The sequence below is a fragment of the Marinobacter sp. R17 genome, assembly GCF_003789045.1.
GTDB classification, from domain to species: Bacteria; Pseudomonadota; Gammaproteobacteria; order Pseudomonadales; family Oleiphilaceae; genus Marinobacter_A; species Marinobacter_A mangrovi.
Map to the genome: position 1 here is coordinate 113,278 of NZ_RHGZ01000007.1, position 57,671 is coordinate 170,948.

Consider the following 57,671-nt stretch of genomic DNA (forward strand, 5'->3'; position numbering starts at 1 on the left):
GAGTGGGTTGTAAGCCGACGGCGCCTTGGGCAGACCGGCCAGCATGGCCATCTGCGCCAGTTCCAGTTCGTTGACCGGCTTACCGTAATAGACCTGGGACGCGGCCTGGATGCCGTAAGCCCGATTTCCCAGATATATCTTGTTCAGATACAGTTCCAGTATCCTGTTCTTGGGAAGTTCACGCTCTATCTGAAAGGCAAGCAGTATCTCGTTGAACTTGCGAATAAAGGTACGTTCGCGTGTCAAAAAGTAATTTTTTGCAACTTGCATTGTGATGGTACTGCCCCCGGAGCGGATGGAACCGGTGGTGACCAGCTCCACGGCAGCCCGCACCAGGCCTTTGATGTCGACCCCGTTGTGCTCGTAGAATCGCGAATCCTCGGCGGCCAGGAAGGCATGTAACTGAAGGTTGGGGATCTGTTCGATTGTGATCGGAGCCCTTCTCTTTTCACCGAATTCTGCTATTAATCTCTTGTCGCTGGAATAGACCCGAAGCGGTGTCTGGAGCCGGATGTCGACAAGCTGATCGACTGACGGCAAACCGGGGCGCAGGTAAAGATAGAAGCTTGAAAGCAACATGGCGCCGACCGAAAGGCCGAAAAAAAACAGCCATGTACTAATGCGAGTAAAGCGAATCATTCGGGACATTTTTTCTGACAACTGTTAGATATAGGTCTATCATCTGAGAAATTGCTTTAGAAGGATAAGGCATCCTCAAAGTTCCACTATGCCTTTCTTCCATGAAGAAATCGCATTGTAGACGCAAAGCAAAACAAATTCTCTTAAATAAAAAAGTCGTAACCGGGTGCATTAAACCAGGTATAGGGTGAGCGCGTGTTCGGATTGTTCGGTAAAAAGTCCAGTGCTGTGCTGGGTATCGACATCAGTTCAAGCTCGGTCAAGCTTCTGGAACTCTCCAGGCAGAGTGGCGAGCGGTACAGGGTTGAGAGCTATGCGGTAGAACCGCTGCCTGCCAACGCTGTTGTCGAGAAAAATATCACGGATGTAGAGGCCGTCGGTGACGCGTTGCGCAAGGTGGTGAGCAAGGCTCGCGCCAGTGCAAAGCAAACCGCGGTGGCTGTATCTGGGTCGGCGGTCATTACCAAGCTGATTCAGATGAATGCCGGCCTCAATGAATTTGAAATGGAAGACCAGATCGCGCTGGAAGCCGATCAGTACATTCCCTATCCGCTGGACGAAGTCGCCATCGACTTTGAAGTCCAGGGCCCCTCGGAAACCAATCCCGACCAGGTCGACGTCCTGCTGGCAGCCTGCCGCAAGGAAAACGTCGATATCCGGGAAGATGCGCTTTCCATCGCGGGGCTTTCCGCCAAGGTGGTCGATGTCGAGGCGTATGCCCTTGAGCGGGCCTATACGCTGGTCGAGCCGCAACTGGACTCACAGGGTGAGGAATTGGTGGTCGCGATTGTCGATGTAGGCGCCACCATGACCACGCTGAGCGTTCTGGCGGACGGCAAGACTGTCTACACGCGTGAGCAGATCTTCGGCGGCAAGCAGCTGACCGAGGAAATCCAGCGCCGCTACGGCCTGTCCCTGGAAGAGGCCGGACTGGCCAAGAAGCAGGGCGGATTGCCGGACGACTACGAGGTGGAAGTGCTGTCCCCGTTCCGGGAGGCGGTCGTCCAGCAGGTGGCCCGCGCACTGCAGTTCTTCTTCGGTGCCAGCCAGTATAACGCGGTTGACTATGTCGTCCTCGCCGGTGGTACAGCGTCCATTCACGGGCTGACCGAGATGGTTGAGGAGAAAACGGGCACCGCCACACTGGTGGCTAACCCGTTTGCCGATATGGCAGTGGGCTCCCGGGTCAATGCGTCCGCACTGAGCAACGATGCGCCGTCGCTGATGATTGCCTGTGGTCTGGCGATGAGGAGTTTTGACTGATGGCGAAGATTAACCTCAGACCCTGGCGCGAGGAACTGCGGGCGGAGAAGCAGCAGCAGTTCGTCGTCATGATTGTGGGCGCGGTCATCGTCGCTGCTGGCCTGGGTTTCCTGTGGAAGGGTCACGTGGACGACCAGATTTCCTACCAGGAATCCCGTAACGCCTACGTTCAGAATGCGATGAAGTCCCTGGACTCCCAGATCAAGGAAATTGAAGACCTGCGTCGCAAACGCGATGAACTGATCGCCCGGATGAAGGTGATTCAGGACCTGCAGGGCAAGCGCCCTGTGATTGTCCGGGTGTTCGACGAACTGGTTAAAACCCTGCCCGACGGGCTTTTCTACACCGACCTCAAGAAAACCGGCGACAAGTTGCAGATTACGGGCATGGCGGAATCCAACAACCGGATCTCCAACCTGATGCGTCAGTTCGAGGATTCCGAGTGGTTCGCGAATCCCAACCTGACCAACGTGTCGTCCGCTGACAGCCGCCGTGCCGGCTACAGCCAGTTCAATCTTTCGGTGGACCAGAAAACGCCGGAGCCCGAAGAGGAGGGCAAGAAAAAATGAGCCTCGCGGACTCTCTGAAAAGCCTGAACGAATTTGACGTCAATGACCTCGATCTGAATAACGCCGGCATCTGGCCGATGCCGATCAAGATCATTGTCATGCTGTTGGTCTTTGGCCTGATCCTCGGTGGCGGCTACTGGTTCTTCGTCAAGGACGAATACAGCCAGCTCAGCCAGGTCGAAAAGAAAGAGGTGGAGCTCAAGGACCAATACGAGCAGAAGGCCTACAAGGTGGCCAACCTGGCGGTCTTCAAGAAGCAGATGGTCGAAATGGAAGAGACCTTCGGTGCGCTGGTCAAACAGTTGCCCAGTGATACCGAAGTGCCCGGTCTTCTGGAAGATATCACCAATACCGCCGTGGGCAATGGTCTTGAGCTTGATGAGATCAAACTGCAGCCGGAGCAGAAGAAGGACTTCTACATCGAGCTGCCGATCAACCTCAAGGTACGCGGGACCTATCACGAACTGGCTTCCTTTGTGAGCAGCATCGCCGGATTGCCGCGAATCGTGACCTTGCACGACTTTACCATCAAACCAACGGGAGGGGCCGACAGCCAGGTGCTTGAAATGCAGGTGCAGGCTCGGACCTACCGTTACCGGGCTGGGGAGTAAGCATGATGAGCAAGCATGCCTGTAAAGCCTGGACAACGGTCTGTTTGGCGACACTGTTAACGGCCTGTTCCCAGGGCAATGGCTTTTCCGATCTGGACCAGTTCATGTCGGAAGCGCGGTCCAAGCCGCGTGGTCACGTTGAGCCGCTGCCCGAATTCAAGGCCTATGAGGCTTTCGCCTATTCGGCGGCCGATCGCCGCTCACCGTTTGAGGTGCCGGTGGAAGTCCAGCTCACCATGGTGGACGAGAAACCGCAAAGTGATATCAAGCCGGATTTCGATCGTCCCAAGGAAGTGCTCGAAAACTTCCAGCTGACGAATCTGCGGATGGTCGGCACGCTCAAGCGGGCGGACAACAGTGGTGATCTGTATGCGCTAGTCAAGGACAACACCGGTGGGATTCATCGTGTCCACAAAGGCAACCATATGGGAGAGAACTACGGCCGCGTGGTCGGTGTCAACGAAACCCGTATCGAGCTGGTGGAAATTGTGCCCAATGGCAGCGGTGGTTGGGTCAAACGGCCGCGAACCCTTGAACTGAGTGAGGGCTAAGGAGCGGCGACATGAATAATTCAAGAAATCTGTGTGTACAAAATAGGTTGGGGTCGAGGCTAACGATGTTCAGAAAAACTGTATTGATAATCGGCATGGCTGCTCTCGGCATGATGTCCGGCTTGGCGAATGCCGTCAGCCTGAATGATGTCGAATTCACGGCACTCCCGGGCGACGGGACTGAGGTCGTTCTCAAGTTCGATGGAACCCCGCCGCAGCCGACCGGCTATACGATCGAGCGTCCGGCCCGAATCGCGGTGGATCTCAAAGGGGTGGACAGTGCCCTGCAGAGCCGCAGCATCTCTTTGGGCAGCGGTAATGCCCAGAGCATGACGGTTGTCGATACCAAGGACCGGACCCGCCTGATCTTCAATCTGGTGGACCTGGTGCCCTACACCACGAACGTGGCCGGCAATACCATCACCATGAAGATCGGCGGTGGTGAAGGTCAGGCGGCGACCTCCCAGACGACGTCCAACACCCCGGTACAGTCCGCCGTCTCGTCGGCGTCGTCTCGGGATGCTATTTCCAATGTCGATTTCCATCGTGGCGCGGATGGCGAAGGTCAGATTGTCGTCAGTCTGTCCAACCCGAAAACGTCTGTGGACCTGTCCGAAACCGGCGGTCGAATCCGTCTGGTGATGGACGGTACGCAGGTCCCTGAATCGCTGCGCCGTCGTCTGGACGTGACCGATTTCGCGACACCGGTCACGCGTGTGGACACATTCATGCAGGGCGGCGATGCAGTTGTCGAGATTCGCCCGAAAGGCAACTACGACTATCTGGCCTACCAGGCCGGCAACGAGTTTACGGTGAGCGTTGAACCGTTGTCTGACGAAGAGGCGGAGAATCGTCGCGAGGAGAAGTTCCCGTACACCGGCGAGAAGCTGTCCCTGAACTTCCAGGACATCGAAGTTCGCTCGGTCCTGCAGTTGATCGCCGATTTCACGGGCCTGAACCTGGTGGCCAGTGACACGGTCAGCGGCAGCATTACGCTGCGTCTGCAAAACGTGCCCTGGGACCAGGCTCTGGATCTGATCCTCAAGACCAAAGGTCTGGACAAGCGTCAGATCGGTAACGTCCTGCTGGTGGCGCCGGCGGACGAGATTGCCGCCCGCGAGCGTCTGGAACTGGAAACGTCCAAGCAGATTGCCGAGCTGGCGCCGGTTCGTCTGGACATCATCCAGGTTAACTATGCCAAGGCGGCGGACATCGTTGCGCTGATCCAGGCTGACGATGAGCTGATTTCCGACCGCGGTTTTGTGTCTTCCGATGCGCGCACCAACACCATCAGCGTGCGCGAAACGGCGGACAAGTTGGAACAAATCCGTCGACTGGTTTCCACCTGGGACGTGCCGGTGCGCCAGGTTCTGATCGAGGCGCGGATTGTGCGGGCATCCACGGATCTGGCTGAAGAGCTGGGTGTGCAGTGGGGCGTTGAAGGGCGCGGTAATGCCAACGGCGGTAATAACAACGTGGTTGTTGGTGGCACGCAGAGTGGTATCAGCAACATTTCTTCCGGTTTGCTGACCCTGCCGTCCGACAGCCTGAACGTTAATCTGGGTGCTACTCAGTCGAATGCCTCCTCGATCGCCTTCGGGTACATCGGCACGGACTTCCTGGTAGATCTTGAGTTGTCCGCATACGCCAGCGATGGCCAGGCCGAAATCGTGGCCCAGCCGAAAGTGGTGACCGCCGACCGCCAGACCGCGAAAATCAAGTCAGGTGAGGAAATTCCGTACCAGGAGGCTTCATCCAGCGGTGCAACTTCGGTGTCCTTCAAGGAAGCGGCTCTGTCGCTGGAAGTCACACCGCAGATTACGCCGGACGACAAGATCATCATGGACTTGGCGGTAAACCAGGATTCCCGTGGCCAGGTGACCAACGGTATTCCGAGTATCGACACCAACGAAGTCACCACACAGGTGCTGGTCCGTAACGGTGAAACGGTGGTTCTCGGCGGCATCTTCCAGTCCGAGAAATCCACCACCATCACCAAGACGCCGTTCCTGGGCGACATTCCGTACCTGGGAGCGCTGTTCCGCAACAAGTCGGTGGTTGATGAGCGCAGCGAGCTGCTGGTCTTCATTACGCCGAAGATCCTGAAAGGCGACCTGATCGACTGATCACTGCCAGGATCCCAAAAGCCGCCTCGGACGAGGCGGCTTTTTTGTTTGTACCGAGGCGAACAGGCGCTTATCGCGGGATTGGCGCCTGTGCTATGCTCAGCGCCCTGTATTGGATTGAGCAGAACTATGCCGTTGCCGGAACGTATTGTGCTCGTGGGCCCTATGGGAGCCGGGAAAAGCACGATTGGACGCCTGTTGGCCAGAGAGCTGGGCTATCGCTTTATCGACTCCGACCGCCTGATCGAAGAGCGTTGTGGGGCCAATATTCCATGGATATTCGATGTCGAGGGCGAGAGCGGCTTTCGAACTCGGGAGAGCAATATCCTGGAGGAGCTGTCCCATGAAACCGGTGCTGTGATCGCGACTGGCGGCGGCGCGGTCATGCGCGAAGAAAACCACGCCAGTTTGCGTCGGGCTGCGTTGATCGTTTACCTCAAGACCTCTGTGGACCAGCAATTTGAGCGCACCCGGCGTGATCGCAACCGCCCGCTGCTCCAGCATGACGATCCCCGCGCCGTATTGCAGGAGCTGTTCGATCGACGGAATCCGATATACAGCCAGCTGGCCGATATCGTGATGATGACGGACAAAAAGAGCCCGAGACTCGTTGTGCGCCAGCTCATTAACCGCATCAAGCCACGGACGTCCCGCAAGAAACGGCACCTGAGGAAGGAAGGACACAAACATGCCTGACGTTGCACGTACGCTAACGGTCGATCTTGGTGAGCGCAGCTACCCGATCCTGATTGGCCAGGGGCTGCTCGGATCCGTGGACCTCTCTTTCCATGTCCGGGGTGATCGTGTCCTGATCGTGACGAATGCGACCGTGGCGCCACTTTATCTGGAGCGCGCGACCGGATCGTTCCCCGGTAAGGCGGTCGACAGTGTCGTTCTTCCGGATGGCGAGCGGTATAAGAACTGGGAAACGCTGAACCTGATTTTCGACGCCCTGCTGGAAAAGCGGCATACCCGGAGAACCACACTGGTTGCTCTGGGTGGTGGCGTGATTGGCGATATGACCGGCTTTGCGGCGGCCTGCTATCAACGTGGCGTGCACTTTATCCAGATTCCGACAACCTTGTTGTCGCAGGTGGATTCCTCGGTTGGTGGTAAGACGGGCATCAACCATCCGCTGGGCAAGAACATGATCGGCGCGTTTCATCAGCCGGAAGTCGTGCTGATCGATACCGATACGCTGGGCACCTTGCCGCCGCGGGAGCTGCCCGCGGGGCTGGCGGAAGTCATCAAATATGGGCTGATTCGTGAGCCGGCCTTTCTGGAATGGCTGGAAGCCAATATGGCCGCCCTCCGGTCACTGGATGCCATCGCGATGGTTGAAGCGATTTACCGGTCCTGTGCCTGCAAGGCGGAGGTGGTCGCAGTGGATGAGAAGGAGGGCGGGTTACGCGCCATTCTCAATCTCGGCCACACGTTTGGCCATGCGATCGAAACCTTTACCGGGTATGGCACCTGGTTGCACGGTGAAGCCGTCGGAACCGGCATGTTGATGGCGGCTGATCTGTCCTGCCGTCTCGGTTATCTCAGCGCTGACGATTTGGAACGTGTTGCCCGCATCCTGCAACGTGCCGATCTGCCGCTTGAGCCGCCCGCTGGAATGACGCCGGACGATTTTCTGGGACTGATGGCGGTCGACAAGAAGAATGTCGATGGAGCGCTGCGGCTGGTCCTGCTGGAATCGTTGGGCAAGGCGGTCGTGACCGCGGACTTCCCCGCACAAAAGCTGGGCGAAACGCTCGCCTGGTTTTGCAACTGAGTATCGCGAATTACGGACACGGAAGATGCCATGGCAGTTGACGAACAGTTGACCAGCGACCCCGGTGGTCTGTTTCAACGACTCCAGTCCCGCTATGGATTGGGCCAGGATCCGCTTGCCATGGACGTGCCTTTCTACCCCGGGGGGCAGCGCGAGTATTCGCTGGAAACCCTGCGTCACCTGGCGGCGTTCGGGGATATGGCCATCCTGGTCACCGGTGCCCGGGGTGCCGGCAAAACCCGGGTGCTGGCCGAACTGGTCCGTCACGAGTCCGATCGCCTCGATTTTCAGCGTCTGAGCACCACCGACCTGGCCAGCGAACAGGCTCTGGCTGATCGTCTGCTCGCGATTGCCCATCAGGGACTGGCTACCGGGCGGACGGTCCGCGACGCCATTTACAACTTCTTCAAGTGGAGTGAGAGGGCGACTCTCCGGGGCCGTCGTATCGTCCTGCTGGTCGATGACGCGGATCATATGGCGGCGCCGTTGTTGCGGATGCTGGTGGCGGCGTTTACGCACGCGGATCGGGGGCAGGCGGCCGTCCCCGTGCTCTCCGGCTCGGATACCTTGCTCGATATGCTGGACAGCGAAGGGGGCGGTCTGCAGCATCAGGCTCACCAGATTCATCTGCGACCTCTGAATCGCGATGAAATTGCCGATTACCTTCGGCCAAGAATCGCCAAGGCCGGGGGTGATCCGGATGTGCTGTTAGCGGCGAGTCACCTGAAAAAACTGCATGAGTTGGGGCAGGGCAGTTTCGGTCGTCTCAAGCGAACCGCGCCCGCCGTCTGGCTGGACATGGCTGGCCATCAGCCGGCGGCAAGACGAAACCGCATGAGCCCGCGAAAACTGGTCATTCCGCTAGCGGTGTTGCTCTTGCTGGGCGGCTCATGGCTCATGGTATCCTGGCAGTACGATGACGTGGTCGCGCACCAGAACGACCAGCCGGCGCCCGTTGAGCGCAAAACCATAAGGTTGGGGCCCGATGAAGAGTCCTGGCACCCCGAGGCTGAAACGACGTCTTCTCCACAACGATCTGCTCCCGATGTGTCGCTGAACGATCCGATATCGGCTTCCGAGGCCAAGGCCAATGAGGTTCCTCCAGATGCGCCAGCCGGCGATGGGGCGCCCGATCAATCGCCAGTTGCCGGGAACGATGCGCTTGCGGCTGACGAGCCAAAGGCGGACGAGGTGACTGCAGCGGACCCTGTCGCGGCGATAGCGCAACCGTTCGAGGCTGAGTCAACGGAAGTGCCGCAGCCGACCCCCGCTGATCAGGCCAATGTGGTGGCTGAGCCGGAGGCAGCACCGGCGGAGACATCCAGCGAGAACAATCAGCCACAACCGAATGCATCGACAGGTCAGGCTGACGCAGAGACAGCGGTCTCCGCCGACCAAGCCGCCGATGAGACTCCCGAGCGGGCTTTCAAGCCGCAGGCCTCTGATCGTTTCACGCCTGTCGAAGCGCTTCGGGCCGGCGCGGGCCTGACAGCGCAGTTTATCGCAGGCTATGAGGAAAAGACGGCTCTCGACTTCCTGAGCGAGCATCCGGACATTGAGGGCATGGTTTACACCCGCTCTACAAGAAAGGGCAAACCGTGGTATGTTGTGGTGTACGGGCAATTCTCCAGTCGTAACGAGGCCCGTCAGGCCGTGAGCGATCTGCCACAGGGGTTGGCCGAGCACGACGTCTGGATTCGCTCGCGGTCCGGCCTTTGATGATGTGCCAAGGCCGTCAGGCCTGATTCGCAACTGGCGCAGCGTCGTCGCCAGGAAGTAAGCCGCCCGGGTTCATACGGCGCGGTTTTTATTCTTTTTTGTTCCAATCTCATCAATTTTATATTCCGTCAGTGCGTTAAAAATCGCTCAACAATTTGAGTACGTATTACTGCGCATGTAAAATAGCCAGCCCCCATTTTCAGTGTCAGTGGGTAATGTGCCTGGGCTCGGCACCTATCCAGTTGATTGAAAAGAATATTTTAGTGAGAGAACGCTTATGATGACAGGTTTGTATCATCCCGGTGAGTTCAGGGACAACTGTGGATTCGGCCTGATCGCCCACATGAAGGGCGATGCCAGCCACAAGTTGCTGCAAACTGCCATCGAGTCGCTGACCTGCATGACCCACCGTGGTGGGATTGCGGCGGACGGCAAGACCGGTGACGGCTGTGGCTTGTTGCTGCAGAAACCTGACGCATTCCTGCGCAAGGCCGCCAAGGCAAGTCTGGGCAAGACGCTGGGCGACCTGTACGGCGTTGGCATGATTTTCCTCGATCAGGACGAGAAGAAAGCCGAACGGGGTCGTAAGACTCTCGAAAAGCATCTTGTCGACCAGGGGCTGGAGATCGTCGGGTGGCGTGAAGTGCCGACGGACAGCAGTTGCCTTGGCCCCATGGCGATGGATTGTCTGCCGCGCATTGAACAGGTGTTTGTGGAGCCGGCGGGCAAAGACGAGCCGGCATTCGGTATCAGCCTGTTCCTGGGACGTCGCCACGCCGAACGCGAAATGGCAGATGATCCCGAATTCTATATCTGCAGCCTGTCGCACAAGACGATCTCCTACAAAGGCTTGATGATGCCGGTGGATCTGCCCACCTTCTATCAGGATTTGGGCGATCCAGACCTGCATACGGCCATCTGCGTCTTCCACCAGCGCTTCTCCACCAACACTATGCCGCGCTGGCCGCTGGCTCAGCCGTTCCGCTTCCTGGCGCACAACGGTGAGATCAACACGGTTGAAGGCAACCGGAACTGGGCCATCGCCCGGGCGTCCAAGTTCAAGTCGCCGGAGCTGCCTGATCTGCAGACCCTGCAGCCGCTGGTCAACCGGACCGGTTCCGACTCCTCCAGCATGGACAACATGCTGGAAATCCTGCTGGCCGGCGGTGTCGACCTGTTCCGGGCGGTGCGGATGATGATTCCGCCCGCGTGGCAGAACGTCGACACCATGGATTCCGATCTGCGGGCCTTCTACGAATACAATTCCATGCATATGGAGCCGTGGGACGGCCCGGCCGGTCTGGTGCTGTCCGACGGTCGCCACGCGGTATGTATGCTGGATCGGAATGGTCTGCGCCCGGCACGCTGGGTCATCACCAAAGATGATTTCATCACGCTGGCGTCCGAAATCGGCACCTACAGCTACAAACCGGAAGACGTCGTAGCCAAGGGACGTGTCGGACCGGGTCAGATGCTGGCGATCGACACCGAATCCGGCGAAGTCCTGCATACCAAGGATATCGACCAGCGCCTGAAGAGCGCCCAGCCCTACAAGCGCTGGCTGCGCGAGAACGCCCTGCGTGTCGAGGCGACGCTGAATCAGGACACGCCGGAATTCAAACTGATGGAAAGCGACGAGCTGAAAATCCATCAGAAGATGTTCCACGTGTCTTTCGAAGAGCGGGACCAGGTGCTGCGTCCGCTGGCTGAAAGCGGCCAGGAAGCAGTCGGCTCCATGGGTGACGATACGCCGATGGCCGTGCTGTCCAGCAAGGTCCGCCACGCGGCTGACTTTTTCCGTCAGAAGTTCGCCCAGGTGACCAACCCGGCGATTGACCCACTGCGGGAATCCATCGTCATGTCGCTGGAGACCTGCCTGGGGGCTGAGCGCAATGTGTTCGAGGAAACGCCGGATCACGCCAACCGGATTATCCTGTCCACACCGGTGCTGTCGCCGGCCAAGTTCCTGCGCATAGAGAGCAACGACCGGCCGGGTTTTGAAGTCGAGCGGATCCGCCTGAGCTACCGTCCGGAGCTGGGGCTCAAGCAGGCTATCGAAGCCGTCTGCAACGAGGCGGAGCAGGCCGTTCGCAACGGCAAGGTGCTGTTGATTCTGAGCGACAAGGACCTCAAGGAAGGTGAACTGCCGGTCAATGCCATGATGGCAACCGGCGCCGTGCACCACCATCTGGTCCGCAAAGGCCTGCGCTCGGACTCCAACCTGATCATCGAAACCGGCTGGGCGCGGGATCCGCACCACTTTGCCGTGCTGTTCGGTTTCGGCGCGACGGCGGTTTACCCGTACCTGTCGTACCAGATCCTCAACGACCTGATCCGCACCGGTGAAGTCATGATGGATCCGATCGAGGCCAAGAATAACTACCGCAAGGGCATCAACAAGGGCCTGCTCAAGATCCTGTCCAAGATGGGGATCTCGACCATCACGTCTTACCGTGGCGCCCAGCTGTTTGAAGCCATCGGTCTGGCCGACGAAGTGGTCGACCTGTGCTTCTGTGAAGTGCCGAGCCGCATCCAGGGTGCCGGTTTCTACGATTTCCAGCAGGATCAGGAACTGCTGGCCAGCAATGCCTGGAAACAGCGTAAGCCGATCGCCCAGGGCGGCGTGCTGAAATACGTCCACGGGCAGGAATACCACGCGTTCAACCCTGATGTGGTCAATACCCTGCAACGCGCGGTCATCGACGGCAATTACGGCACCTACCGCGAATACGCCGGCCTGGTGAACGAGCGTCCGGTGGCGACCCTGCGCGACCTGCTGACCTTCCGCAAGGACATCAAGGCGGTGGATCTGGACCGCGTCGAGCCGGTGGAAGCCATCTTCCCGCGTTTTGACTCTGCGGCCATGTCCCTGGGCGCGCTGTCGCCGGAAGCCCACGAGGCGCTGGCGGTGGCAATGAACACCCTGGGCGGTCGCTCGAATTCCGGTGAGGGTGGCGAAGACCCGGCCCGTTACGGCACCGAAAAACGCTCCAAGATCAAACAGGTGGCCTCGGGCCGTTTTGGTGTGACCGCGGAATACCTGCGCAGCGCCGACGTCATGCAGATCAAGGTCGCTCAGGGCGCCAAGCCCGGTGAGGGCGGCCAGCTGCCGGGTGGCAAGGTCAACGAACTGATCGCCCGTCTGCGCTATTCCGTACCGGGTGTGACCCTGATTTCACCGCCGCCGCACCACGATATCTACTCCATCGAGGATTTGGCGCAGCTGATCTTTGACCTCAAGCAGGTCAACCCGAAAGCGCTGGTATCGGTGAAACTGGTTTCCGAGCCGGGCGTGGGGACCATCGCGGCCGGTGTTGCCAAGGCCTACGCCGACCTGATCACCGTCTCCGGCTACGACGGCGGTACCGCAGCCAGCCCGCTGACCTCGATCCGCTACGCCGGTTCCCCGTGGGAGCTGGGGCTGAGTGAGGCGCATCAGGCGCTGCGCGGTAATGACCTGCGCGGCAAGATCCGCCTGCAGACGGACGGCGGTCTGAAGACCGGTCTGGACGTGGTCAAGGCGGCCATCCTGGGTGCGGAAAGCTTCGGCTTCGGCACCACCCCGATGGTGGCGCTGGGTTGTAAGTATCTGCGGATCTGTCACCTCAACAACTGTGCGACTGGTGTCGCCACCCAGAACGACCAGCTGCGTGAAGATCACTTCAAGGGCACCGTCGAAATGGCGATGAACTTCTTCCGCTTCGTGGCGGAGGAAACCCGGGAGTGGATGGCCAAGCTGGGCGTCACCAGTCTGGAAGAGCTGGTGGGCCGGACCGATCTGCTGGAAGTGCTGCCAGGAGACACGCCGCGTCAGCAGAAGTTGAACCTGAATCCGCTGCTGCAGAACGATCACATTCCGGCTGACAAGCCACACACCTGTCAGGTGGAGCGCAACACGCCTTTCGATAAAGGTACGCTGGCCGAGCAGATGGTCAGTGACGTGGGCGAGGCGATCACCAATAAGGCCGGTGGTACCTGGCAGTACCGCGTCACCAACTGCGATCGCTCCATTGGCGCCCGGATCTCGGGTGAAATCGCCCAGTTGCACGGCAACCAGGGTATGGTCGGCGCGCCGATCACGCTGGAGCTGACCGGCACGGCCGGGCAGAGCTTCGGTGTCTGGAATGTCGGTGGCCTGAACCTGATCCTCGAAGGCGATGCCAACGACTACGTCGGTAAAGGCATGACCGGCGGCAAACTGGTTATCCGTCCGCCGCGGGAAAGCAGCTTCAAGACCCAGGACACGTCGATCATCGGCAACACCTGTCTCTACGGGGCGACCGGCGGCAAACTCTACGCTGCGGGCACCACGGGTGAGCGTTTCGGTGTCCGGAATTCCGGGGCGCACGCCGTCGTTGAAGGCGTGGGTGACCACTGTTGTGAGTACATGACCGGCGGTCTGGTGACCGTACTGGGCAATACCGGCCACAACTTCGGGGCGGGTATGACCGGCGGTTTCGCCTACGTCCTGGACCAGCAGAACACCTTCGTGGACAAGTACAACCACGAGCTGGTGGAAATCCAGCGTATTTCCAGCGAAGACATGGAGCCGTACCGCAACCATCTTCGCAGCGTAATCCGTGAGCATGTGACGGAGACCCAGAGCGAATGGGCGGAGCACATCCTCGACAATTTCGATGACTACATTGGTCGGTTCTGGCTGGTGAAGCCCAAGGCGGCAAGCCTGCGCACCCTGCTGGCCAGTACCCGGGCGCGACCGGAATAACGGCCGCACGCGCCGCTTCGGCGGCGCCACCTGAACCCCGCATCGAAATTGAATACTTGAGAGTCGCGTGATGAAAGAGAGACTGAATAACGATTTCCAGTTTATCGAGGTTGGCCGTGTCGACCCGAAGAAGGTTCCGGCCAGCAAACGGAAAAAGGAATTCCAGGAAATCTACCACCCGTTCAAGCAGGAAGACGCCGCCAGTCAGGCGCATCGCTGCCTGCACTGTGGTAACCCGTACTGCGAGTGGAAGTGCCCGGTACACAATTACATCCCGAACTGGCTGAAGCTGGTGTCCGAGGGCAACATCCTGGAGGCGGCCGAACTGTGCCACCAGACCAACTCCCTGCCGGAAGTCTGCGGCCGGGTTTGCCCGCAGGACCGTCTGTGTGAAGGGGCCTGTACCCTGAACGACGGTTATGGCGCGGTCACCATCGGCTCGGTGGAGAAGTACATTACCGACACTGCCTTTGCCCTGGGCTGGCGCCCGGACTTGTCTCACGTCAAATGGACCGACAAAAAGGTCGCGGTGATCGGCGCCGGACCGGCCGGCCTCGGCTGTGCGGATATTCTGGCCCGCAACGGCGTCAAGCCGGTGGTTTTTGACCGCTATCCGGAAATCGGTGGCCTGCTGACCTTCGGTATCCCCGAGTTCAAGCTGGAAAAGAGCGTCATGGCGCGCCGCCGTGAGATTTTCGAATCCATGGGCGTCGAATTCCGCCTGTCCACGGACGTGGGCACAGATGTGCTGCTGGAAGACATCATCGACGAATACGATGCCGTCTTCATGGGCATGGGCACCTACACCTATATGAAAGGCGGCTTCCCGGGCGAAGACTTGCCGGGTGTCTACGACGCGCTGCCTTACCTGGTGTCCAACGTCGACCGCCGTCTGGGCTTTTCCGCGACGGACAGCGAGTTCATCGACATGAAAGGCCAGCGCGTGGTGGTCCTCGGCGGTGGTGATACGGCGATGGACTGCAACCGCACCGCGATTCGTCAGCAGGCAGCCAGCGTGACATGTGCCTATCGTCGGGACGAGGCGAATATGCCAGGCTCCCGTCGCGAGGTGGCCAACGCCAAGGAAGAAGGCGTCAAGTTCATGTTCAACCGTCAGCCGATCGCCATCATTGGCGAGGACCGGGTCGAAGGCATCAAGGTCATCCAGACTCGCCTGGGTGAGCCGGACGAAAACGGTCGCCGTCGTCCGGAAGTGGTGCCGGGCAGTGAAGAGGTGATCCCGGCCGACGCCGTCCTGGTGGCTTTCGGTTTCCGTCCGAGTCCGGCGGAATGGTTCAACAAGCTGGATGTGAACATCGACGATTCCGGCCGTGTGGCGGCACCGGAAGAAGCGGAGTACCCGTTCCAGACGTCCAATGCGAAGATCTTTGCCGGCGGCGATATGGTCCGTGGTTCGGACCTGGTCGTAACGGCTATCTGGGAAGGGCGTCAGGCGGCCGAAGGTATCCTCGATTACCTGGATGTCTAACGAGAGCAGCCGCAATACAACGGCATAGATTGAATAAGGGGCATTATGTCAGCACTCATGAATGACCGGTTCCTGCGCGCACTCCAGCGCCAGCCGGTGGATCGCACACCGGTCTGGATGATGCGCCAGGCAGGGCGTTACCTGCCGGAGTACCGGGCGACTCGCGCCAAGGCCGGCGATTTCATGAGTCTGTGTCGGAATGCCGAACTTGCCTGTGAGGTGACGCTGCAGCCCCTTGAGCGGTATCCATTGGATGCCGCCATCCTGTTTTCCGACATCCTGACCATTCCGGACGCCATGGGGCTGGGCCTGTATTTCGAGACGGGCGAAGGTCCCAAGTTCCGTCATACGGTGCGTTCTGCAGCCGACGTTGAAGCGTTGCCTACCCTGACGGCGGACACCGATCTGGACTACGTGGTCTCTGCGGTGGCCACCATTCGCAAGGCCCTGAACGGCAGCGTGCCGTTGATCGGGTTCTCCGGCAGTCCGTGGACGCTGGCCACCTATATGGTCGAAGGCGGCTCCTCCAAGGACTTCCGCGAAGCCAAACGGTTGCTCTACAGCGAACCGGCGGTGATGCATGCGCTGCTCGGCAAGCTGGCGGATGCGGTGACCGACTACCTCAATGCCCAGATTCGTGCCGGCGCCCAGGCCGTGCAGATTTTTGACACCTGGGGCGGCGTGCTGCCGAGTTGGGCCTATACCGAGTTCTCACTGGCCTACATGAAACAGATCGTGGACGGCCTGATCCGCGAGCACGAAGGCCGCCACGTGCCGGTCATCCTGTTCACCAAGAACGGTGGGCAGTGGCTGGAATCGATGGCGGAGTCCGGTGCTGACGCCCTGGGTCTGGACTGGACCACGGACATTCGCGAGGCCCGTGCCCGGGTCGGCGACCGTGTCGCGCTGCAGGGCAATATGGACCCGACCATGCTGTATGCACCGCCTGAGCGGATTCGCGAAGAAGTGGCGCACCTCCTGGCGCGTTTCGGCGAGGGATCCGGCCATATCTTCAACCTGGGGCATGGCATCACGCCGGATGTCGATCCGAGCCACGCGGATGCCTTCATTCGCGCGGTCTGCGAGCTGAGTCCGCCTTACCACGGCGGCAAGTAGCTCGCGATCAATACGATCGGGTTGGTTGCCCCCGTATGCGGGGCTATAGTGATAGGTGGGCGTCGATGAAGCGAGCGATAAAGTGTTTCAGCGGCCCATGCCATTGCTTGCAATAACAAGAGACTGTCACGGTGAGCCAATCGACTGAACGTCGCCGCTTTGAACGCATCCTGTTCGATGCACCCTGCGATATCCACGCCGGAGAGGACGTCTGGCACAGTGAAGTACTGGATATCTCTATGAAAGGCGTGCTGGTGCGCCGTCCCGAAAACTGGACGGCCAAGCTGAAGCATCCGTTCGAAATCACCATCCATCTGAACGATCTGGACAGCGGTATTGTCATGGACGTGGCGTTACGCCATGTGGAAGGTGACCATCTGGGCTTCCAATGCCAGTACATCGACCTGGACAGTGCCTCTCATCTCAAGCGTCTGGTCGAGCTCAATCTGGGCGACCCGTCGTTGCTGGATCGAGAACTGCGTCACCTGATCGAGAGGGACTGAGCACTCGCTGCAGTCAGTTGGCGAGCTCGAGCAGGGCGTCCAGGGCTTCGCTCAGCTTGGTCACCGCGATGACCCGCATGTTTTCCATCGGCTTGCGCGGCACGTTCGTCTTGGGCACCACGGCGCGAATGAAGCCGTGCTTGGCGGCTTCGTAGATGCGTTCCTGGCCGCTGGGTACCGGGCGGATTTCGCCGGACAGACCCACCTCGCCGAAAATGACCAGATCCTGTGGTAATGCCTTGTCCCGGAATGAGGACACGATCGCCGCCAGGATGGCCAGGTCGGCGCTGGTTTCGCTGACTTTGACGCCGCCCACCACGTTGACGAACACGTCCTGATCGGCCACGTGCATGCCGCCATGGCGATGCAGCACGGCCAGCAACATGGCCAGTCGGTTCTGGTCGGTGCCGACGGCGACCCGTCTTGGGTAGCTGCCTTGCGACAAGTCCACCAGCGCCTGGACCTCCACCAGCATCGGGCGGGTACCTTCCCAGACCACCATGACCACGCTGCCGGGCGCGGCATCCTCCCCGCGGTTAAGGAAAATGGCACTGGGGTTTTTCACCTCTTTCAGGCCCTGTTCCAGCATGGCAAACACCCCCAGCTCGTTGACCGCCCCGAAGCGGTTCTTGATGCCGCGCAGGGTGCGGAACCGGCTGTCGCTGGAGCCTTCCAGCAGGATCGAGCAGTCGATCATGTGTTCCAGCACTTTCGGGCCGGCGAGGCTGCCGTCCTTGGTGACGTGGCCCACCAGGAACAGGATAGTGCCAGTCTGCTTGGCGAAGCGGGTCAGGTAGGCCGCGCTCTCACGAACCTGCGACACGCTGCCGGGGGCGGATTCCACGTCGCTAACGTGCATCACCTGAATGGAGTCGACGACCAGGATGCGCGGTTTTTCCGTTTCGGCTATCTGGATGATGCGCTCGACACTCGTTTCGGACAGCATTTTGAGGTCACTGGTCGGGACGCCCAGGCGCTTGGCCCGCAGGGCCACCTGTTGCATGGATTCCTCACCGGTGACGTAGAGCGCCGGGTACTGGCCGGCCAGGTTGCACACCGTCTGCAGCAACAGGGTACTTTTGCCCGCCCCGGGATGGCCGCCCATCAGAATCGCCGAGCCTTCCACGAGACCGCCGCCCAGCACCCGGTCCAGCTCTTTCATGCCGGAGCTGATGCGGGATTGTTCGGTCAGGCTGACCGAATCCAGCGACTGGACGCCGGACAGGCTGCCGGCAAAGCCCTCGAAGCGTGATCCCCGATTGCCGCCGCTCGAGCTGCTGACGCCGCGGACTTCGCTGATAGTGTTCCAGGCGGAGCAGGCGGAACACTGGCCCTGCCACTTGGAGTAATCCGCACCGCATTCGGTGCACACGTAGGCGGTCTTGGTCTTGGCCATGGTTGCTCGATCGTCGGGGAAAGGGGAGGGCAGCCGGTCGGGCGACCGGCTGCCGGCGCTGGGATCAGGCCAGCTTCTTGTACTTCATGCGCTGGGGCACCATCGCGGAGTCGCCCTTGCGCTGCTTGTGGTCTTCGTCGTATTCGGTGAAGTTGCCTTCGAAGAATACGGCTTCACTGTCGCCCTCAAAGGCGAGAATGTGGGTGGCCACACGGTCCAGGAACCAGCGGTCGTGCGAGATCACCAGCGCGGCGCCCGGGAAATTGAGCAGCGCCTCTTCCAGTGCCCGCAGGGTTTCCACGTCCAGGTCGTTGGTCGGTTCGTCCAGCAGGAGGACGTTGCCGCCTTCCTTCAGCAGCTTGGCCAGGTGCAGGCGGTTACGCTCGCCGCCGGACAGGTCGCCGACCCGCTTCTGCTGGTCGCTGCCCTTGAAGTTGAAACGGCCCACGTAGGCGCGGGACGGCGTCTGGTAGTTGCCCACCTGGATGATGTCCTGGCCGTCGCTCAGCTCTTCCCAGACGGTTTTGTCGCCGTCCAGGTCGCGCATCTGATCGACGTAGGCCAGCTTGACGGTTTCACCAACGGTGATGGTGCCGGCATCCGGCTGGTCCACGCCGGCGATCATGCGGAACAGGGTGGATTTACCTGCACCGTTACCCCCGATGATGCCGACAATGGCGCCCGGCGGTACCCGGAAATCCAGGTTTTCATAGAGCAGGCGACCTTCAAAGGCCTTGCTCACGCCGTCGACCTCGATCACCTTGTCGCCCAGGCGCGGTCCGGGCGGAATGTACAGTTCATTGGTCTCGTTGCGCTTCTGGAAATCCTGGGAGCTCATTTCCTCGAAGCGGGCCAGACGGGCCTTGCTCTTGGACTGGCGGCCCTTGGCGTTGCTGCGCACCCACTCCAGCTCGTGCTTGATGGTCTTCTGGCGGGCCACTTCCTGCTTGGCTTCGATTTCCAGCCGCTTCTCCTTGGCTTCCAGCCATTGGCTGTAGTTGCCTTCGAAGGGAATGCCCTGGCCGCGGTCCAGTTCCAGGATCCAGCCGGCGACGTTGTCGAGGAAGTAACGATCGTGAGTGATCGCCACCACGGTGCCGCTGAAGTCGTGCAGGAAGCGCTCCAGCCACGCCACGGATTCGGCATCCAGGTGGTTGGTAGGCTCGTCCAGCAGCAGCATGTCCGGGCTGGACAGCAGCAGGCGGCACAGGGCGACACGGCGGCGCTCACCACCGGACAGGTTGGCGACCTTGGCGTCCCAGGCCGGCAGGCGCAGGGCATCGGCGGCGACTTCCAGCTTGCGTTCGATGTCGTGGCCGTCGGCGGCCTGGATGAAGCTTTCCAGCTCCCCCTGCTTCTTGGCCAGGGCATCGAAGTCCGCATCCGGCTCGGCATAGGCGGCATAGACCTGGTCCAGTTCCGCCAGGGCGTCGTGAACACCGGAAACCGCTTCGTCGACGATTTCCTTCACGGTCTTGCTGTCGTCCAGTTCCGGCTCCTGCGGCAGGTAACCGACGTTGATGCCGGGCTGCGGACGGGCTTCGCCGATGTAGTCCTGGTCGATGCCGGCCATGATGCGCAGCAGCGTCGACTTACCGGCGCCGTTCAGACCCAGCACGCCGATCTTGGCGCCGGGGAAGAAGCTCAGGGAAATGTCCTTGAGGATTTCGCGCTTGGGCGGGACGACTTTGCCCACGCGATTCATGGTGTAGACGTATTGAGCCATTTTTAGGCAGTGTCCTCTGGTTGAATTGGGGACGGCCGGGGTGTGGATAACCGCGTCGGGACCCCGGAAAAGATCAGTTCTAGAAGGCGTACTACGGTAGCGAAACGGGGTGGTTTTGGCAATTCGGCAAGGCCTGTAACGTCGCCCGCGAAAAACCCGTATCATGCGGGTTAAAAGATGATTTAAGGCGGGCTTTTGGGCTAGAATACGGGCCCTCCAAATTTCTGATCAGCCATACAGGGGCAGCGCATCCATGTTTAACCGTGATATGAAAATCGCCGGCTTCGATGATGATGTCTGGAACGCCATCCAGGCGGAGACCGAACGGCAGGAAGCTCACATCGAGCTGATTGCGTCCGAGAACTACACCAGCCCGCGAGTCATGGAAGCGCAGGGCAGCGTCCTGACCAACAAATACGCTGAAGGCTATCCCGGCAAGCGTTACTACGGCGGCTGTGAGCACGTCGATGTGGTCGAGGAACTGGCCATCGAACGCGCCAAGAAGCTGTTCGGCGCCGCGTACGCCAACGTCCAGCCGCACTCTGGCTCCCAGGCGAACAGCGCCGTGTACATGGCGCTGGTCAAGCCGGGCGACACCGTGCTGGGTATGAGCCTGGCCCACGGCGGCCACCTGACCCACGGGGCTTCCGTCAACTTCTCCGGCAAGATCTACAAGGCTGTCCAGTATGGCCTCAACCCGGACACCGGTCTGATCGACTACGACGAAGTCGAGCGTCTGGCCGACGAGCACAAACCGAAGATGATCGTGGCCGGCTTCTCAGCCTATTCCCAGCACCTGGATTTCGCCCGCTTCCGCGCGATTGCGGACAAGGTTGGCGCTTACCTGTTCGTGGACATGGCCCACGTGGCCGGCCTGGTCGCCGCCGGCGTCTATCCGGACCCGATGCCCCACGCCCACGTGGTCGCCACCACCACCCACAAGACTCTGCGCGGTCCCCGTGGTGGTCTGATCCTGGCGTGTGCCGACGAAGACATCCAGAAGAAGCTGAACTCCGCCGTCTTCCCGGGTGGCCAGGGTGGTCCGCTGATGCACGTCATCGCCGCCAAGGCCGTGTGCTTCAAGGAAGCCATGGGCGATGAGTTCCGTGACTACCAGAAACAGGTCATCAAGAACGCCCAGGCGATGGCGAGTGTCTTCGTCGAGCGCGGTTTCGATGTGGTCTCCGGCGGCACCCAGAACCACCTGTTCCTGCTGAGCCTGATCAAGCAGGACATCACCGGTAAGGACGCCGATGCGGCGCTGGGCAAGGCGCACATCACCGTCAACAAGAACGCCGTGCCGAACGACCCGCGTTCACCGTTTGTCACGTCCGGTCTGCGCATCGGGACGCCGGCGGTCACTACCCGTGGCTTCGGGGAAGGCGAGTGCCGTGACCTGGCCGGCTGGATCTGTGACATCCTGGACGATCTGGAGAACGAATCGACCATCAACCGCGTACGCGAACAGGTCGAAGATCTGTGCAAGCGTTTCCCGGTGTACGCCGGCTGAGCGTCGACACACTGAGCGGGCGCCGGTAGGCGCCCTGACGGGCTGGGAGTAGCCACCATGCATTGTCCGTTTTGCGGCGAAGCAGACACCAAGGTTATCGATTCGCGACTGGTTGCCGAGGGCGACCAGGTGCGGCGTCGCCGTGAGTGCCTGTCCTGCAAGGAGCGGTTCACGACCTTCGAGTCGGCGGAACTGGTCATGCCCCGCGTGGTCAAGCAGGACGGTACGCGCCAGCCTTTCGATGAGGACAAGCTGCGCTCCGGCATCATGAAAGCGCTGGAGAAGCGGCCGGTCAGTATCGAGGAAATCGAAGCGTCGCTGAACCGCATCAAGTTCCGGCTGCGTGCCCGGGGCGAGCGAGAGATCAAATCCATGGAACTGGGCGAGGAGGTGATGACCGAACTGCGCCAGCTGGATCAGGTCGCTTACGTCCGCTTTGCCTCCGTCTATCGCAGTTTCCAGGATATCAACGAATTCAAGGAAGAGATTGAACGTCTGACCGTCCATATGGGCGACAAGGCGGATGCGGTTGACGTCGCCAAAGCGCTGACGGCGCCCGACAAATCCAAAGACTGAAGGGCAGCCGCATTGAATTCCCGTGATGAGCAGGCCCGGACCGACGCCGCCATGATGGCCCGCGCCATTCAGCTGGCCTGGCGTGGGCGTTTCTCCACCCATCCCAATCCCCGTGTGGGCTGTGTCATCTGCGTAGGCGACGACGTCGTCGGTGAGGGATGGCATGAGCGGGCCGGCGAACCCCACGCCGAAGTACATGCCCTGCGCGCTGCCGGCGAGCGGGCCCGCGGGGCCACGGCCTATGTCACCCTTGAGCCCTGCAGTCATTACGGGCGCACGCCGCCCTGTGCCGATGCACTGGTGAAAGCCGGTTTGAGCCGGGTCGTGGTGGCCATGACGGACCCCAATCCCGCGGTGGCCGGGCGTGGCCTCAAGCGGTTGCGCGACGCCGGTATCGAGGTGGTGGAAGGCGTCCTGTCTGCCGAAGCCGAATCGCTCAACCCGGGCTACCTGTACCGGATGCGCAGCGGCCGGCCGCTTTTCCGGGTGAAAGTGGCGGCCAGTCTGGATGGGCGGACCGCCATGGCTTCGGGTGAAAGCCAATGGATCACCGGGCCCGCTGCCCGCCGTGACGTCCAGCGCCTGCGTGCCATGAGCGATGCCATACTGACCGGCGTGGGGACGATCCTCGCCGATGACCCATCGCTGACGGTGCGTCCCGATGACATGGGCGGTCTGCACGAAGCCGTGCCTCCGGGGCCGCAGCCACAGCGGATTATCCTCGACAGCCAGCTGCGAACGCCGCCGACCGCACGGGTGCTGACCACCGGTCCGGTCTGGATTTTCTGCAGCGAGGCGGTGGCCGATAGCGAGGCGGCTCGCGAACTGACCGCCCGTGGTGCGCGTATACAACCGCTGCCGGGCGGTTCTGGTCGACTGAATCTGTTGGATGTCGCCCGGGCTGTTGCCGAGGCGGGCATCAATGAGGTGCTGGTGGAAGCCGGACCGACGCTGGCCGGCGCCGTGGTGGCGGCGCAACTGGCGGATGAATTCTGGCTGTACCAGGCGCCGGTGTTCCTGGGCAGTGACGGTCGACCGACCGTGGACTTGCCACTGGCCAGAATGGCCGATCGCAAATTCTGGAAGGTCCGTGACCGTCGCCAGATCGGTGATGATCTACGCTTGATCCTGACGCCGGCCACTGTGGTTGCCTGAGGCCGCGCAGTGGCCGGCGTCGGGTGACCGTGACCTGTTTTCTGAGCAAAGGGTGCAATCTGTTATGGCACTGAACACGATCGAAGAGATTATTGAGGACATTCGTCAGGGCAAGATGGTCATCCTGATGGACGACGAGGACCGGGAAAACGAAGGCGATCTGGTGATGGCGGCGGAATTCTGCACGCCGGAGGCCATCAACTTCATGGCCCGCCACGGTCGCGGCCTGATCTGCATGCCCATGACGCGCCAGCGTTGCGAACAGCTGGACCTGCCGCTGATGGTGCAGAAGAACGCGTCCGGCTTCGGCACGAAATTCACGCTGTCGATCGAGGCGGCGGAAGGCGTCAGTACCGGTATTTCTGCGGCCGATCGTGCGCGCACCGTGCTCGCGGCTGCGGCGAAAGATGCAAAGCCCTCTGACATCGTGCAGCCGGGCCATATCTTTCCGCTGATGAGCGATCCCGGCGGCGTACTGAGCCGGGCCGGGCATACCGAGGCGTCCTGTGATCTGGCGGCCCTGGCGGGTGCTGAACCGACTGGCGTGATCTGTGAAATCATGAACGACGACGGTTCCATGGCCCGCCGCGAGGATCTGGAAACCTTTGCCCAGGAGCATGGCCTGAAAATCGGCACCATCGCCGACCTGATCCACTACCGTACCCTGCACGAGCGCACCATCGAGTGCATCGAGGAGCACGAGCTGGATACGGAGTACGGCGTATTCCAGCTGCACACCTATCGTGACACCATTCAGGGCGGCACCCACCTGGCGCTGACCATGGGTAACGTGCAGGAAGGTGAGCCGGTCCTGGTGCGAGTCCATATCACCGACACCCTGCGCGATCTGCTGGGCGCGCGGCGCACCGGTTCCCACAGCTGGCCCCTGCACCGGGCGCTTGAGAAAGTGGGCGCGGAAGGCCGCGGTGTCGTGGTCATCCTGAACAGCGGCGAAGACAGCTACAATCTGGACGACCGCATTCACGAATTTTTTGACGAAGGGCCCCGATCGGCCGCCAAGGGCAGTTCCGGTGTCTACTTTACCGTCGGCACAGGCTCCCAGATCCTGCGTGATCTGGGCGTTGGCAAAATGCGCCTGCTGAGTGCGCCGATCAAGTTCTCCGCGATTTCCGGCTTCGACCTGGAAGTAGTGGAATACCTGCCCTTCAACCCATAAACCGCCGGCGTCCGTGGTGACGGGTCCGGGAAACAGGAGTTAGACATGTCTGGAATCAAGACGCTGGAAGGTGATTTCACCCAGTGCAGCGGGCGTTATGCGCTCGTCGTTGGCCGCTTCAATGCGTTCGTCGTAGAAAGTCTGGTCGACGGCGCGATCGACACGCTGCGCCGCTATGGCATCGCGGAGAGCGATATCACGGTCGTCCGGGTGCCTGGCGCCTATGAAATGCCGCTGGCGGTCAAGCGGGTGGCTGAAACCGGCGAGTACGATGCGATCATCGCCCTGGGTGCCGTGATTCGTGGTGGTACGCCGCATTTCGATTATGTGGCCGGTGAGGCCTCCAGCGGTCTGGGTGCGGTCAGTCTGGACACCAACGTGCCGGTGGCTTTTGGCGTATTAACCGTCGATTCCATCGAACAGGCGATTGAGCGTTCCGGCACCAAGGCCGGTAACAAGGGCGCTGAAGCCGCCGTGACCGCGCTGGAAATGGTCAGCCTGTTCAAGAAGATAGGTGAGTGATGAGCGACCAGGAACCAACCGCGCCGGAAAGCCCCGGCAGCAGCGCCCCGAAAGCTGGTGAGCGCCGCCGTGCCCGTGCCCTCGTGATGCAGGCGCTCTACCATCGCCATTATTCGAAGAGCTCGATCAGTGACATCGAGGCGGAATTCATGGTGGACAACGACATGTCCAAGGTGGACTCCGCCTATTTCCGGGATCTGCTGCGCGGCATCCACCGCGAACAGGATGATCTGGACCGCACCTTCGAGCCATTCCTCGACCGGCCGCTGGGTGAGGTGGATCCGATCGAGCTGGCGATCCTGCGCCTGGGTACCTACGAGCTCAAGCATCGCATCGACGTTCCCTACCGAGTGGTGATCAACGAAGGCATCGAGCTGGCCAAGCGCTTTGGCGGCACCGAAGGCCACAAGTTCGTCAACAGCGTGCTCGACAAGCTGAGTAGGCGCCTGCGACTGGCAGAGACCCGGCCACGCTGATCCGGCCGGGTCACTGGAGTTGATGATGGGCGAGTTCGAGCTGATCCGGCAGTATTTCCAGCCGGTAGCCCAGCGCACATTGCATCCGGATGTGGAGCTTGGAATCGGCGATGACTGCGCGATTCAGCGCATCGAGCCGGGTCAGGTTCTGGTGTTTTCGATGGACACGCTGGTGGACGGCATCCACTTTCCCAGTGGGTATGCCCCGGAGCGGCTTGCCCGGCGCGCCCTGGCCGTGGCGGCCAGTGATCTTGCCGCGATGGGTGCTGAGCCGGTGTGCTTCACACTGGGACTCACGTTGCCAGAGGCGAATCCCGACTGGCTGGATCCGTTTGCCGCAGCGCTGGCGCAAGCCGCTGAGGATTTCGGTCTGTCGCTGGCCGGCGGCGATACCACCCGCGGACCCCTGACCTTGACACTCCAGGTGCATGGCTCCGTGCCGGATGGCCAGGCGTTGTTACGCAGCGGCGCCCGGCCTGGCGACCTGGTGGCGGTCTCCGGCACCCTGGGGGATGCCGCCGCAGCCCTCGGCTATTTGAATGAGTCCGCTCCCGGCGAACAGCAGCAAGCACTTCTGCAAAAATATCATCAACCGGAGCCCCGTCTGGATTTGGGGCGGGCCCTGCGTGGTCGTGCCAGTGCGGCGATCGATATCTCCGACGGCCTGATGGCCGATCTGGGGCACATTCTGCAGGCCTCCGGTTGTGGCGCCGTCATCGATGCCGCCCGAATTCCGTTGTCTCCCGCCTTGAACGCATTAGCCGGCGAGCGGGCGATCAGCCATGCGTTGCGGGGCGGTGACGACTATGAACTATGCTTTACGCTGCCTGCCCGACACTGGGATGCAGTGAAACAGAAAAGTCCCGTTCCCGTTCAGGTGATCGGGGAAATCGTTGCCGAGCCGGGCCTGACCCTGACGAACGCCGACCAGGACGCGTCTCCGCTGCGGTCCGGTTATGAGCATTTCGGAGTCGCCAATGACTGATCCCTCGTTGCCCGAGGAGCCAGAACAGATCGAGCCCTTACTGCCACCGCATTTCCTGCGAGATCCGGTGCATCTGCTCGCGTTTGGTTTTGGGAGTGGCGCCATCAACCGGGCGCCGGGAACCTGGGGCAGTCTGGCCGCCATTCCGCTCTACTGGCTGCTGTTCTGGCTGCCGGGCCCGATGTACTGGGTTGCTGTTGCCGGGTTTTTCCTGCTCGGCATCTGGCTTTGCGGCAAAACGGCCGAGGATCTCAAGGTCCATGACCACGGTGGGATCGTCTGGGATGAATTTGTGGGTATGTGGATCGTTCTCGGGCTGCATCCACAGACACTGGAAGGGGTCCTGATCGCTTTCGTCGCGTTCCGTTTCTTCGACGTGCTCAAGCCCTGGCCGATCAGTTGGATCGACCGGCATACGCCCGGCGGGCTTGGCATCATGATCGACGACGTGATCGCCGGATTTATGGCGATGGCGCTGGTCTATGTGGTCGATCAGACGCTGATACCGTTCGCCCTTTAATGCGGTGTTGACGGGTCAGTGCATGTCTTCGGGCAGCAGGCTGACCACATGCAGGAAGCGCCGCAAACCGGTTTCCGCCCGGTCGCGGGAGGCGAAAGGACCGCTGTCAAAACCTTCCCTGGTGGTGAAGTACCATTGGCCGCCGACGCAGAAGAAGCGACTGCTGCGAAAGGGCACCGGGCCGGCTTCACCCGTGCGATTGTTGGTGTCCATCTGGCGTCTCCCTAACCCTCCGGTTGCGTCTTCTCGTTATTGTGTAATGGATGCCGATTCATTCAATTTAATGCAAATGGGTCCGATTTCAATCAAAAGTTTGCGCCCGGGATGACAGGGGGTTGCCGAGGACAGGTTGTCGTCTTGCGCTCGGCAGAGGCAATCGTCAAAATGCCCCTTCGGCCGCCGCGCCTCTGGCGGGCCACGGCCTTCCTTCACTGAATTACTATCGCGAGGTTTTCATGGCATCTGGTCAGAACGGACAGGGATTTTTCACGTGTTTGAAGCTAATGGCCGCACTGTTCGCCGTTGTCGCCATGGCGGGCTGCAGTACGAGCTCTTTCAAGCAGGTGCAAACCTGGGAAGGTCCTGAAGCGCAGCCGGGTCAGGTTGCCTTGTTGCACAAGCCCGGTTCTGTGCAGATCGTGTCCGTAAATGGCCAGGATATGGCCAACTACCTGACGGATGACCTGGAACTGACCTACCAGCTGCTGCCGGGCCAGAACACGGTGGTGTTCACCTACAAGACGATCTGGGCCAAGCAGGGTGTGGTGGATAATGGCGAGTCCAAGGTGCACGTGGTAGAGACGGATCCGCAGCAGGTCGTGATCAATGCCCGCGCTGGTGAGTCCTACCATTTTGTTCTGCCCAAGGCTGAAACCCGCAGCGAAGCGGAGCGTATCCGCCAGAACTTCCAGGCCAAGGTGGTGAATGAGCAAGATCGTCAGGTGGCGGTGTCCTCTGAGGTGGTGAAGCAAACACCGCAATTGCCGACGTTGCCGGGTGCTCCGCAGACAGCGGCTTCTGCAACTGCTGGCGCGGCTGCCGGTGCCGCAGCGGCCTCACCTTCGGCGACGCCGGCTCAGACGCCGGCGGTGCCATCGGCGGCGAATAACCTGCCGACACTTGAGGGTCTCAAGGTTCTCTGGGAGCGTGCCTCCACTGACGAAAAGAAAGACTTCCTGCGCTGGGCGTTCCAGTAATTGTTTTAGGAAACGAAAAACCGGGCCTTGGCCCGGTTTTTTTATGTCGGTGAGCCTGGATCGGGCCCCGTTGATTCCGGGGGAGTCAATCGCGGAGCTTGCGAATGGATTTCTGGATGGCCCCTTCAATCAGGTGCAGGGTGTCGTCCAGCAGGGTCGAGCCGTGACCCGATCGTTCCAGCTCAGGTGGCATTTCGGACGGCAGATTCTCCGCCGCCGTTTCGATCGCCTGCAGGCTGTCCTCCACCAGGTCCACCAAACGATGACCGTCCGGCACCACATCCGGGCACAGCGTGAAGTTGAGGGTCAGTTGACCTTCATAGCTGACGGCCACGATGACCAGGCCCATGCTGTCGAACAGCGGCGCGGAGTTGTATTGGTGGCTGAGTCGGGCGCCCTGCAGGTACAGTGGCACCTGCGGCCCCGGTACGTTGGTGATGGGGACGTTAAATACCGGCTGATAACGCTGGGCCAGCTGCAATTCGCTGTAGAGTCGCGCGGAAAGCGCAAGCATGGTTGACGGCACCAGTTCGGTCAGGCGGTCCGCGGCGATGGCTTCCTGGTAAGGTTCGGAGGCAACGGCATTCCAGTGGATGCGCCGGATTCGAGAGGCCGGGCAGGGCTGGTCAGTGGCCAGGTCGAGCAGCATCGCCGACATCTGGTTCCCCGTTGGGCGGCGCAGGCTTTTGGAACGCACCGACACCGGCGTCATGGCCACCAGCGAGCGGGTCAGGTCGGCGTCATGTTCTTCCATGTAGCGACGCAGCACTTCGGCGCACAAGCCCAGGACGACATCGTTGAGGGTCACGTCCCCGATGGACGCCTTGATGCTCTTCAGACGCGACAGGGGCAGGCTCTTGCCGAGGATCTGCCGGTTACCCGTGATCTGCCGGTTGAACGGGCTGTGGGGCGCCGAGAATAGCGGCAGTGGCAAGGGCAACTTTCGCAGCTGTTTCTGGATCATGCCGCGGGTGGTTGCCTCGACGGCATTGGCCGCCAGTGACGCGATGCGGAACGGTTTGCGCAGGAGATTAGTGCCGACCTGGAACAGCGCGCGCTGCTCGCTGGGTGCGGGTCGCGGGTGCCAGGGTTGTGGCGGACGAATCGGGTCGGGCGTGGGGCTGTATTCCAGCAGTTTGCCCATGATTTCCTCACCGCTGAAGGCGTCGATGGCCGCATGGTGCAGCCGGACGATCAGGGCGAAGCCGCGGGCCTCCGCGCCGTCGTCCGGCGCGCCGGGTGTGCGCAGGCCATCCACGAACGTAATGTGCCAGAGCGGGCGATCCCGTTTCAGGGGCTCCTGCAGAATGCGCGAAGCGAGGGCCATCAGGCTGTCCTGGTCGTTGCGGGCCCCCATCTTCACGTACGCCAGGTGGCGTTCGATCGAGAAATTGGCATCGTCGACCCAGTAGGGGTGGCCCAGACGAAACGGAATGGGCTGCAGCTTTTCCCGGAAAAAGGGCACCACATGGAGTCGGCTGCGCAGATAGGACACGAAAGTGCTGAACGAGAGAGGTTTCTGGCAATCCTGGCCATCGAAGATGTAAATGCCGCCGATGTGCATCGGTGCGGTGTCGGACTCCAGGTAAAGGAAAGAGGCATCCAGTTCGGACAACTGCCGCATGAAAAACTCCCTGCGTTAACGGCCTGACAAGAAAAAATCGACGCGAGGCCATTTTGCGCTGCCCGCCTGATGGCGTCGAGTGTCATTGCGGGCTTTTTTATGGGCCTGTGAGGCCTTTCCGCTCATTCTACTGGGTGTGTGGGTCGATCCATCGGCTGAACTGGTTGGGTTGGGATAGCCGGTCCCAGAACCACTTGAGCGCGTTGCCCTGGCAGACCCGTTCTCCGGTCTGGCTTTCCTGATGTCGGACCAGGTGGAGGACGACGGGTTGTCTTACGGCTTCCACGTCAATGGCAACCAGTTCGCCGCTTGCCAGCAGGTCACGCACCCTGGGTTCGGGGAGCCAGCCGACGCCCAGGCCGGCAGCCTGGGCCTGTATCTTCTGCTCGATGTTGCTGACGGTGATCGTGCGCTGGCGGGAGAAAATACCGGCTGTGGCCGGTTGCATGTGACGCGCGGTGTCGGCGGCCACTATGGCGGGGAAGCGGGCAATGGTGTCCTCGCCGATGGGGCCGGACTCGCGGGTCAGCGGGTGATCCGGAGACACGGCATAGGTAAACGGCACCTGTCCCAGGATGCGCGTGGTGAAGGGGCCGGCCGGACGACTGACCGAGTCGGCGCCAAAGACCAGGTCTACGCGCCGGCATTGCAATGCGTCCCAGGCGCCAGCAAACACCTCTTCCACCAACTGGATCTCCACCGGCACGCCCAGCGCCTGAAAATCCTGGACGACCGGGAACAGGGCCTCGACAGGCAGTAACGAGTTCACCGCAATCTTGATCCGGGTTTCCCAGCCCTGGGCGACCTGCTTGGTCGCGTGCGCCAGCGTATCGGCGGCGTCTAGCAGGGCCCGGCCTTCCTCGAGCAGGTAGTGCCCGGCCGGCGTCAGTTTGGCCCGGTGTCCGGAGCGGTCGAAAATCTCGATGTCCAGGTCGTCTTCCAGCTTCTGAACGGTGTAGCTGATGGCCGAGGGCACCCGGAACAGCTCCGTCGCCGCGCCGGCAAAACTGCCCCGGCGGTCGATGGCGTCGAGGACCTTGAGAGCGTCGATCGTAATGGCGTTATGCATGTTCAGTCATTCTGATGGAGTTGGCCAGAAATCATCGTTTGAGTGGCGGTTAGTGTAGCCGTAGTCTTTGGGGTAGAGCCAGCGTTAAGGCTTGCGAGCCGACAACGAATCGACAGCACGTTTGATGGGAGGTCATATGGGACTGCTGGTAAACGGTCAATGGCAGGATCAGTGGTACGACACTAAAAAGTCCGGAGGCAAGTTTGAGCGTGAAAGCGCCCGCTTCCGGAATTGGGTCACGGCAGACGGTTCGCCGGGGCCGGCCGGTGAGGGCGGCTTTGCGGCCGAGTCTGGACGCTATCACCTGTACGTGTCCATGGCCTGCCCGTGGGCGCACCGGACCCTGGTGTTCCGGGAGCTGAAGGGATTGGCGCCGCACATCACGGTGTCGGTGGTCCACCCGCACATGCTGGAGAACGGCTGGGAGTTCCGGCCGGACGACCCTGCCTACCGCGATGACGTGAACGGCAAACGCTTCCTGCACGAGGTCTACACGTCGGTCGCGCCGGACTACACCGGTCGCGTCACAGTGCCGGTACTCTGGGACAAGACGCAGGGGAAAATGGTCAGCAACGAGTCCGCGGAGATCATCCGTATGTTCAATCAGGCCTTTGATGGCATCGACGGCGTGCGGTCTGATCTGGACCTGTATCCGGAAGCACTGCGCCCCGATATCGACGCCGTCAACGAGCGGGTTTACGACACGGTCAACAATGGCGTCTACAAGGCGGGTTTTGCAACGGCGCAAGAGGCCTATGAAAAAGCCTACACCGCATTGTTTGACAGCCTGGACTGGCTGGATGACCGGCTGGCGACCCAGCGGTATCTGGTGGGGAATGTGCCAACGGAAGCGGACTGGCGCCTGTTCACGACGCTGGTACGTTTCGACGCGGTCTATTACTCGCACTTCAAGTGCAACCGCCAACTGCTTGCCAGCTTCCCGAATCTTGCCGGCTATCTGCGAGACCTGTATCAGGTGCCTGGCGTCGCGGAGACGGTGGATCTGGAGCAGATCAAGCAGCACTACTACGTGAGTCAGCGGACCGTGAACCCGACCCAGATCGTGCCGGTCGGTCCAGCGGTCACGCTGGATGCACCGCATGGTCGGGAGGCGCTGGGGCCCGGTTTCCCGGGCTGATCAGGCCGTGCGGGCAACCGCAACTTCGGTCAGCAGCACCAGGGCGTCTTTTTGGGGGGAGGCGGGCAGATCGGCCACGCAGGCGCGAGCCAGGTCCGCTTCTTCCTGTGCGCGGCTGACGGTATAGTCCAGCGCTCCGGAGGTCTCGACGATTTCCTGGATGCGGGAAAGTTCGTCCAGGCCGCCCTTGCGGATCGCCGAGCGGATCAGTTGGCTGTCCACGTCGTTGGCATGAGCCATGGCGTGGATCAGCGGTAGCGTGGGTTTGCCCTCGGCGAGATCGTCACCCACGTTCTTGCCCATTTCATCGGCCTTGCCGCGGTAGTCCAGCACGTCGTCAACCAGCTGGAAGGCCATGCCCAAGTGCTTGCCGTAGGCTTTCAGGCGATTCTCGTCGTCGGCGTCCGCGCCAGCCAGAAGGGCGCCGCTGTGGGAGGCGGCCTCGAACAGCATGGCGGTCTTGTTGTGGATGACCGTCATGTACTGACTTTCCGAGATATCCGGGTTACGCGTGTTCATCAATTGAAGGACTTCGCCTTCGGCGATCACGGCCGTGGCGTTGGACAGAACGTCCATGATCGGCATGCTGCCCAGCTCAACCATCATCTGGAACGCGCGGGAGTAGAGGAAATCCCCGACCAGAACGCTCGGTGCGTTGCCCCATCGGGCATTGGCCGTCGCCTTGCCGCGACGCAGGTCGGACGTGTCCACCACATCGTCGTGCAGCAGTGTGGCGGTATGCAGGAACTCGATCACCGCGGCCAGCTTGAGGTGGTCGTCCCGCTCGTAGCCCAGGGCGCGGGCCGTCAGCAGCACCAGCAGGGGCCGCAGGCGCTTGCCGCCACTTTCGACAATATACTGCGCGATCTTCTCGACCAGGGGGACATCGGAGGAGAGCCGGTGTGTGATCAGGTCGTTGACGCGGGCAAAATCGTCCGCGACGGTTTCATAGATACGCTGCGCTGTCATGCGGATGATCCGGTCATTATCGGGTAGGACGCGGCAATGCTAGGTATTGCTCCCGGGACTGTCAACTTGGGCGTCGGGTCCGTCGCCGCCGGATCCACTATGGCAGTATTGTCAGAGGCTGGAAATGGCGTCAGTCGACGCTTGTAAAGGACGCCCGCTTTTCGTACAATTGCGCGCCCTAACTCATCCCAACCTGCGCTCCCTGCTATAGGGTTGCCAGAGCGCTTCCCTTAGAACCAGGTGGATTAAAGAGCAGGGATGGGTCAATTGCCGGTCTGCAGACGGTTGGACGCAGGCCCGTTTTACAGCGGAGAAGGTCATGTACGCAGTGATTGTCAGCGGTGGTAAGCAGCACCGCGTAGCGGAAGGCGAAGTCCTGAAGCTGGAAAAGATTGAAGTTGAAACCGGTGGCACGGTCGAGTTCGACAAAGTCCTGCTGGTTGCCAATGGCGATGACGTGAAAGTCGGCGCGCCGGTTGTCGACGGTGCTTCCGTGACCGCGGAAGTGGTTCGTCACGGTCGCGGTGACAAGGTTCAGATCATCAAGTTCCGTCGTCGTAAGCACAGCATGAAGCGTCAGGGCCACCGCCAGTGGTTCACTGAAGTCAAGATCACGGGTATCAAGGGCTGAGGCTCTGAAACCCCATTAGAGGAGGCTAGTCATGGCTCATAAAAAGGCAGCAGGTAGTACCCGTAACGGTCGCGATTCCGAGTCGAAACGACTTGGTGTGAAGCGCTTCGGTGGTCAGGTCGTTAGCGCCGGCAGCATCATCGTTCGTCAGCGCGGCACCCGTTTCCACGCCGGCACCAACGTTGGTCTGGGTCGTGATCACACGCTGTTCGCCAAGTCGGACGGTGTTGTAAAATTCGAGGTCAAAGGCCCTGAGAGCCGCAAGGTTGTGAGTATCGTTCCAGCCCAGTAAGGGGCCGAACGTATACAGCCATTGCTGTTCACAAAAAGCCCCGCAGCTTTGAACGAAGCGTGCGGGGCTTTTTCGTATGGCCTGCCGATAACGGTGCATTAAGATGGCCATACAAAGTCATCCGGACAGGCAAAGAGCATGAAATTCGTAGATGAAGCGACAATTCGGGTTCAGGCGGGTAATGGTGGGCACGGCTGCCTGAGTTTTCGTCGCGAAAAATATGTGCCCAAAGGCGGTCCGGACGGCGGCGATGGCGGTGATGGCGGTTCGGTCTACCTGGAAGCGGACGCGGCGCTGAACACCCTGGTGGATTACCGTTTCCAGCGTTCCTACAAGGCGCAGACCGGTGAGGGCGGCTCGGGGCGAAACTGCTCCGGCAGCAAGGGTGAAGATCTGGTGCTCCAGGTGCCGGTGGGAACCACCGTTGTCGATATGGACACCAATGAGGTATTGGGTGACCTGACTCGGCCCGGTGAGCAGCTGAAAGTGGCTCAGGGCGGATTTCACGGCCTGGGCAACACCCGCTTCAAGTCGTCGATAAACCGGGCGCCCCGTCAGACCACCAACGGGACGCCGGGTGAAGTGCGTAACCTGCGCCTGGAGCTCAAGGTGCTGGCCGATGTGGGGTTGCTGGGGCTGCCCAATGCCGGCAAGTCCACGTTTATCCGGTCGGTGTCCGCGGCGCGACCGAAAGTGGCCAATTATCCGTTTACCACGCTGGTGCCGAATCTGGGCGTGGTCAGTGTGCAGGCGCACCAAAGCTTTGTTGTGGCGGATATTCCAGGGCTGATAGAAGGTGCGGCGGAAGGTGCCGGTCTGGGGATTCGCTTCCTCAAGCACCTGGTGCGCACTCGCCTGCTGCTGCATCTGGTGGATGTGGCGCCGTACGACGGTTCTTCACCGGTGGACAGTGTGCGCGCGATCGTCGGCGAGCTGCACAAGTTCAGCGAAACGCTGGCCGGTCGCGAGCGCTGGCTGGTGTTCAACAAGGTCGACATGTTGCCGGAAGACGAGCGCGAGTCGGTCTGTCAGGCGATCGTCGACGAGCTGGGCTGGGATGGCCCGGTTTTCCGTATCTCTGCACTCAGTGGTGAGGGCACCAAACCGCTGTGTCAGGCGGTGATGCGCTGGATCGAGACCCGCGCCGAAGAGGAGGCGGAGAATCCGGATCTGGCGGAGCAGGAATCCGCCATTCGTCGGCAAATGGATGAGGAGGCGCGGCAGCAGATCGATGCGATCAAGGCCGCGCGTCGTGCCGAGCGTGACAACGATGATTTTGATGACGATGATGATGACGGCGTCGAAGTCGTCTACGCGCCTGAATAACCGGGGCTTTATTGCGTTTCGTCGCCACGGCCAAGGGCGAGTGGGGCGTTCAGTCGGGGATAGGGAGTAAGCGGAAGAGCATGTCAGAACGTCGACGGATGGAGCGGGCCCGGCGCCTGGTCGTGAAAATCGGGAGTGCCCTGCTGACGAACGATGGCAAGGGTCTGGATGTGCCGGTGCTGGCCGATTGGGTGGACCAGTTGGCGGCTTTGATCGATTCCGGTGTTGAAGTGGTTCTGGTGTCTTCCGGCTCCGTGGCCGAGGGCATGAGTCGTTTGGGCTGGTCAGAGCGTCCGCAGCATCTGCATGAGCTCCAGGCGGCGGCTGCCGTGGGGCAGATGGGGTTGGTGCAGACCTGGGAGGCGCAGTTCAAGCGTCACGGCCTGCATTCCGCGCAGGTGCTTTTGACCCACGATGACCTGTCCGACCGCAAGCGCTACCTGAACGCGCGCAGCACGCTGCGGACCCTGCTGGATCTGGGCGTGGTGCCGATCGTCAACGAGAACGACACGGTGGTCACCGACGAAATCCGCTTCGGCGATAACGATACCCTCGGCGCTCTGGTGGCGAACCTGGTGGAAGCGGATGGTCTGATCATCCTCACCGATCAGGATGGTCTGTTCGATAGCGATCCCCGCAAGCACGCCGACGCCCGCCTGGTCGACGAGCGCCTTGCCAGTGATCCGGAGCTGGATGTTATGGCGGCTGGCGGTGCCGGTATGCTTGGTCGGGGCGGTATGCAGACCAAAGTGCGGGCGGCGCGTCTGGCGGCGCGTTCCGGTGCTTTTACGGTAATTGTTGGTGGGCGCCTGCCGCAGGTGGTGTCCCGTGTTCGGAATGGCGACGTGTTGGGTACGCTGTTATTGCCTGAGCAGGGGCGAATCGCGGCGCGCAAGCAGTGGTTGGCCAGTCATCTGAAAACCCGCGGGCAACTGGTTCTGGACGCAGGTGCGGTGAAGGTGTTGTGTCAGGGTGGTCGCAGTCTGTTGCCGGTTGGGGTGCGTTCGGTGTCCGGGCAATTCCGTCGGGGAGAGATGGTGTCCTGTGTCGATGAGTCCGGGCGCGAGGTGGCGCGTGGGCTGGTCAACTACGATGCGGACGAGGCGCGGGCCATTGCCGGGCGTTCCAGTGACCGGATTACCGAGGTGCTGGGATACGTCTCCGATGAGGAGATGGTGCACCGGGACAATCTCGTCATCGTGTGACCTTTTGTGTTGGGATTATATCCAGGCATAAAAAAACCGGCCATCAGGCCGGTTTTTTTATGATCGGTCTACCAATCAGGCGCTTTTCAGGGCCTTGATCTTGGCGGACATACGGCTCTTCAGGCGGGCCACCTTGTTCTTGGTGTAGATGCCTTTGTTGACCATGCTGTCCAGGATCGGCTGGGCTGTGGTGAAAGCGGCTTGCGCTTCATCGTAGTTGCCAGCTTCGATCTTGCTTTGAACTTTCTTGACGTAGGTGCGCGACATGGAACGCAGGCTGGCGTTGTGCTTGCGGTTGTTCTCGTTCTGACGAGCGCGCTTACGGGCTTGGGGAGAGTTTGCCACCGTATAACTCCTGAAATTCGTTTCTGAAAAATAGCGGGCGCGCCGACAATCAGCGCCTCGAAATAAATGACGCGGAACTATGCCGTTTCGGGGGCTTGATGTCAAGTGAAAGACGGCTCAAATCCCCGCTGTGCCGGGTGTGGTAGACTCCCCGTCGGCACGCGCTCTGACTGCTGTTGCGGCGGTCATTTCGGTGTTTCCGTACTGCTTTTCCTTTGGCTGTGACAAGGATCTCGCTTGATGGCCTCCGAGCCCGCTCCGAACGATTCCCAGAAAACCCCGCCGAAAGCCCCGGGCCTGTTGCGCTCATCCGGGGTGGTCGGCGTTATGACGATGCTGTCCCGCGTGCTCGGGCTGGTCCGGGATATGGTCATTGCCCGCTATTTTGGCGCCGGGACCGGAGCGGACGCCTTCTTTGTTGCGTTCAAGATCCCCAACTTCCTGCGCCGCCTGTTTGCCGAAGGCGCCTTCTCCCAGGCGTTTGTACCGGTGCTGTCCTCGTATCGCGAGGCGCAGTCGATGTCGGAGGTCCGGCGGCTGGTGAATGCGGTGGCCGGCACCCTGGGGCTGGTGTTGCTGGGCGTCACGATCGTAGCGATGATCGGCTCACCGCTGTTGACCTGGGTGTTTGCGCCGGGCTTTTCGGACGAGCCGGAGAAGTTTGCGCTGGCCGCCGATATGCTGCGGATCACCTTTCCCTACCTGCTGCTGATCTCATTGACCGCCTTTGCTGGCGCGATCCTGAACAGTTATGACCGATTCGCGGTGCCGGCGTTTACTCCGGTCTTGCTGAACCTGGTCATGATCGGGGCGGCGATCTTCCTGTCGCCGTTGATGGAAACGCCGGTGATGGCCCTGGCGTGGGGGGTCTTTCTCGCGGGAGCTCTGCAGCTGTTTTTCCAGTTGCCGTTCCTGATGCGACTCGGGCTGATGCCGCGGCCCAAGGTCGACTACCGTCATGAGGGCGTTCGCCGGGTGTTGCGGCTGATGGCGCCGGCCTTGTTCGGGGTTTCGGTCAGTCAGATCAATCTGTTGCTGGACACCGTCCTGGCGTCGTTCCTGCAAACCGGCAGTGTGTCCTGGCTTTATTATTCGGATCGTCTGTCAGAGCTACCGCTGGGTGTGTTCGGTGTGGCGATCGGCACCGTGATTCTGCCCAATCTTTCACGCAAGCACGCGGCCGAGGCGCCGGAGCAGTTTGCGGCGACGGTGGACTGGGCGATTCGCGCGGTGCTGCTGATCGGTGTGCCGGCGGCACTGGCGCTCTGCCTGCTGGCTGAGCCGCTGCTGGCGACCCTGTTCCACTATGGCGAAGTGACTGATCGGGATGTGGTGATGTCGGCCCAGAGTCTGCGAGCCTACTCGCTGGGGCTGCTGGCTTTTATGCTGATCAAGGTGCTGGCGCCGGGATTCTTTGCCCGTCAGGACACGCGGACGCCAGTAAGGATTGGTGTGATCGCCATGGTGTCCAACATGGTGTTCAACCTGGCGCTGATCGTGCCTCTGGCCCACGCCGGTTTGGCGCTGGCGACCTCGCTATCCGCCTGGCTCAACGCCACTCTTCTCTGGCGAAACCTGTGGCGGGAAGGGGCGTGGCAGCGGCAGGCGGGGTGGCTTCGCTTCCTGGCCCAGCTGGCAGCGGCCAACGCCGCGCTGGCCGCGGTGATCCTATTGCTTGGGGCGCCGGTGTCGCAGTGGTTGGCCATGACCGGGATGGAGCGGGCGCAGGCTATGGCAATGCTGGTTGGCAGCGGCGTGGCGGCCTATTTTGCGGTGCTGGCGCTGGTCGGCGTTCGGGTCCGGCACTTCCGGCTGCGTTGATCCGGGCGGGCCTTCGGCTTTCAGCACCTTATCCCGCTGCGGCAGATCGTTTATAATCGCGTGTTTTCTCACCACGACCCGCCAAAGGTGTGTAGTTCATGCGGCTCATCAGAGGCCTCACCAATCTGCGATCACTGGCTGAACAGCCCGACTCGCCGGTAAGCCAAGGCTGCGTTGCCACCATCGGCAATTTCGATGGCGTGCACGTCGGGCACCAGACCATTATCGAGCAGGTCAAAGCCAAGGCGGCCGAACTGGGTGTGCCCAGCCTGGTGATGATTTTCGAGCCCCAGCCTCGCGAGTTTTTTCAGGGCAGTGACGCGCCGCCGCGACTGACCGGCTTTCGTCAGAAGGTCGAGGCCTTGCGCGACGAAGGTGTGGACCTGGTGCTGTGCGTCCGTTTCGACGAGCATTTCCGCCGGTATTCCGGCATGGGCTTTATTGAGGACATCCTGATTGACGGTTTGGCGGTGCGTCATCTGGTGATCGGCGATGATTTCCGCTTTGGCTGTGACCGGGCCGGAGACTTCGCCCTGCTGGAGCAGGTGGGGCGCGAACGAGGCTATGGCGTTGAGCGCACCGTCACGGTGGAAGTCGATAATGAGCGCGTCAGCAGCACGAGAGTCCGGAATTGCCTTCAGGATAACGAGTTGGCAACCGCTGAGCGTCTGCTCGGGCGGCCCTATGCTATCAGCGGGCGCGTGGTGTACGGCCGGCAACTGGGGCGCCAGCTGAACGCGCCGACGGCCAATATCCTGCTGAAACGGATGCCGGCCCTGCGGGGCGTCTACGTGGTGCGCACGCAATTGCCGGATGGCACCGACTGTGACGGCGTCGCCAATATCGGCCTCAGGCCCACGGTTGACGGGCGCCGGCCCTCACTGGAAGTGCACCTTTTTGACTTTGCTGGCACACTGTACGGCCAGCGTATACGCGTAGAATTCCGCCACCCGCTGCGGGATGAAATCAAGTTTGACTCTGTGGACGCGCTGAAAGCCCAGATCGATCAGGATATTGACGATGCCCGGGCCTGGATTGCGGCACATTGACGCCTTGTTGAGACCCTTTCAACAGCACGATTCACCATTGACCGACAGAGCACTATGAGCGATTACAAGCATACCCTGAACCTGCCGGAAACCGGGTTTCCGATGCGTGGCAACCTGGCCAAGCGCGAGCCCGAGATGCTCCAGCGCTGGCAGGATGCCGATATCTACGGAAAGCTCCGCGAAGCCCGCCTGGGCCGCGAGCGCTGGATTCTCCACGATGGTCCTCCGTACGCGAACGGCAGCATTCATATCGGTCATGCGGTGAACAAGATTCTGAAGGACATGATCGTCAAGTCCCGCAGCTTCATGGGCTACGACGCGCCCTACGTGCCGGGCTGGGACTGCCACGGTCTGCCGATCGAGCACAAGGTGGAGCAGGAAATCGGCAAGGCCGGCGTCAAGGTGGATTACAAGACCTTCCGCCAGGCCTGTCGCGACTATGCCGCCAAGCAAATCGAAGGTCAGAAGGCCGACTTCATCCGGCTGGGCGTGTTTGGTACCTGGGATAAACCGTACCTGACCATGGACCCGAAGGTGGAAGCCGACATCATCCGCGCCCTGGGCCGGATTGTTGAAAATGGCCACCTGGTTCGCGGCTATAAGCCGGTGTACTGGAGTGTCGTCGGTCAATCCGCACTGGCGGAAGCTGAAGTCGAGTATCAGGACAAAACGTCTACCCAGATCGACGTGCGCTTTACCGCGGCCGATCAGGAGGCGGTACTGAGCGTCTTCGGTCAGCCTGGTGGCGACGGTCCGGTCTCGGTCGTGATCTGGACCACCACACCTTGGACCATCCCGGCCAACCAGGCGGTATCGCTGAACGCCGAGCTGGAATACGCGCTGGTGCAGCTTGATGCTGGTAACGGGGCCGAGCGGATGGTGCTGGCCTCCGACATGCTGGAAGACATCATGACGCGCTGGGGCATCGAGGAATACAAGGTCCTCGCCACCTGCAGCGGCGCGGCGCTGGAGCACCAGAAACTCCAGCATCCGTTCTATGACAAGCAGGTGCCGGTGGTTCTCGGTGATCACGTCACGACGGACGCCGGTACCGGTGCGGTGCATACGGCGCCGGATCACGGCATGGAAGACTTTGAAGTCGGCAAGGTTTACGGCATCGACACGCTGAACCTGGTCCAGGCCGATGGCACCTACATCAGTGCCGCCGGTGAATTTGCGGGCGTTCACGTCTACAAGGCGGACGATCCCATCTGCGAGGCACTGGAGCGTGAAGGCAAGCTGGTGCGCAAGGAAAAATTCCAGCACAGCTACCCGCATTGCTGGCGGACCAAGACACCGCTGATCTACCGTGCGACGCCGCAGTGGTTCATTAGCATGGACGTGAAAGGCCTTAAGGATAAAGCGCTGGAAGCCATCAAGGGCGTACGCTGGGTGCCGGCCTGGGGCCAGAATCGCATCGAGGCGATGGTCGAGCAGTCGCCCGACTGGTGTATTTCCCGTCAGCGCACCTGGGGCGTGCCGATTGCGCTCTTTATCCACAAAGAAACCCAGGAGCTGCATCCGAACACGCCGGAGCTGATCGAGGCGGTCGCCAAGCAGGTCGAAGAGGGCGGCATTGACGCCTGGTACGAACTGGACACGGCCAGTCTGCTGGGCGCGGACGCGGATCAGTACGACAAGGTCACCGATACCCTGGACGTATGGTTTGATTCCGGCGTCACGCACGCCTCCGTCCTGCAGAAGCGCCAAGATCTGGGGCAGTTCCCGGCAGATATGTACCTGGAAGGCTCGGATCAACACCGCGGCTGGTTCCAGTCGTCGCTAAAGACGTCCATTGCCATCAACGGTGTCGCGCCATACAAGCAGGTGCTGACCCACGGCTTCACCGTGGACGGCAAGGGCCGCAAGATGTCCAAGTCGCTGGGCAACGTCATCGCGCCGCAGGAAGTCATGAACCAGCTGGGTGCCGATATCCTGCGTTTGTGGGTGGCGGCGACGGATTACAGCGGCGAGATGACGGTGTCCAATGACATCCTCAAGCAGACCGCAGATGGCTACCGCCGGATTCGCAACACCGCACGCTTCCTGCTCAGCAACCTCACCGGGTTCGAGCCGGACAAGCACGCCGTTGCGCCGGAAGACATGCTCGCGCTGGACCGCTGGATGGTGGACCGGGCGCTGACGATGCAGCAGTCCCTGAATGAGGATTACCAGAACTACGCCTTCCTCAAGGTCTATCAGAAGATCTACAACTTCTGTGAGGCGACGTTGGGCGGGTTCTATCTCGACATCATCAAGGATCGCCAGTACACCACCCAGGCGGACAGCCTGGCCCGTCGTTCCTGCCAAACCGCGCTGTTCCATGTGGCGGAGGCGCTGGTGCGCTGGATCGCGCCGATCCTGAGCTTCACCGCCGACGAGATCTGGCAGCACCTGCCGGGCGAGCGTGGCGAGAGCGTGTTCCTGGAAGACTGGTACAGCGGCCTGGTAGCGCTACCTGCGGACCTGTCGATGGGTCGCGAATACTGGGATGAAATCCAGGGCGTTAAAGAAGCCGTGAATAAGTGCCTGGAAGACGCCCGTAACCGGGGCGACATCAAGGGTTCCCTGAGTGCCGAAGTGACCCTGTACTGCGAGGGTGATCTCAAGGCCGATCTGGAAGCGCTGGGCGACGAACTCCGCTTCGTGCTGATCACCTCTGAAGCGACCGTGGCGACGATTGCGGAAGCCGGCGATGCCGAGCAGACCGGCCTGGAAGGGCTGCGGGTCCGCGTCGTGCCGACGGCGCACGCCAAGTGTGACCGTTGCTGGCATCATCGTGAAGACGTCGGGCAGCATGCCGATCATCCCAAACTGTGTGGTCGCTGCATCGAGAACATCGAAGGCGAAGGTGAGAAGAGGGCGTTTGCCTGATGATGGCGCAGACAGAGGAGATGGCAGTGACCCGCTCTCCGTTGCACTGGCTCTGGCTCGCAGTGCTGGTCATTGCCGTCGATCTGGGCACCAAGGCCATCGCGTCGGCGTCGTTAAGCTACGGCGAGTCGGTCCATGTGCTGCCATTCTTCAGCCTGACGTTGTTGCATAACACCGGCGCCGCCTTCAGTTTCCTGGCAGGGGCTGACGGTTGGCAACGCTGGTTCTTCGTCGCTCTGGCGGCGGTGGTCAGCGTGGTGCTCATCCGTTGGCTCTCCCGTCTGGGAGCCGGGGAGCGGTGGATGGCGGTGGCCATCGTCCTGATCCTGGGCGGCGCGATCGGCAACGTCTATGATCGTGTCGTGCATGGTTACGTCGTCGATTTTCTACACTTTTACTGGAACCAGTACCATTTCCCCGCCTTTAATCTGGCCGATACGGCCATTACGATTGGCGCATTGATGATGGTAGTGGACCTGTTTCGCAAATCGCCGGAGCAGCCGGCCGATCAGGGAGAATAAGCATGACAGCGCTGCCTGTGGACAAGGGGACCCGTGTCACCCTGAACTTTGCGTTACGGCTGCCGGATGGCAGCGAGATTGATTCCACGTTTGGCAAGGCGCCGGCGTCGCTGGAATTGGGCGACGGCAATCTGCCGGAAAACTTCGAGGCGCTCCTCGTGGGCATGAAGCCCGGCGAGCGCAGAACCTTCGAAGTGCCGCCGGAGCAGGCGTTTGGTCAGCATAATCCGTCGAACATCCAGACCTTCAAACGATCCGATTTCGGGCCGGACATGGTGCTGGAACGTGGCGCCGTGATTTCCTTTGCCGATGCGCGCCAGGGCGAACTGCCGGGCGTGGTTCATCACGTGGAAGGCGATCAGGTGGAGGTGGATTTCAATCACCCCCTGGCTGGGCGTACACTGACCTTTGACGTGGAAATCGTCAGCGTGGAACCCGCGCAGACGGCACACTGATTCAGCAAGACAGGGCAACTATGCAGATTCGACTGGCCAATCCCCGTGGCTTCTGTGCCGGCGTCGACCGGGCAATCGAGATCGTCAACCGGGCACTGGACGTGTTCGGCGCGCCGATCTATGTCCGTCACGAAGTCGTTCACAACAAGTTTGTGGTCAGCAATCTGCGCGATCGCGGGGCGGTCTTCGTCGACGAGCTCGATGAAGTGCCCGACGATCACCTGGTCATCTTCAGCGCCCACGGGGTGTCCCAAGCGGTGCAGAAGGAAGCCGCCCGTCGTGGCCTGAAAGTCTTCGACGCCACCTGTCCGCTGGTCACCAAAGTGCACATGGAAGTCATGCGCTACAGCCGCGACGGTCACGAATGCGTTCTGATCGGCCACGAGGGCCACCCGGAGGTCGAAGGCACCATGGGCCAGTACGACCGCAGCAACGGCGGCGACATCTACCTCGTGGAAGATGAAGCGGATGTCGAGAAGCTGGACGTTCGCGATCCCAGCCGGCTGGCCTACGTCACCCAGACCACCTTGTCCATGGACGACACCGCTCGGGTGATCGATGCCCTGCGTGCCCGTTTCCCCGAGATTCAGGGGCCGCGCAAGGACGACATCTGCTACGCTACTCAGAACCGCCAGGACGCGGTGAAACAACTCGCCAGCGATTGCGACCTGATGCTGGTCGTCGGCTCCCCAAATAGCTCCAACTCCAACCGCCTGCGCGAACTCGCCGAACGCATGGGCACCCCCGCCTACCTGATCGACGATGCCGCCCAGATCGACCCCGACTGGCTCAAAGGGCGCAACGCCGTCGGCGTCACCGCCGGCGCCTCCGCCCCGGAAGTGCTGGTGCACGACGTCATCCAAAAACTCCAGGACCTGGGCTGTGAAGCGCCTGAGGAAGTCCCGGGGCGTGAAGAGAATATTGTGTTCTCCATGCCGAAGGAGTTGCGGATTGACGCAGTTGAAATCGGCTGAATAGGTGGAATTCTGTAGCAGCACGTTGTGTGCGTTCGGTCACAGTTTCCGCCTGATGTAACCGGTCGTCGACTCGGAGAAGCCGCTCGTCGATCTCGACTCGCAACCTTACTTTTCTGTCATTAAATTCAACCTAGGAAAGATTCAACTTACCTGGGTGATCGATGCGGAAAAATAGAGGATTCACACTGGTCGAATTGTTGGTGACTTTGGCTGTCCTGGCTATTGTCATCTCTATCGCTGCGCCGTCATTTTCGAACATGACAGCGAACAACCGAATCACTTCAACGACTAATACGCTTGTTGGGATGCTTAACCTTGCGCGGGCTGAAGCGGTCAAACGGGCTCGTGTCGTGCAAGTGTCGCCCGTCACCGGCACCAACTGGTCAACTGGCGCTGTCGTGTGGGAAGACCTGAATGGAGATGGAACGCGCCAGGCGGGCGAAATTATTCGAACGGATCCCCTCGCAAGTGGTGGCGTCACCATTAGTGCATCAGCTGCCATCCGTTTTACCGGAGGCGGCCTGTCTTCAACCAATCCTCAAATTGACATCTGTGATGATCGATCGGGAGAGACCGGCCGTCGCGTCTCGATTTCAACAGGTGGCCGCGTGAGATCGGAGGCGTTGACATGTTCATAAGTAAAGCGCGTTTCGGAAAGCAGCGAGGCTTTACGATGATTGAAGTGCTTGTCGCGCTCATAATCCTCGCCATCGGGCTGCTGGGTGTCGCCGGTGTTCAAGGACTCTCTCTCAAGCAAACCACCAATACCGCGACACGAAGCATGGTGACTATGCACGCGTATCAGTTGTCCGAAATGATGCGGGCCGAATCTGGATCCTTCGCTTCATTTGCAAAAAACAAGAGTGCGGACTGTTCCGGTTGCTCCACAGTTTTGACAAATTGGCATGATGACGTGGTTCGAGATGTGCCCACGGCCCAGACCGAAGTTTCTGTCACGACGAATCCCAATGAAACGGAGGCCGACATAACCATCTATTGGACGGAAAGGGATCTTGGCAATGATGCTGTTGCCCAAAGCTATACATTAAGAACGAGGTTGCGCTGATGAAAGCCAAGTTTTACTGCCAGCAGGGGTTGTCGCTGGTTGAACTAATGGTGGCGATAACTCTGGGTTTGATTATTACTGCTGGCCTGGTCCAGATCTTTTCAGGCAACCGTCAGAGTTTTCAGCTTGCCGAGGCTAACTCGAGAGTCCAGGAATCAGGCCGGATTACATCGGAATTTATGAGTCGTGCGGTTCGAAATGCGGATTACTGGGGTTGCATACCGCGGGGGAATGTAGCGAACAAACTCGACAATACGGATTCAGACTACGCCGCAAACGCTGATCTTTACGATTTCTCCGATGGCTTCATGGCGGCGCAATCGGATGGAACTCTGGGTGTCTCTGGAACGGACATTATCACGGTGCGCGGCGTTGGCGGCGCCGGGGATGTGGTTATCGACGAAGAAATGCCCAACTCATCAGCCAATCTCAAAGTCAACACGGTCAATGGCATCAGTGAGGGCGATATCCTCCTTATCAGCGACTGTATAGCAGGGGATATCTTCCAGGTTACCGGCACACAGACCGGAGCAGAGCCGGGTATCAATCATAATACTGGGAATTCGGTTTCTCCCGGGAATGGCAAGCCTCGGGATGGGGTTGACGTAGTAGTCAACAATAATTGTCCGGGCAATGCCTCGAACTGTCTGTCCAAGCAGTATAACGAAAGCGCGCAGATCTTCCGCCCATACTATCAGCGTTACTACATTGATGTTGCCAATGGACAGCGGTCGCTTTTCCGGGTGTCTGGAAACGGTGCTACAGATGAGATCATGGATGGCGTCTGGGATATGCAAGTGCGCGTGGGGACGGACCCGGGGTTGAGTACCGGAGCTGTCAGTAACTGGATTGATGTTAACTCACCGACTGCACTGTCAGCGGCGGCCGCGGAAAACGTTGTCGCCGTTCAGATTTCCTTGCTGGTTCGCTCACCGGAAAACAATGTCGCCGATGCTCCGATGGAGCTTTGTTATCCGGGGTGGAGTGATTGTTCTACCGGGCCCAACTATAAAGTGAGTGATGAGATCTCCTCGGATTCTCGTCAGCTGTATCGGGTATATACAACGACGGCGACCATCAGGAACCGCATCGACAAGGTGGAGCAGAATGAGCCGTAAAATGAAACAAATTTCGCCGCTGGAATCGCAGCGCGGTGCCGTGTTGCTCACTAGCCTGTTGATTTTGCTGATTCTGAGTTTGCTGGCCATTTCAAGCATGCAGAGCACTACCATGCAGGAACGAATGGTGCTTGCACAGAAAGAGGGATACCAGGCGATGGAGGGCGCTGAACTCGCTTTGCGGGAGGCCGAAAACGCGATAGATGGCCTGGCTTCGCCTGCCAATATTGGCACTCTTGAGGGCTTCTACGATACGGGCACGGCACCGCGTGGCGATAATGTGTTCGCCAGTGGCAACTGGAGTAGCGATACGAACTCCGTTGCGGTTTCCATACCGACGGAAGATGGCAACCCCATTTATTCGGAATCACCTCGATACATGGTCGAGTACATCGGTGACGCACAGGTTGCAGTTGGCACAGAGAGTAGTGATATCAATATGTCGGGTTATACCCATGAAACCGGTGCCAGTACGGCAAAAGCGTTTCGGATTGTTGCGCGCGGAACAGGGGCGACCGGACAAAGTGAACGGATTCTTGAAGAATACTATCGGCGCGAATTTTAACGCGTGTTTGGAGGAAGTGACATGAAGTTTTATAGCCGTATTGCGCATGTCCTTGCGGGCTTTCTGATCGGTTTACCAGCCATGGGATACAGTGCTGTTCCCATCTCAAGCACGCCACTTTTTCTGAGCGGGTCTGCGAAGCCGAATATTCTGTTCGCGGTCGATGACTCGGGGAGTATGGATTTTGAAACGGTAACGGATTACGACACGGGGGGGCACGCCTACCTGTTTAACTCAGGGGGAGCGAGCAACAACAACTATGATGGCGGCTGGCTCACCAATACTGGCAGTAACGGTCAAGTGCCTTTTGTAAGACGTTACTATTTTCTGCGATCGTCAGACTACAACGCGGCCTATTACAACCCTGACTCAACCTACCAGCCTTGGCCTGATGGTACTAGCAACCAATTTTCTGATTCTGATCCGACATCGGCTCCGTATGAGCCGACTAACTCTGGCAGCAAGACGCTGAATCTAACTCAGAATACCACTGACCAGAATGGGAATACGTTTTACCCAGCCACCTACTTTTCTAAGACAACCTCAGGCGGAGTGAAGGAAACCCGATGGGTCTGCTCAAGCGGTTATGAATATTGGGGGCCATACAATGGAAGGCAATATTGTTACAGCCAGAAGCAGAACAATTTTCAACAGACAACGACGACAGAAGAGGTCGTAACATCCTGTGGCGACCTCACTTACAGCGATTACAACAGTTGGTACAACAATCCAAATGATATTGAGTTTACCGGGGATGTGGATGCGTTGGCTCCCGATGGTGGTTGCCTGGTAGAGCACAAGATCCAGTCTGGCACTGGTGATATGCAGAATTTTGCCAATTGGTTTTCTTACTATCGGCGTTTACACCAGGCAACACGGGGTTCCATTGCAGAGGCGCTCAGCGGCTTGGCTGGTGTAAACCTCGGCATGTTCTGGATTCACAACCAGCGCCAGGTGAGCATGTATGACATTGATTCTGAAAAGGGCGATTTCCTGGACGACAGCTACGAGCACTTTGGATCGAGCTGGTCCGGGGGCGGTACCCCGTTGAGGGGAACGCTCAAGCATGCAGGCAATCAGTTCAGCAACAACTCCAATCTGATTACTGCTGAATGCCAAAAGAACTACACTTTGCTGTTTACTGACGGGTTCAACAATGCCTCTATCAGCGGCATTGGTAATGCCGACGAAGATAAGGGCGCGCCCTACGAGGACGATGCATCCAACACTCTGGCTGACGTGGCCATGAAATACTACGACACTCGCCTGAGAAGCGGCACGTACGACGCTGGAAAAGTCAGGTTGGGTGAAGGGTGTTATAAAAAGGAAGGAGACCCCGGATACAGCAGCACCGAGAACATCCCGGTTGAGTCGACGGATCCGAGCTACGATCCTTCCGCCGACTGCAATGCCGATCTCCATATGAATACCTATACTGTGGGATTTGGCAACAAAGGCGAGAACTTCGCCGGTCTGGCTTACAACAAGGTTGCCGATGCCTACACTTCGCCGCCCGACTGGTCTGAAGTGAATTCGACAAGTTGGGATGGTGATCAGGTCGATGATCTCTACCACGCGGCGGTGAATGGCCGAGGTGAATTTTATAACGCGACGGATGTTGATCAACTGCGTTCGGCTATGTCGAAAGCGCTTCGCGACATCATTAAAACGACCGGTGCTGCAACCAACGTTACGTTTAACACGGCGACTCTGGAAGAGGGCAGTAACGTTTACACCGCCTCGTTCAACTCGGGCGATTGGACTGGTTCTGTCGCTGCTCGGGCGCTGAATGCGGTCACGGGTAGCATTGGATCTGTTGTTTGGGACGCGGCAGACACCCTCAATAGCAAAGATCCGGACAGTCGGTTTATCGTCACGAATAACGGCGGGGGCGTTCTGTTCAATTGGGATAACCTCTCGGCAACCCAGAAAGATGACCTGAATGGTTCTGAGGGAACGGATGCGGCCGGTCAGAAGCGGCTGGCATATATTCGTGGCGATGATGCCAATGAAGGAACGCTGTACCGTGAGCGCTCAACAATTCTTGGCGATGTAGTCAATTCATCTCCAGTCTATGTTGGCCAACCGGCAAGCAGTTGGCCGGACCGAGACCCGTTTGGTGCCACCAGTGATCGATACTCGAGTTTCCGAATGGCTCAGCAGGATCGGACGCCTGTTGTCTATGCAGGTGCCAACGACGGCATGCTGCATGGATTCAAAGCCGAAGATGGCGATGAAGTGGTGGGCTATATCCCGGCCAGCGTCTATTCAAATGCGGATACTGCAGGGCTGCATTACCTGACCAATCCAGAGTATCGCCACCGTTTCTATACGGATTTGTCCCCGACCGTAGCGGACATATTCATTGATCCGGCTGGTGGTAGTGCTGACACCTGGATGACGACATTGATTGGCGGTCTGCGCGGTGGTGGCCGAGGCATTTTTGCTCTGAATGTGACAGATCCCGGCGCATTTACGAATGCTGATGAAGACGCAGCCAAGCTATTGATGTGGGAGTTTACGTCTGACGATGATTCTCGCCTGGGCTATGTCACGGAGCCGCCTCTTGTTGCCCTCGTGAAGTGGGGTAATAACGATTACCGTTGGAGCGCCCTGCTGCCCAATGGCTACGGCACGGGGCAGACAGGGTTGTTTGTTCTGGACATTGAAGCCGGACTTGATGGCTGGGATAACGGGGACTATGTATACATTCCGCTTGATTCCTCGGGCTCCGGCCTTTCACCCCTCCGTGCTGTGGATTACAAGGACACCAACGGTGATAGTGCGAGTGACGGCATTGTAGATCGGATCTATGCCGGGGATCCCGACGGGCAGCTATGGGCGATCGACATGACGGGGGCTTCCAATCAGTGGGGGAGCGCCTACAAGCAAGGCAGCACGCCGCAGCCGATGTTTATTGCCAAGGATAGTAGTGGTAACACGCAGCCTATAACGGCGGCTCCGACAGCGGGACGCAATTTCTATAACACGAATGGTTCAGCGCCTAACCTGATGGTCTTTGTCGGAACAGGCCGATACTTATCGGAAACGGATCCAAGTAGCACTGCCGATCAATCCTTCTACGGTATCTGGGACAAAGGTGAAAAAGTGGATCGTTCAGATCTCACGTCTCGATCTATAACACTAGGATCTAATTCCGGGCAGGATACCCGCACCGTCAGCGGCAGTGGCATCGACTGGACTGACAGTGATACATACGGTTGGTATTTCGACTTGCCGGAAGAAGGTGAACGTGTGATCAGTGACGTACTGTTGCGTGGTCAATATGTTCTGTTCAATACGATTACACCGACTGAAAGTGTGTGCCAGAGCGGCGGGACAAGCTGGATCATGGTCGTGAAATTTGATGGCACAACCCCGGACAAGGCTGTTCTTGACGTTGATAACGATGGAGACGTCGATGGTGACGATGCGATAGTCGCCGGTGTACGCAACGGGGCGCTGATTTTCAATATGAACGTCTTGAGCGAAAACCTTTACAGTCAGAGAAGTGACGGTCAGGTCGACAAGAAGAGTACCGATCTTCTGGATGGTAAGTCGCTAGGACGTTCAGGCTGGCGTGAGATTTATCAGGAGTAATGCAGTATGAAGATTGATCATGAAGGGCTGATCGCTGGCGGGAGGCCAAGTCGTTCACCAGGCTTTACACTGATCGAGTTGATGATCGTGGTGGCGATCATTGGAATCATTGCAGCAATAGCCTATCCCAGTTATTTGGATCAGGTTGAGTCAACACGCCGATCCGATGCGCAAGGAGCGCTCAGCTCGTTTGCCAACGCCATGGAGCGTTATTACACCCAGAACGGTACCTACATTGGTGCCGATGGTGGGACGAGTGCCATCACTACGACGCTGACGGCGCCGGCTGCGGCGGTGTTCCCTAGCCAATCTCCGATTGATGGCGGTACGCCGTACTACAACCTGAGAATCTACAACTTGTCGGCAAACTCTTACGATTTGAGAGCGGTGCCCATTAATGCTCAGGCGGGGGATGGTTTCCTACAATTGTCATCGACCGGACAGAGAGGTTGGGATCGGGATGATGGGGGCTCTCTGTCCGGCTCTGAGCAAACCTGGAGCAAGTAATGCTTGAGAAACTAGCTCGGGCAGGACAAATTGGCACCTGAGCTAGTTTCGATGACGCCATCATGGTCGTTATCGGCTTGATCACGATAGCGGCCTCCCATATTCATTGCAGCATAGGCCATGAAATCGACGAATTCGGTTTGGTGACATATCAGCAAGCCGCCGAGTGTTCCGTGAGAAAGTCCGCTTGCCGTAAACTGAAAATAACCTTTACTTGCCGGGCGAACGGTAATATGAAATTCGTCCGGGATGTCGAAAACGCGCTCGATGCGCCCCTCATCGGGCTCCCTGTCATTATCGCTGTCGATAAAGATGCTGATCGTCCCATGCCAGTCGTTGGTGCATTTCCCTGAGCCAGGCTCTAGCGGGCATAGTGTGGTGATTGAATTACTTTGAAGTGCCAAGCTTCGCGCATAATTGAAGCTGTTGTGAAGCCTATTCAAAAACGTGGCATTACGGTGGCGGTCATAAATGCTGCCGAATCCGTTAATCGCATACGTGACACTAATGGCCGCTACGGCCAACGTCACGAGCAACTCAATCAGAGTAAAGCCAGTTCGCAGAAGCGCCTGGTTTTCCATAACAACTCCTTGTCATTAAATGGCTTCCTGCCATTTGTTTTTCAAACTTCGTGGGCCATTCCTCAGAGAACAGTCTCGCGATTCGGAAGCTGCGTCTAGGAAGTCGAGCTTCTATTCCATCCCCAACTTCTTCAACTTATACCGCAGCGCCCTGAAACTGATCCCCAATTTCTTGGCGGCGGCCGTCTTGTTCCAGCGCGTGGCTTCGAGTGCCTTTTCAATGGCCCGCCGCTCAATGGATTCCAAATAATTCTCTAAATCCAGCTCTCCATCGTCCGGTAACTCCACCGTTGCGCCGGGTGCGACGTCTGAATCGGGCTCTAATCGGCTAATGGTGACTGGACTGTGTCCCATGTGCAGGTCGTCCGCATCGATCTGATCGAGGTCGCACAGTGTAAAGGCCCTTTCCAGGACGTTTTCCAACTCTCGCACGTTGCCGGGGAAATCATATTGCTTGAGTTTATCCAGTGCAGCCGGGGTCAGAGAAGCTGGATCACACTCGTAGTCCCGGGCCAGGCGGGTCAGGATGTGCTGGGCCAGCAGTTCGATGTCGTCCGGGCGCTCGCGTAACGGCGGGACTTTCAGCTCGATCACGTTGATGCGGTAGAACAGGTCCTGGCGGAAGTCGCCTTCCTGCACGAGGGTGGGCAGATCCCGATGAGTCGCGCTGAGGATTCGGATATCGACCGGAAATTCGCGGGATTCTCCGACAGGACGCACGGCTTTTTCCTGAATCGCCCGCAACAGCTTGACCTGCATGTTCAGCGGTAGGTCCGCTACCTCATCGAGGAACAGGGTGCCGCCGTCGGCGGAACGGAACAGGCCAGCCTTGTTGTCGGTCGCGCCGGTAAAGCTGCCTTTCTTGTGGCCAAAAAACTCGCTTTCCATCAGCTCGGAGGGAATGGCGCCACAGTTCACCGCGATAAACGGGCCTTCCTGCCTCGGACCCTGCATGTGAATCATCCGCGCGACCAGTTCCTTACCGCTGCCGGATTCGCCACTGATGAAGACCGGAGCCTGACTGCGAGCCAGCTTACGGGTCTGGTTGCGCAGACGGCGGATGCCTTCGGACTGGCCCAGTAGCAGGCCGGGATCGTCCTCTCCCGTTCGTTCGGCTTCGGGTTTGGAGAGCTTCAGGGCGCTGTTCACCAGTTCGCGCAAGCGGGGCAGTTCGACGGGCTTGGAGACGAAATCGAAGGCGCCGGCCTTGAGGGCTTCGATGGCGGTGTCCATGCTGCCGTAGGCGGTGATCACGGCCACCGGCGTTTGCGGGCAAACCTGCTGAATCCACTGGACCAGCTCAATCCCGTTGCCGTCCGGCAGGTTCATGTCCGTCAGGCACAATTGCGGTGGATCGGATTCCAGTATCGCCTTGGCCGTGGTGACATCGGCGGCCGTCCGGACCTGGATGTCCATGCGCATGAGCGTGATTTCCAGCAGCTCCCGGATGTCCGGTTCGTCGTCGATGATCAGCGCTGTCGGTGTGGTCATTGCACCGTCTCGTCCTGTTGTTAGTGGTTCGTCGTTGTTGGCCGTTTCGGAGATCGTTCTAGATCAGCCGCCCGTGATGGGCAAAGGTGATCCGGAAGCAGCTCCCCGGCCGGCCGTTGTCGAGTAAGGCCAGGTGGGCCTGGTTGGCTTCGCACAGCTCCCGCGCCAGATAAAGTCCCAGGCCGGTGCCGCTCTGATCGGTGGTGTAGAACGGCTCAAAAATGTGTTCGCGTTGCTCGCTGCTGATTCCGGCTCCCTGATCCTGAATGTCGATATAGCTACGTTCGCCATCCCCGGTGACGCCCACACAAATTTTCAGTGTTGCCTTGCCGGTTTGGGCCTTGCTGTAGCGCAAGCCGTTATCGCACAGGTTGACCAGCACCTGGGCCATCTGGCTTTTGTCGAAGCGGGCCGGTGGCGCCTGGTCGGGAAGGTCGAGCGTGATGGTCGGTGTGTTGCCGTCCATCCCATTGCTTGCGCCGTGTTGGTAGTCCTCGACAAATTCCTGCAGCCAACTGTCGATCTGGACCAGTTCGATGTCCGCCTGGCGGCGTCGGGACAGGTCCAGTACGTTCTCGATAATACCGTTGACCCGTTTGGAATGCCGCTGAATGATGTCGACCATTTTACGATCAGCGGCATCGCAGTTGGGTGATTCATTCAGCAATTGTGCCGCGTGACTGATGGCGCCGAGCGGGTTGCGGATCTCATGGGCGATACCGGCCGTCAGCCGCCCGAGTGACGCCAGCTTCATTTGCTGCGCCTGGAGCGTCACTTTACTCATGTCCTCGATGAATATCAGGATGTGATCGCCCCGTTCCTGATGAAGCCGGGTAAAGTTGGCCTGCAGCATGGGGGTAATGGGCGTTGCCTGGAATGGCTCGGTTCGGGTTCCGGGCGAGTTCACCCACTGGTTCAATCGTTGTCTCAGAGGCGGCGGCAGCAATCCCATATCGTCGTTCCCGGGGCGGTCGCCAAACAGCAGTTCATGGGCAGCGGCGTTAGCCAGACGAACCAGCCCGAAACGGTCGGTAACGATAATGCCGGTCCGCATCCGCTGGATGATCTGCTGGTTGATCTGCTCCAGTTCATGCAGGCTCTGGGCGCGGGAGCTGGCGAGTTGTTCGCTGCGGATCATGCGTCGGGTGATGCTCTGGAGCAGGAAGGCCGCTGCGAAATAGAGAATGCCCAGTGAACCGGCCCGGACGATCTCGTCGGCATTGGTCTCAAAGGTGAGGGAGGACCAGGTGGCAACGCCGAGGGAGCCGATGGTGGCGAGGGCGGCATAGAACAGGCCAACCCGGCTCGGGGTCAGGATGTTGCCGGCGGCGACGGTGACAATGATCAGGTTGGCCAGGCCGCTGGTCATGCCGGCGCTGAACAGCAGCAGTGCATGCAGGGCGATGATGTCGATCAGGATCGACAGGGTGATGTGGCGTTGATTGGGTTTGGCACCGGCGAAGAGCATGATTGCCGTGAAGACGTTCAGCGCCAGGTAGGCCAGCACGCAGATCTGGTAGAACTCCGGCGCCCGGAATTTGGTGTCCAGGGTGCCTGGATCGACAAACAGCAGGCCGGCCAGGATCAGACTGATGACCAGTCGATAGTGGTTATAGATGCGGAGCAGGCGTGGGCGCTGGCTTTCCTGGAACGGCAAGGTGTCGCGGGCTGATGTAACGCTGTCCGGAGTCATGGCAGGCGATCGAAAAATCCTGTTTCCTGTCGAAGGGATAAAACGTTGGCAGGTATAATAGCGGTTTAAACCCGCTTGTGGACAGGAGAAAGGCATGATTTCCGGCCAGACAGAGGCATCCCCCGGCCAACGACTGACAGTAACCATGGCCCAGGTGGATTGCCTGGTTGGCGACATCCCCGGAAACGCCGATAAGATTCTGGCGTCGGCCCGAAAGGCGGTGGACGAGCAGGGGGCTGATATCGTCGTTTTTCCGGAGCTGGCGCTGACCGGCTATCCACCGGAAGACCTGCTGCTGCGCCCCAGTCTCGATGGTCGCGTCGAAGAGGCGCTGGATCGACTGGCGGCCGAGAAATTACCCGCCGCCCTGGTGGTGGGCACGCCGGTGCGCCGTGCTGGCCTGCTTTACAATGCCGCGGTGGTCATTGAACAGGGCGAGCATCGGGCCGCTTACCTCAAGCAACAGCTGCCGAATTATCAGGTGTTTGATGAAAAGCGGTATTTTGCGGCCGGCACGGAGCCCTGTGTCACCCTGATTCAGGGGGTGCCTGTCGGGATCACCGTCTGTGAGGACATCTGGATGGATGGCCCCGTCGAGCAGGCGGCGGCAGCCGGTGCCAAGCTGATCCTCAACCTGAACGCTTCCCCTTATGACCTGGACAAGCAGGCGCGCCGCAAGGCTTTGCTGGAGCGGCGTGCCCGGGAAAACGGCGTGTCCGTGGTGTACGTCAATCTGGTAGGCGGCCAGGATGAGCTGGTTTTTGATGGTGGCTCCATGGTCGTCGATCACTCCGGTGAGCTGGCCGTTGAGGTACCGCAGTTTGCCGAGGGACTGTTTCCCGTCGAATTCATCGTGGATCGACACTGCCACCCTGTCTCGCAGGCACCGATTCCCGAGCCGTCGCTGGAGCAGAATGTTTACAACGCCCTGGTGCTGGGTGTTCGTGATTACGTCAACAAGAACGGTTTTGCGTCCGTTGTGCTGGGGCTTTCCGGCGGTATTGATTCGGCGGTGACGCTGGCGGTTGCCGTCGATGCCCTGGGTCCGGAGCGGGTGCGGGCCGTGATGATGCCGTTCCGCTATACCTCCGGTATCAGTCTGGAGGATGCCGAGGCCGAAGCCACCGCGCTGGGTGTGCAGTACGACGTCTTCTCCATCGAGCCGATGTACGATGCCTTCATGGCCGCGTTGGCGACGCCATTTGAAGGCACGAAGCCGGATACCACCGAGGAAAACCTCCAGGCCCGGTTGCGTGGTGTACTGCTGATGTCCCTGTCCAACAAGTTCCGCTCGCTGGTGCTGACCACTGGCAACAAGAGTGAAATGGCCGTGGGGTATTCCACCTTGTATGGCGATATGGCCGGCGGCTTTGATGTCCTCAAGGACGTGCCGAAAACGCTGGTGTACCGCATCGCCAATTACCGCAACACGTTGGGCGCCGTTATCCCCGAGCGGGTGATCACCCGGCCGCCGTCAGCGGAACTGGCGCCAGACCAGAAAGACGAGGACAACCTGCCGGGCTACGATACCCTCGACCAGATTCTGCACCAGTACATCGAGCGGGATATGAGCGCCGAGGCGATCATCGCCCAGGGCTTTGAACGCGCGGATGTGGAGCGCGTGGTCCGGTTGGTGGACATCAACGAGTACAAGCGGCGCCAGGCGCCCATCGGAGTGCGGATTACGGAGCGGGGCTTCGGAAAGGACCGGCGCTATCCCATCACCAACGGGTGGAAGCTGGGCAAATAGCGCCGGGGGGCAGGGCGACGGGTTACTCGTCGCCCATCAGGCCAAAGGTGACGACACTGCTCAGCGAGCGATCTTCTGTCTTGATGGTGCTGGGCTGATACTTCATGTTCTTGTCGAACGCATCGCTGTTGGGGTAGTTGATCGCCAGCAGGGCCGTCGCGTCGTCGGCCGCTTTCTTCAGGTCGAGGAAGCGGTAGGTGTCAATCAGGATCTTCAAGGAATCCTCGACCGCCGGCGTGTTGGGGAAATTCTCCAGAACGTAGCGGGCCCGGTTGTTGGCCGCAATGTAGGCCTGGCGCTTGATGTAGTAGCGCGCGGCGTGCAGTTCCAGTTTGGCCAGGCGGTTGCGGATCGCCACCATGCGCTGGCGGGCGTCGGCGGCATAGTCGCTGTTGGGGTAGCGGCTCAGCAGTTCGGAGAAGTCACGGAAAGCCTGGCGTTGTTCCCCGGGATCCCGCTCGGAAATGTCGATCGGGAAGAACTTGCCGGCGAGGCTGATATCCAGGTTGTAGGACGCCAGGCCACGCATATAGAGGGCGTAGTCTGCGTGTTCGCTCTGCGGGTTGAGCCGCAGGAACCGATCCGCGGCGGAGCGTGCACCTTCCAGGTCGAGATTCTGGTAGCGGGCGTAGATCAGGTCCAGTTGCGCCTGTTCGGCGTAGCGGCCGAAGGGGTA

At 59.8% G+C, this 57,671-nt stretch carries 51 protein-coding genes (2 of these 51 only partly in view); 39 read left to right on the plus strand and 12 right to left on the minus strand.

The features are described from left to right. Positions 1–648: the beginning of a penicillin-binding protein 1A gene (locus tag EB809_RS07410; RefSeq protein WP_123634173.1), read on the minus strand. It extends 1,806 nt beyond the left edge of the window; the window shows 648 of its 2,454 coding nt (coding positions 1–648); the start codon lies at positions 646–648; the stop codon falls past the left edge of the window. Between the two features lie 186 nt (positions 649–834). Here EB809_RS07410 and EB809_RS07415 point away from each other — a divergent pair, with 186 nt between their 5' ends. From EB809_RS07415 to EB809_RS07470, 12 genes are all read left to right on the plus strand, one after another. Further along, positions 835–1,902 carry a pilus assembly protein PilM gene (locus EB809_RS07415; protein ID WP_123634174.1) on the plus strand — a complete coding sequence of 356 codons (1,068 nt, stop codon included), beginning with the start codon at positions 835–837 and terminating at the stop codon, positions 1,900–1,902. Further along, on the plus strand, positions 1,902–2,471 hold the full coding sequence (locus tag EB809_RS07420; RefSeq protein ID WP_123634175.1) for a PilN domain-containing protein: 570 nt from the start codon (positions 1,902–1,904) through the stop codon (positions 2,469–2,471). The genes EB809_RS07415 and EB809_RS07420 overlap by 1 nt, the downstream gene beginning before the upstream one ends. Beyond that, positions 2,468–3,082 (plus strand): type 4a pilus biogenesis protein PilO, encoded by a 615-nt coding sequence (locus EB809_RS07425; RefSeq protein WP_123634176.1) that lies wholly within the window; start codon positions 2,468–2,470, stop codon positions 3,080–3,082. Before EB809_RS07420 ends, EB809_RS07425 begins: the two co-directional genes overlap by 4 nt. Before the next feature lie 2 nt (positions 3,083–3,084). Further along, on the plus strand, positions 3,085–3,633 hold the full coding sequence (locus EB809_RS07430) for a pilus assembly protein PilP (protein ID WP_123634177.1): 549 nt from the start codon (positions 3,085–3,087) through the stop codon (positions 3,631–3,633). An 11-nt stretch (positions 3,634–3,644) separates the two neighbouring features. Continuing rightward, entirely contained in the window at positions 3,645–5,759 is a 2,115-nt protein-coding gene (gene pilQ / locus EB809_RS07435) for a type IV pilus secretin PilQ (RefSeq protein WP_123634178.1), read from the plus strand. Positions 5,760–5,888: 129 nt separating this feature from the next. Next, positions 5,889–6,455, plus strand: a complete 567-nt coding sequence (gene aroK, locus EB809_RS07440; protein WP_123634179.1) for a shikimate kinase AroK — start codon at positions 5,889–5,891, stop codon at positions 6,453–6,455. Continuing rightward, positions 6,448–7,536 (plus strand): 3-dehydroquinate synthase, encoded by a 1,089-nt coding sequence (aroB, locus tag EB809_RS07445; protein WP_123634180.1) that lies wholly within the window; start codon positions 6,448–6,450, stop codon positions 7,534–7,536. The genes aroK and aroB overlap by 8 nt, the downstream gene beginning before the upstream one ends. Positions 7,537–7,566: 30 nt before the next feature. Further along, on the plus strand, positions 7,567–9,255 hold the full coding sequence (locus tag EB809_RS07450) for an AAA family ATPase (RefSeq protein ID WP_123634181.1): 1,689 nt from the start codon (positions 7,567–7,569) through the stop codon (positions 9,253–9,255). Between the two features lie 277 nt (positions 9,256–9,532). Beyond that, positions 9,533–13,981: a glutamate synthase large subunit gene (gltB, locus tag EB809_RS07455; RefSeq protein ID WP_123634182.1), complete on the plus strand. Its 4,449-nt coding sequence runs from the start codon at positions 9,533–9,535 to the stop codon at positions 13,979–13,981. Between the two features lie 70 nt (positions 13,982–14,051). Next, positions 14,052–15,470: an FAD-dependent oxidoreductase gene (locus EB809_RS07460; protein WP_123634183.1), complete on the plus strand. Its 1,419-nt coding sequence runs from the start codon at positions 14,052–14,054 to the stop codon at positions 15,468–15,470. 45 nt (positions 15,471–15,515) lie between these two features. Beyond that, positions 15,516–16,586: a uroporphyrinogen decarboxylase gene (hemE, locus tag EB809_RS07465; protein ID WP_123634184.1), complete on the plus strand. Its 1,071-nt coding sequence runs from the start codon at positions 15,516–15,518 to the stop codon at positions 16,584–16,586. 131 nt (positions 16,587–16,717) lie between these two features. After that, positions 16,718–17,089, plus strand: coding sequence for a PilZ domain-containing protein (locus EB809_RS07470; protein ID WP_123634185.1), 372 nt, complete (start codon positions 16,718–16,720; stop codon positions 17,087–17,089). Between the two features lie 13 nt (positions 17,090–17,102). Here EB809_RS07470 and radA read toward each other — a convergent pair whose 3' ends face one another. Together radA and ettA are read right to left on the minus strand one after the other, a co-directional pair. Next, positions 17,103–18,485: a DNA repair protein RadA gene (gene radA / locus EB809_RS07475; RefSeq protein ID WP_123634186.1), complete on the minus strand. Its 1,383-nt coding sequence runs from the start codon at positions 18,483–18,485 to the stop codon at positions 17,103–17,105. A gap of 64 nt (positions 18,486–18,549) precedes the next feature. After that, a complete protein-coding gene (gene ettA / locus EB809_RS07480) occupies positions 18,550–20,211 on the minus strand; it encodes an energy-dependent translational throttle protein EttA (RefSeq protein WP_123634187.1) in 1,662 nt (553 codons plus the stop codon). 253 nt (positions 20,212–20,464) lie between these two features. On the opposite strand from ettA, the gene glyA reads away from it, so the two are divergent. From glyA to EB809_RS07520, 8 genes are all read left to right on the plus strand, one after another. Further along, on the plus strand, positions 20,465–21,721 hold the full coding sequence (gene glyA, locus EB809_RS07485) for a serine hydroxymethyltransferase (protein WP_123634188.1): 1,257 nt from the start codon (positions 20,465–20,467) through the stop codon (positions 21,719–21,721). Positions 21,722–21,778: 57 nt separating this feature from the next. Next, positions 21,779–22,297: a transcriptional regulator NrdR gene (gene nrdR / locus EB809_RS07490; RefSeq protein ID WP_123634189.1), complete on the plus strand. Its 519-nt coding sequence runs from the start codon at positions 21,779–21,781 to the stop codon at positions 22,295–22,297. A gap of 51 nt (positions 22,298–22,348) precedes the next feature. Next, positions 22,349–23,452 (plus strand): bifunctional diaminohydroxyphosphoribosylaminopyrimidine deaminase/5-amino-6-(5-phosphoribosylamino)uracil reductase RibD, encoded by a 1,104-nt coding sequence (gene ribD, locus EB809_RS07495; protein ID WP_123634233.1) that lies wholly within the window; start codon positions 22,349–22,351, stop codon positions 23,450–23,452. A 64-nt stretch (positions 23,453–23,516) separates the two neighbouring features. Next, positions 23,517–24,629 (plus strand): bifunctional 3,4-dihydroxy-2-butanone-4-phosphate synthase/GTP cyclohydrolase II, encoded by a 1,113-nt coding sequence (gene ribBA / locus EB809_RS07500; RefSeq protein ID WP_123634190.1) that lies wholly within the window; start codon positions 23,517–23,519, stop codon positions 24,627–24,629. 45 nt (positions 24,630–24,674) lie between these two features. Beyond that, positions 24,675–25,151, plus strand: coding sequence for a 6,7-dimethyl-8-ribityllumazine synthase (ribE, locus tag EB809_RS07505; RefSeq protein ID WP_123634191.1), 477 nt, complete (start codon positions 24,675–24,677; stop codon positions 25,149–25,151). Beyond that, positions 25,151–25,627 (plus strand): transcription antitermination factor NusB, encoded by a 477-nt coding sequence (gene nusB, locus EB809_RS07510; RefSeq protein ID WP_123634192.1) that lies wholly within the window; start codon positions 25,151–25,153, stop codon positions 25,625–25,627. The genes ribE and nusB overlap by 1 nt, the downstream gene beginning before the upstream one ends. A 25-nt stretch (positions 25,628–25,652) precedes the next feature. Next, entirely contained in the window at positions 25,653–26,612 is a 960-nt protein-coding gene (gene thiL / locus EB809_RS07515; protein WP_123634234.1) for a thiamine-phosphate kinase, read from the plus strand. Next, the gene (locus EB809_RS07520; RefSeq protein WP_123634193.1) at positions 26,605–27,132 is read left to right on the plus strand and encodes a phosphatidylglycerophosphatase A; all 528 of its coding nucleotides are present in this window, start codon (positions 26,605–26,607) and stop codon (positions 27,130–27,132) included. The genes thiL and EB809_RS07520 overlap by 8 nt, the downstream gene beginning before the upstream one ends. Before the next feature lie 15 nt (positions 27,133–27,147). Here EB809_RS07520 and EB809_RS07525 read toward each other — a convergent pair whose 3' ends face one another. Next, positions 27,148–27,345 (minus strand): DUF6316 family protein, encoded by a 198-nt coding sequence (locus tag EB809_RS07525; RefSeq protein ID WP_123634194.1) that lies wholly within the window; start codon positions 27,343–27,345, stop codon positions 27,148–27,150. Positions 27,346–27,635: 290 nt separating this feature from the next. Here EB809_RS07525 and EB809_RS07530 point away from each other — a divergent pair, with 290 nt between their 5' ends. Continuing rightward, positions 27,636–28,328, plus strand: coding sequence for a DUF2057 family protein (locus EB809_RS07530; RefSeq protein WP_223807860.1), 693 nt, complete (start codon positions 27,636–27,638; stop codon positions 28,326–28,328). Positions 28,329–28,413: 85 nt separating this feature from the next. On the opposite strand, the gene EB809_RS07535 is transcribed toward EB809_RS07530, so the two are convergent. Both EB809_RS07535 and EB809_RS07540 read right to left on the minus strand, forming a co-directional pair. Beyond that, positions 28,414–29,952, minus strand: a complete 1,539-nt coding sequence (locus EB809_RS07535) for a WS/DGAT/MGAT family O-acyltransferase (protein WP_123634196.1) — start codon at positions 29,950–29,952, stop codon at positions 28,414–28,416. Between the two features lie 127 nt (positions 29,953–30,079). Then, on the minus strand, positions 30,080–31,021 hold the full coding sequence (locus EB809_RS07540; RefSeq protein WP_123634197.1) for a LysR family transcriptional regulator: 942 nt from the start codon (positions 31,019–31,021) through the stop codon (positions 30,080–30,082). A 136-nt stretch (positions 31,022–31,157) separates the two neighbouring features. On the opposite strand from EB809_RS07540, the gene EB809_RS07545 reads away from it, so the two are divergent. Then, positions 31,158–32,159: a glutathione S-transferase family protein gene (locus EB809_RS07545; RefSeq protein WP_123634198.1), complete on the plus strand. Its 1,002-nt coding sequence runs from the start codon at positions 31,158–31,160 to the stop codon at positions 32,157–32,159. Here EB809_RS07545 and ispB read toward each other — a convergent pair whose 3' ends face one another. Continuing rightward, entirely contained in the window at positions 32,160–33,128 is a 969-nt protein-coding gene (gene ispB, locus EB809_RS07550; RefSeq protein ID WP_123634199.1) for an octaprenyl diphosphate synthase, read from the minus strand. Positions 33,129–33,447: 319 nt separating this feature from the next. Between ispB and rplU the strand changes: the two genes are divergently transcribed. The 4 genes from rplU (at position 33,448) to proB (ending at position 36,582) form a co-directional block, all read left to right on the plus strand. Beyond that, complete coding sequence (rplU, locus tag EB809_RS07555; protein WP_123634200.1) at positions 33,448–33,759, plus strand: 50S ribosomal protein L21; 312 nt, start codon at positions 33,448–33,450, stop codon at positions 33,757–33,759. 31 nt (positions 33,760–33,790) lie between these two features. Beyond that, positions 33,791–34,051 (plus strand): 50S ribosomal protein L27, encoded by a 261-nt coding sequence (rpmA, locus tag EB809_RS07560; RefSeq protein WP_123634201.1) that lies wholly within the window; start codon positions 33,791–33,793, stop codon positions 34,049–34,051. 138 nt (positions 34,052–34,189) lie between these two features. Continuing rightward, positions 34,190–35,377, plus strand: a complete 1,188-nt coding sequence (cgtA, locus tag EB809_RS07565; RefSeq protein WP_123634202.1) for an Obg family GTPase CgtA — start codon at positions 34,190–34,192, stop codon at positions 35,375–35,377. An 80-nt stretch (positions 35,378–35,457) separates the two neighbouring features. After that, positions 35,458–36,582, plus strand: a complete 1,125-nt coding sequence (gene proB / locus EB809_RS07570; RefSeq protein WP_123634203.1) for a glutamate 5-kinase — start codon at positions 35,458–35,460, stop codon at positions 36,580–36,582. Positions 36,583–36,657: 75 nt separating this feature from the next. Here proB and rpsT read toward each other — a convergent pair whose 3' ends face one another. Further along, positions 36,658–36,927: a 30S ribosomal protein S20 gene (rpsT, locus tag EB809_RS07575; protein ID WP_123634204.1), complete on the minus strand. Its 270-nt coding sequence runs from the start codon at positions 36,925–36,927 to the stop codon at positions 36,658–36,660. 240 nt (positions 36,928–37,167) lie between these two features. Here rpsT and murJ point away from each other — a divergent pair, with 240 nt between their 5' ends. The 12 genes from murJ to EB809_RS07635 all read left to right on the plus strand — a co-directional run bounded on the left by murJ (position 37,168) and on the right by EB809_RS07635 (position 51,480). Beyond that, the gene (gene murJ / locus EB809_RS07580) at positions 37,168–38,748 is read left to right on the plus strand and encodes a murein biosynthesis integral membrane protein MurJ (RefSeq protein ID WP_123634205.1); all 1,581 of its coding nucleotides are present in this window, start codon (positions 37,168–37,170) and stop codon (positions 38,746–38,748) included. Positions 38,749–38,846: 98 nt separating this feature from the next. Next, a complete protein-coding gene (gene ribF / locus EB809_RS07585) occupies positions 38,847–39,797 on the plus strand; it encodes a bifunctional riboflavin kinase/FAD synthetase (RefSeq protein WP_123634206.1) in 951 nt (316 codons plus the stop codon). A gap of 54 nt (positions 39,798–39,851) precedes the next feature. Then, the gene (gene ileS / locus EB809_RS07590) at positions 39,852–42,671 is read left to right on the plus strand and encodes an isoleucine--tRNA ligase (RefSeq protein WP_123634207.1); all 2,820 of its coding nucleotides are present in this window, start codon (positions 39,852–39,854) and stop codon (positions 42,669–42,671) included. A 20-nt stretch (positions 42,672–42,691) separates the two neighbouring features. Continuing rightward, positions 42,692–43,192: a signal peptidase II gene (gene lspA / locus EB809_RS07595; protein WP_223807862.1), complete on the plus strand. Its 501-nt coding sequence runs from the start codon at positions 42,692–42,694 to the stop codon at positions 43,190–43,192. A gap of 2 nt (positions 43,193–43,194) precedes the next feature. Further along, the gene (gene fkpB / locus EB809_RS07600) at positions 43,195–43,647 is read left to right on the plus strand and encodes an FKBP-type peptidyl-prolyl cis-trans isomerase (RefSeq protein ID WP_123634208.1); all 453 of its coding nucleotides are present in this window, start codon (positions 43,195–43,197) and stop codon (positions 43,645–43,647) included. Beyond that, a complete protein-coding gene (gene ispH, locus EB809_RS07605) occupies positions 43,647–44,621 on the plus strand; it encodes a 4-hydroxy-3-methylbut-2-enyl diphosphate reductase (RefSeq protein WP_263316981.1) in 975 nt (324 codons plus the stop codon). The genes fkpB and ispH overlap by 1 nt, the downstream gene beginning before the upstream one ends. 164 nt (positions 44,622–44,785) lie before the next feature. Then, a complete protein-coding gene (locus EB809_RS07610; RefSeq protein WP_123634236.1) occupies positions 44,786–45,262 on the plus strand; it encodes a GspH/FimT family pseudopilin in 477 nt (158 codons plus the stop codon). Next, the gene (gene pilV, locus EB809_RS07615) at positions 45,253–45,690 is read left to right on the plus strand and encodes a type IV pilus modification protein PilV (RefSeq protein WP_123634210.1); all 438 of its coding nucleotides are present in this window, start codon (positions 45,253–45,255) and stop codon (positions 45,688–45,690) included. The genes EB809_RS07610 and pilV overlap by 10 nt, the downstream gene beginning before the upstream one ends. Next, positions 45,690–46,808 carry a PilW family protein gene (locus EB809_RS07620; RefSeq protein WP_123634237.1) on the plus strand — a complete coding sequence of 373 codons (1,119 nt, stop codon included), beginning with the start codon at positions 45,690–45,692 and terminating at the stop codon, positions 46,806–46,808. Before pilV ends, EB809_RS07620 begins: the two co-directional genes overlap by 1 nt. Next, entirely contained in the window at positions 46,798–47,373 is a 576-nt protein-coding gene (locus tag EB809_RS07625; RefSeq protein ID WP_190294848.1) for a PilX N-terminal domain-containing pilus assembly protein, read from the plus strand. Before EB809_RS07620 ends, EB809_RS07625 begins: the two co-directional genes overlap by 11 nt. A 21-nt stretch (positions 47,374–47,394) precedes the next feature. After that, positions 47,395–50,973, plus strand: coding sequence for a pilus assembly protein (locus EB809_RS07630; protein ID WP_123634212.1), 3,579 nt, complete (start codon positions 47,395–47,397; stop codon positions 50,971–50,973). Between the two features lie 6 nt (positions 50,974–50,979). Continuing rightward, complete coding sequence (locus EB809_RS07635) at positions 50,980–51,480, plus strand: type IV pilin protein (protein ID WP_123634213.1); 501 nt, start codon at positions 50,980–50,982, stop codon at positions 51,478–51,480. An 11-nt stretch (positions 51,481–51,491) separates the two neighbouring features. Here the strand turns inward: EB809_RS07635 and EB809_RS07640 are convergent, their stop codons facing one another. The 3 genes from EB809_RS07640 to EB809_RS07650 form a co-directional block, all read right to left on the minus strand. After that, positions 51,492–52,061 (minus strand): GspH/FimT family pseudopilin, encoded by a 570-nt coding sequence (locus tag EB809_RS07640; RefSeq protein WP_123634214.1) that lies wholly within the window; start codon positions 52,059–52,061, stop codon positions 51,492–51,494. 111 nt (positions 52,062–52,172) lie between these two features. Further along, entirely contained in the window at positions 52,173–53,552 is a 1,380-nt protein-coding gene (locus tag EB809_RS07645; protein WP_123634215.1) for a sigma-54-dependent transcriptional regulator, read from the minus strand. A gap of 58 nt (positions 53,553–53,610) precedes the next feature. Beyond that, a complete protein-coding gene (locus EB809_RS07650; protein WP_123634216.1) occupies positions 53,611–55,245 on the minus strand; it encodes a sensor histidine kinase in 1,635 nt (544 codons plus the stop codon). 94 nt (positions 55,246–55,339) lie between these two features. On the opposite strand from EB809_RS07650, the gene EB809_RS07655 reads away from it, so the two are divergent. Further along, the gene (locus tag EB809_RS07655; RefSeq protein WP_123634217.1) at positions 55,340–56,995 is read left to right on the plus strand and encodes an NAD+ synthase; all 1,656 of its coding nucleotides are present in this window, start codon (positions 55,340–55,342) and stop codon (positions 56,993–56,995) included. Between the two features lie 22 nt (positions 56,996–57,017). On the opposite strand, the gene EB809_RS07660 is transcribed toward EB809_RS07655, so the two are convergent. Then, a protein-coding gene (locus tag EB809_RS07660) for an outer membrane protein assembly factor BamD (protein WP_123634218.1) crosses the window boundary here: on the minus strand, positions 57,018–57,671 show its 3' portion. 177 nt of this gene lie beyond the right edge of the window; only the last 654 of its 831 coding nucleotides appear in the window; its start codon lies beyond the right edge, outside the window; it ends in the stop codon at positions 57,018–57,020.

What these genes read in the sequence shown, in the direction of transcription:
- EB809_RS07420 (WP_123634175.1), top strand. Translation starts at nt 1,902, where the DNA reads ATGGCGAAGATTAACCTCAGACCCTGGCGCGAGGAACTGCGGGCGGAG.
- EB809_RS07425 (WP_123634176.1), top strand. Translation starts at nt 2,468, where the DNA reads ATGAGCCTCGCGGACTCTCTGAAAAGCCTGAACGAATTTGACGTCAAT.
- EB809_RS07430 (WP_123634177.1), top strand. Translation starts at nt 3,085, where the DNA reads ATGATGAGCAAGCATGCCTGTAAAGCCTGGACAACGGTCTGTTTGGCG.
- pilQ (WP_123634178.1), top strand. Translation starts at nt 3,645, where the DNA reads ATGAATAATTCAAGAAATCTGTGTGTACAAAATAGGTTGGGGTCGAGG.
- aroK (WP_123634179.1), top strand. Translation starts at nt 5,889, where the DNA reads ATGCCGTTGCCGGAACGTATTGTGCTCGTGGGCCCTATGGGAGCCGGG.
- aroB (WP_123634180.1), top strand. Translation starts at nt 6,448, where the DNA reads ATGCCTGACGTTGCACGTACGCTAACGGTCGATCTTGGTGAGCGCAGC.
- EB809_RS07450 (WP_123634181.1), top strand. Translation starts at nt 7,567, where the DNA reads ATGGCAGTTGACGAACAGTTGACCAGCGACCCCGGTGGTCTGTTTCAA.
- gltB (WP_123634182.1), top strand. Translation starts at nt 9,533, where the DNA reads ATGATGACAGGTTTGTATCATCCCGGTGAGTTCAGGGACAACTGTGGA.
- EB809_RS07460 (WP_123634183.1), top strand. Translation starts at nt 14,052, where the DNA reads ATGAAAGAGAGACTGAATAACGATTTCCAGTTTATCGAGGTTGGCCGT.
- hemE (WP_123634184.1), top strand. Translation starts at nt 15,516, where the DNA reads ATGTCAGCACTCATGAATGACCGGTTCCTGCGCGCACTCCAGCGCCAG.
- radA (WP_123634186.1), bottom strand. Translation starts at nt 18,485, where the DNA reads ATGGCCAAGACCAAGACCGCCTACGTGTGCACCGAATGCGGTGCGGAT.
- ettA (WP_123634187.1), bottom strand. Translation starts at nt 20,211, where the DNA reads ATGGCTCAATACGTCTACACCATGAATCGCGTGGGCAAAGTCGTCCCG.
- glyA (WP_123634188.1), top strand. Translation starts at nt 20,465, where the DNA reads ATGTTTAACCGTGATATGAAAATCGCCGGCTTCGATGATGATGTCTGG.
- nrdR (WP_123634189.1), top strand. Translation starts at nt 21,779, where the DNA reads ATGCATTGTCCGTTTTGCGGCGAAGCAGACACCAAGGTTATCGATTCG.
- ribD (WP_123634233.1), top strand. Translation starts at nt 22,349, where the DNA reads ATGATGGCCCGCGCCATTCAGCTGGCCTGGCGTGGGCGTTTCTCCACC.
- ribBA (WP_123634190.1), top strand. Translation starts at nt 23,517, where the DNA reads ATGGCACTGAACACGATCGAAGAGATTATTGAGGACATTCGTCAGGGC.
- ribE (WP_123634191.1), top strand. Translation starts at nt 24,675, where the DNA reads ATGTCTGGAATCAAGACGCTGGAAGGTGATTTCACCCAGTGCAGCGGG.
- nusB (WP_123634192.1), top strand. Translation starts at nt 25,151, where the DNA reads ATGAGCGACCAGGAACCAACCGCGCCGGAAAGCCCCGGCAGCAGCGCC.
- thiL (WP_123634234.1), top strand. Translation starts at nt 25,653, where the DNA reads ATGGGCGAGTTCGAGCTGATCCGGCAGTATTTCCAGCCGGTAGCCCAG.
- EB809_RS07520 (WP_123634193.1), top strand. Translation starts at nt 26,605, where the DNA reads ATGACTGATCCCTCGTTGCCCGAGGAGCCAGAACAGATCGAGCCCTTA.
- EB809_RS07525 (WP_123634194.1), bottom strand. Translation starts at nt 27,345, where the DNA reads ATGGACACCAACAATCGCACGGGTGAAGCCGGCCCGGTGCCCTTTCGC.
- EB809_RS07530 (WP_223807860.1), top strand. Translation starts at nt 27,636, where the DNA reads ATGGCCGCACTGTTCGCCGTTGTCGCCATGGCGGGCTGCAGTACGAGC.
- EB809_RS07535 (WP_123634196.1), bottom strand. Translation starts at nt 29,952, where the DNA reads ATGCGGCAGTTGTCCGAACTGGATGCCTCTTTCCTTTACCTGGAGTCC.
- EB809_RS07540 (WP_123634197.1), bottom strand. Translation starts at nt 31,021, where the DNA reads ATGCATAACGCCATTACGATCGACGCTCTCAAGGTCCTCGACGCCATC.
- EB809_RS07545 (WP_123634198.1), top strand. Translation starts at nt 31,158, where the DNA reads ATGGGACTGCTGGTAAACGGTCAATGGCAGGATCAGTGGTACGACACT.
- ispB (WP_123634199.1), bottom strand. Translation starts at nt 33,128, where the DNA reads ATGACAGCGCAGCGTATCTATGAAACCGTCGCGGACGATTTTGCCCGC.
- rplU (WP_123634200.1), top strand. Translation starts at nt 33,448, where the DNA reads ATGTACGCAGTGATTGTCAGCGGTGGTAAGCAGCACCGCGTAGCGGAA.
- rpmA (WP_123634201.1), top strand. Translation starts at nt 33,791, where the DNA reads ATGGCTCATAAAAAGGCAGCAGGTAGTACCCGTAACGGTCGCGATTCC.
- cgtA (WP_123634202.1), top strand. Translation starts at nt 34,190, where the DNA reads ATGAAATTCGTAGATGAAGCGACAATTCGGGTTCAGGCGGGTAATGGT.
- proB (WP_123634203.1), top strand. Translation starts at nt 35,458, where the DNA reads ATGTCAGAACGTCGACGGATGGAGCGGGCCCGGCGCCTGGTCGTGAAA.
- murJ (WP_123634205.1), top strand. Translation starts at nt 37,168, where the DNA reads ATGGCCTCCGAGCCCGCTCCGAACGATTCCCAGAAAACCCCGCCGAAA.
- ribF (WP_123634206.1), top strand. Translation starts at nt 38,847, where the DNA reads ATGCGGCTCATCAGAGGCCTCACCAATCTGCGATCACTGGCTGAACAG.
- ileS (WP_123634207.1), top strand. Translation starts at nt 39,852, where the DNA reads ATGAGCGATTACAAGCATACCCTGAACCTGCCGGAAACCGGGTTTCCG.
- lspA (WP_223807862.1), top strand. Translation starts at nt 42,692, where the DNA reads ATGGCAGTGACCCGCTCTCCGTTGCACTGGCTCTGGCTCGCAGTGCTG.
- fkpB (WP_123634208.1), top strand. Translation starts at nt 43,195, where the DNA reads ATGACAGCGCTGCCTGTGGACAAGGGGACCCGTGTCACCCTGAACTTT.
- EB809_RS07610 (WP_123634236.1), top strand. Translation starts at nt 44,786, where the DNA reads ATGCGGAAAAATAGAGGATTCACACTGGTCGAATTGTTGGTGACTTTG.
- pilV (WP_123634210.1), top strand. Translation starts at nt 45,253, where the DNA reads ATGTTCATAAGTAAAGCGCGTTTCGGAAAGCAGCGAGGCTTTACGATG.
- EB809_RS07620 (WP_123634237.1), top strand. Translation starts at nt 45,690, where the DNA reads ATGAAAGCCAAGTTTTACTGCCAGCAGGGGTTGTCGCTGGTTGAACTA.
- EB809_RS07625 (WP_190294848.1), top strand. Translation starts at nt 46,798, where the DNA reads ATGAGCCGTAAAATGAAACAAATTTCGCCGCTGGAATCGCAGCGCGGT.
- EB809_RS07630 (WP_123634212.1), top strand. Translation starts at nt 47,395, where the DNA reads ATGAAGTTTTATAGCCGTATTGCGCATGTCCTTGCGGGCTTTCTGATC.
- EB809_RS07635 (WP_123634213.1), top strand. Translation starts at nt 50,980, where the DNA reads ATGAAGATTGATCATGAAGGGCTGATCGCTGGCGGGAGGCCAAGTCGT.
- EB809_RS07640 (WP_123634214.1), bottom strand. Translation starts at nt 52,061, where the DNA reads ATGGAAAACCAGGCGCTTCTGCGAACTGGCTTTACTCTGATTGAGTTG.
- EB809_RS07645 (WP_123634215.1), bottom strand. Translation starts at nt 53,552, where the DNA reads ATGACCACACCGACAGCGCTGATCATCGACGACGAACCGGACATCCGG.
- EB809_RS07650 (WP_123634216.1), bottom strand. Translation starts at nt 55,245, where the DNA reads ATGACTCCGGACAGCGTTACATCAGCCCGCGACACCTTGCCGTTCCAG.
- EB809_RS07655 (WP_123634217.1), top strand. Translation starts at nt 55,340, where the DNA reads ATGATTTCCGGCCAGACAGAGGCATCCCCCGGCCAACGACTGACAGTA.